The organism is Pantoea sp. B270 (assembly GCF_018726825.1).
Classification (GTDB): domain Bacteria; phylum Pseudomonadota; class Gammaproteobacteria; order Enterobacterales; family Enterobacteriaceae; genus Pantoea; species Pantoea dispersa.
This window is the reverse complement of record NZ_JAHCSX010000004.1, coordinates 1-57,671: the sequence shown is the minus strand read 5'-3', so window position 1 is coordinate 57,671 and position 57,671 is coordinate 1. Positions and strand designations below refer to the sequence as shown.

General features: G+C 53.6%; 51 protein-coding genes and 1 pseudogene (1 of these 52 running past the window's edge). 39 read left to right on the top strand and 13 right to left on the bottom strand.

Going from position 1 to position 57,671, the window contains the following annotated elements; translation table 11 throughout:
- Together KOL70_RS22775 and KOL70_RS22770 are read left to right on the top strand one after the other, a co-directional pair.
- Positions 1-625, top strand: the 3' portion of a protein-coding gene (locus KOL70_RS22775) for a hypothetical protein (protein WP_215481671.1). 677 nt of this gene lie to the left of the window's left edge; the window shows 625 of its 1,302 coding nt (coding positions 678-1,302); the start codon falls outside the window, past its left edge; its stop codon occupies positions 623-625.
- Positions 622-1,260, top strand: coding sequence for a LysE family translocator (locus tag KOL70_RS22770; protein WP_215481670.1), 639 nt, complete (start codon positions 622-624; stop codon positions 1,258-1,260). Before KOL70_RS22775 ends, KOL70_RS22770 begins: the two co-directional genes overlap by 4 nt.
- Here the strand turns inward: KOL70_RS22770 and KOL70_RS22765 are convergent.
- Positions 1,231-2,049 (bottom strand): AraC family transcriptional regulator, encoded by an 819-nt coding sequence (locus tag KOL70_RS22765; RefSeq protein ID WP_215481669.1) that lies wholly within the window; start codon positions 2,047-2,049, stop codon positions 1,231-1,233. The genes KOL70_RS22770 and KOL70_RS22765 overlap by 30 nt on opposite strands.
- Positions 2,050-3,042: 993 nt before the next feature.
- On the opposite strand from KOL70_RS22765, the gene KOL70_RS22760 reads away from it, so the two are divergent.
- The 13 genes from KOL70_RS22760 (at position 3,043) to KOL70_RS22700 (ending at position 19,401) form a co-directional block, all read left to right on the top strand.
- On the top strand, positions 3,043-4,251 hold the full coding sequence (locus KOL70_RS22760; RefSeq protein WP_065647942.1) for an AAA family ATPase: 1,209 nt from the start codon (positions 3,043-3,045) through the stop codon (positions 4,249-4,251).
- A complete protein-coding gene (locus KOL70_RS22755) occupies positions 4,248-5,222 on the top strand; it encodes a ParB/RepB/Spo0J family partition protein (RefSeq protein ID WP_215481714.1) in 975 nt (324 codons plus the stop codon). Before KOL70_RS22760 ends, KOL70_RS22755 begins: the two co-directional genes overlap by 4 nt.
- Before the next feature lie 1,268 nt (positions 5,223-6,490).
- Positions 6,491-7,519 carry a RepB family plasmid replication initiator protein gene (locus tag KOL70_RS22750; protein WP_215481668.1) on the top strand — a complete coding sequence of 343 codons (1,029 nt, stop codon included), beginning with the start codon at positions 6,491-6,493 and terminating at the stop codon, positions 7,517-7,519.
- Between the two features lie 1,190 nt (positions 7,520-8,709).
- A complete protein-coding gene (locus KOL70_RS22745; protein ID WP_215481667.1) occupies positions 8,710-8,889 on the top strand; it encodes a hypothetical protein in 180 nt (59 codons plus the stop codon).
- Between the two features lie 559 nt (positions 8,890-9,448).
- Complete coding sequence (locus tag KOL70_RS22740; protein ID WP_215481666.1) at positions 9,449-9,670, top strand: hypothetical protein; 222 nt, start codon at positions 9,449-9,451, stop codon at positions 9,668-9,670.
- A gap of 264 nt (positions 9,671-9,934) precedes the next feature.
- Positions 9,935-10,447, top strand: coding sequence for a GNAT family N-acetyltransferase (locus tag KOL70_RS22735; protein ID WP_215481665.1), 513 nt, complete (start codon positions 9,935-9,937; stop codon positions 10,445-10,447).
- 25 nt (positions 10,448-10,472) lie between these two features.
- Positions 10,473-12,089, top strand: a complete 1,617-nt coding sequence (locus tag KOL70_RS22730; RefSeq protein WP_215481664.1) for an ABC transporter substrate-binding protein — start codon at positions 10,473-10,475, stop codon at positions 12,087-12,089.
- 15 nt (positions 12,090-12,104) lie between these two features.
- Positions 12,105-13,094 carry an ABC transporter permease gene (locus tag KOL70_RS22725; protein WP_215481663.1) on the top strand — a complete coding sequence of 330 codons (990 nt, stop codon included), beginning with the start codon at positions 12,105-12,107 and terminating at the stop codon, positions 13,092-13,094.
- On the top strand, positions 13,094-13,927 hold the full coding sequence (locus KOL70_RS22720) for an ABC transporter permease (protein ID WP_215481662.1): 834 nt from the start codon (positions 13,094-13,096) through the stop codon (positions 13,925-13,927). The genes KOL70_RS22725 and KOL70_RS22720 overlap by 1 nt, the downstream gene beginning before the upstream one ends.
- On the top strand, positions 13,924-15,537 hold the full coding sequence (locus KOL70_RS22715) for an ABC transporter ATP-binding protein (protein WP_215481661.1): 1,614 nt from the start codon (positions 13,924-13,926) through the stop codon (positions 15,535-15,537). Before KOL70_RS22720 ends, KOL70_RS22715 begins: the two co-directional genes overlap by 4 nt.
- Before the next feature lie 10 nt (positions 15,538-15,547).
- Entirely contained in the window at positions 15,548-16,885 is a 1,338-nt protein-coding gene (locus KOL70_RS22710) for an LLM class flavin-dependent oxidoreductase (protein ID WP_215481660.1), read from the top strand.
- 1 nt (position 16,886) lies between these two features.
- A complete protein-coding gene (locus KOL70_RS22705) occupies positions 16,887-18,086 on the top strand; it encodes a M20 family metallopeptidase (protein WP_215481659.1) in 1,200 nt (399 codons plus the stop codon).
- 10 nt (positions 18,087-18,096) lie between these two features.
- Positions 18,097-19,401: an NtaA/DmoA family FMN-dependent monooxygenase gene (locus KOL70_RS22700; RefSeq protein WP_215481658.1), complete on the top strand. Its 1,305-nt coding sequence runs from the start codon at positions 18,097-18,099 to the stop codon at positions 19,399-19,401.
- A gap of 106 nt (positions 19,402-19,507) precedes the next feature.
- Here the strand turns inward: KOL70_RS22700 and KOL70_RS22695 are convergent, their stop codons facing one another.
- On the bottom strand, positions 19,508-20,743 hold the full coding sequence (locus KOL70_RS22695; protein ID WP_215481657.1) for a monooxygenase: 1,236 nt from the start codon (positions 20,741-20,743) through the stop codon (positions 19,508-19,510).
- Between the two features lie 314 nt (positions 20,744-21,057).
- Here KOL70_RS22695 and KOL70_RS22690 point away from each other — a divergent pair, with 314 nt between their 5' ends.
- The 10 genes from KOL70_RS22690 (at position 21,058) to KOL70_RS22645 (ending at position 32,206) form a co-directional block, all read left to right on the top strand.
- Positions 21,058-22,674: an ABC transporter substrate-binding protein gene (locus KOL70_RS22690; protein ID WP_215481656.1), complete on the top strand. Its 1,617-nt coding sequence runs from the start codon at positions 21,058-21,060 to the stop codon at positions 22,672-22,674.
- Positions 22,671-23,669, top strand: coding sequence for an ABC transporter permease (locus tag KOL70_RS22685; protein WP_215481655.1), 999 nt, complete (start codon positions 22,671-22,673; stop codon positions 23,667-23,669). Before KOL70_RS22690 ends, KOL70_RS22685 begins: the two co-directional genes overlap by 4 nt.
- Complete coding sequence (locus tag KOL70_RS22680) at positions 23,666-24,535, top strand: ABC transporter permease (protein ID WP_215481654.1); 870 nt, start codon at positions 23,666-23,668, stop codon at positions 24,533-24,535. Before KOL70_RS22685 ends, KOL70_RS22680 begins: the two co-directional genes overlap by 4 nt.
- Positions 24,535-26,169 (top strand): ABC transporter ATP-binding protein, encoded by a 1,635-nt coding sequence (locus KOL70_RS22675; RefSeq protein ID WP_215481653.1) that lies wholly within the window; start codon positions 24,535-24,537, stop codon positions 26,167-26,169. Before KOL70_RS22680 ends, KOL70_RS22675 begins: the two co-directional genes overlap by 1 nt.
- A complete protein-coding gene (locus tag KOL70_RS22670; RefSeq protein ID WP_254185915.1) occupies positions 26,084-27,568 on the top strand; it encodes an NtaA/DmoA family FMN-dependent monooxygenase in 1,485 nt (494 codons plus the stop codon). The genes KOL70_RS22675 and KOL70_RS22670 overlap by 86 nt, the downstream gene beginning before the upstream one ends.
- Before the next feature lie 258 nt (positions 27,569-27,826).
- Complete coding sequence (locus KOL70_RS22665) at positions 27,827-28,654, top strand: ABC transporter substrate-binding protein (protein ID WP_215481652.1); 828 nt, start codon at positions 27,827-27,829, stop codon at positions 28,652-28,654.
- Positions 28,655-28,660: 6 nt separating this feature from the next.
- The gene (locus KOL70_RS22660; protein WP_215481651.1) at positions 28,661-29,476 is read left to right on the top strand and encodes an amino acid ABC transporter ATP-binding protein; all 816 of its coding nucleotides are present in this window, start codon (positions 28,661-28,663) and stop codon (positions 29,474-29,476) included.
- Positions 29,473-30,216 (top strand): amino acid ABC transporter permease, encoded by a 744-nt coding sequence (locus tag KOL70_RS22655; RefSeq protein ID WP_215481650.1) that lies wholly within the window; start codon positions 29,473-29,475, stop codon positions 30,214-30,216. The genes KOL70_RS22660 and KOL70_RS22655 overlap by 4 nt, the downstream gene beginning before the upstream one ends.
- Positions 30,213-30,887 (top strand): amino acid ABC transporter permease, encoded by a 675-nt coding sequence (locus KOL70_RS22650; RefSeq protein ID WP_215481649.1) that lies wholly within the window; start codon positions 30,213-30,215, stop codon positions 30,885-30,887. The genes KOL70_RS22655 and KOL70_RS22650 overlap by 4 nt, the downstream gene beginning before the upstream one ends.
- 647 nt (positions 30,888-31,534) lie before the next feature.
- Positions 31,535-32,206 (top strand): hypothetical protein, encoded by a 672-nt coding sequence (locus KOL70_RS22645; protein WP_215481648.1) that lies wholly within the window; start codon positions 31,535-31,537, stop codon positions 32,204-32,206.
- Positions 32,207-32,404: 198 nt separating this feature from the next.
- Here KOL70_RS22645 and KOL70_RS23685 read toward each other — a convergent pair whose 3' ends face one another.
- The gene (locus tag KOL70_RS23685; protein ID WP_254185914.1) at positions 32,405-32,599 is read right to left on the bottom strand and encodes a site-specific integrase; all 195 of its coding nucleotides are present in this window, start codon (positions 32,597-32,599) and stop codon (positions 32,405-32,407) included.
- A gap of 81 nt (positions 32,600-32,680) precedes the next feature.
- Positions 32,681-33,199: a resolvase gene (locus KOL70_RS23680; protein ID WP_254185913.1), complete on the bottom strand. Its 519-nt coding sequence runs from the start codon at positions 33,197-33,199 to the stop codon at positions 32,681-32,683.
- A gap of 642 nt (positions 33,200-33,841) precedes the next feature.
- Between KOL70_RS23680 and KOL70_RS22635 the strand changes: the two genes are divergently transcribed.
- Positions 33,842-34,660, top strand: coding sequence for an alpha/beta fold hydrolase (locus KOL70_RS22635; protein ID WP_215481647.1), 819 nt, complete (start codon positions 33,842-33,844; stop codon positions 34,658-34,660).
- A gap of 195 nt (positions 34,661-34,855) precedes the next feature.
- Here KOL70_RS22635 and KOL70_RS22630 read toward each other — a convergent pair whose 3' ends face one another.
- The 4 genes from KOL70_RS22630 to KOL70_RS22615 form a co-directional block, all read right to left on the bottom strand.
- Positions 34,856-36,001: a pyridoxal phosphate-dependent aminotransferase gene (locus KOL70_RS22630; protein ID WP_254185912.1), complete on the bottom strand. Its 1,146-nt coding sequence runs from the start codon at positions 35,999-36,001 to the stop codon at positions 34,856-34,858.
- Between the two features lie 62 nt (positions 36,002-36,063).
- A complete protein-coding gene (locus KOL70_RS22625) occupies positions 36,064-36,696 on the bottom strand; it encodes an RraA family protein (protein WP_215481645.1) in 633 nt (210 codons plus the stop codon).
- Positions 36,696-37,358, bottom strand: coding sequence for an RraA family protein (locus KOL70_RS22620; RefSeq protein WP_215481644.1), 663 nt, complete (start codon positions 37,356-37,358; stop codon positions 36,696-36,698). Before KOL70_RS22620 ends, KOL70_RS22625 begins: the two co-directional genes overlap by 1 nt.
- Positions 37,355-38,023 carry an RraA family protein gene (locus KOL70_RS22615; protein WP_215481643.1) on the bottom strand — a complete coding sequence of 223 codons (669 nt, stop codon included), beginning with the start codon at positions 38,021-38,023 and terminating at the stop codon, positions 37,355-37,357. The genes KOL70_RS22620 and KOL70_RS22615 overlap by 4 nt, the downstream gene beginning before the upstream one ends.
- 107 nt (positions 38,024-38,130) lie before the next feature.
- On the opposite strand from KOL70_RS22615, the gene KOL70_RS22610 reads away from it, so the two are divergent.
- Positions 38,131-39,024, top strand: a complete 894-nt coding sequence (locus KOL70_RS22610; protein WP_215481642.1) for a LysR family transcriptional regulator — start codon at positions 38,131-38,133, stop codon at positions 39,022-39,024.
- A 48-nt stretch (positions 39,025-39,072) separates the two neighbouring features.
- Here the strand turns inward: KOL70_RS22610 and KOL70_RS22605 are convergent, their stop codons facing one another.
- Complete coding sequence (locus tag KOL70_RS22605; RefSeq protein ID WP_215481641.1) at positions 39,073-39,990, bottom strand: LysR family transcriptional regulator; 918 nt, start codon at positions 39,988-39,990, stop codon at positions 39,073-39,075.
- A 93-nt stretch (positions 39,991-40,083) separates the two neighbouring features.
- Here KOL70_RS22605 and KOL70_RS22600 point away from each other — a divergent pair, with 93 nt between their 5' ends.
- From KOL70_RS22600 to KOL70_RS22585, 6 genes and pseudogenes are all read left to right on the top strand, one after another.
- The gene (locus KOL70_RS22600; protein ID WP_215481640.1) at positions 40,084-41,331 is read left to right on the top strand and encodes an MFS transporter; all 1,248 of its coding nucleotides are present in this window, start codon (positions 40,084-40,086) and stop codon (positions 41,329-41,331) included.
- A 44-nt stretch (positions 41,332-41,375) separates the two neighbouring features.
- Positions 41,376-41,501, top strand: a pseudogene (locus KOL70_RS23825) (hypothetical protein); the annotation flags it as partial.
- A gap of 180 nt (positions 41,502-41,681) precedes the next feature.
- A complete protein-coding gene (locus KOL70_RS23675; RefSeq protein ID WP_371824684.1) occupies positions 41,682-41,984 on the top strand; it encodes a hypothetical protein in 303 nt (100 codons plus the stop codon).
- 107 nt (positions 41,985-42,091) lie between these two features.
- Positions 42,092-42,505 carry a hypothetical protein gene (locus KOL70_RS23670; RefSeq protein WP_254185910.1) on the top strand — a complete coding sequence of 138 codons (414 nt, stop codon included), beginning with the start codon at positions 42,092-42,094 and terminating at the stop codon, positions 42,503-42,505.
- Between the two features lie 589 nt (positions 42,506-43,094).
- Positions 43,095-44,561 carry an FAD-binding oxidoreductase gene (locus KOL70_RS22590; protein WP_254185909.1) on the top strand — a complete coding sequence of 489 codons (1,467 nt, stop codon included), beginning with the start codon at positions 43,095-43,097 and terminating at the stop codon, positions 44,559-44,561.
- 826 nt (positions 44,562-45,387) lie between these two features.
- The gene (locus KOL70_RS22585; protein ID WP_215481639.1) at positions 45,388-46,416 is read left to right on the top strand and encodes a GlxA family transcriptional regulator; all 1,029 of its coding nucleotides are present in this window, start codon (positions 45,388-45,390) and stop codon (positions 46,414-46,416) included.
- A gap of 27 nt (positions 46,417-46,443) precedes the next feature.
- Here KOL70_RS22585 and KOL70_RS22580 read toward each other — a convergent pair whose 3' ends face one another.
- Entirely contained in the window at positions 46,444-47,817 is a 1,374-nt protein-coding gene (locus KOL70_RS22580; protein WP_215481638.1) for an MFS transporter, read from the bottom strand.
- Between the two features lie 293 nt (positions 47,818-48,110).
- Positions 48,111-49,022 (bottom strand): aromatic amino acid DMT transporter YddG, encoded by a 912-nt coding sequence (yddG, locus tag KOL70_RS22575; protein WP_215481637.1) that lies wholly within the window; start codon positions 49,020-49,022, stop codon positions 48,111-48,113.
- A 383-nt stretch (positions 49,023-49,405) separates the two neighbouring features.
- Between yddG and KOL70_RS22570 the strand changes: the two genes are divergently transcribed.
- From KOL70_RS22570 to KOL70_RS22550, 5 genes are all read left to right on the top strand, one after another.
- Entirely contained in the window at positions 49,406-50,308 is a 903-nt protein-coding gene (locus tag KOL70_RS22570) for a dihydrodipicolinate synthase family protein (RefSeq protein WP_215481636.1), read from the top strand.
- A gap of 9 nt (positions 50,309-50,317) precedes the next feature.
- Entirely contained in the window at positions 50,318-51,823 is a 1,506-nt protein-coding gene (locus KOL70_RS22565; protein WP_215481635.1) for an aldehyde dehydrogenase, read from the top strand.
- Between the two features lie 56 nt (positions 51,824-51,879).
- Positions 51,880-52,194 carry a hypothetical protein gene (locus KOL70_RS22560; RefSeq protein ID WP_254185908.1) on the top strand — a complete coding sequence of 105 codons (315 nt, stop codon included), beginning with the start codon at positions 51,880-51,882 and terminating at the stop codon, positions 52,192-52,194.
- Positions 52,195-52,417: 223 nt separating this feature from the next.
- Positions 52,418-53,095 carry a GntR family transcriptional regulator gene (locus KOL70_RS22555; protein WP_215481634.1) on the top strand — a complete coding sequence of 226 codons (678 nt, stop codon included), beginning with the start codon at positions 52,418-52,420 and terminating at the stop codon, positions 53,093-53,095.
- Positions 53,096-53,432: 337 nt separating this feature from the next.
- Positions 53,433-54,752: an FAD-binding oxidoreductase gene (locus tag KOL70_RS22550; RefSeq protein WP_215481633.1), complete on the top strand. Its 1,320-nt coding sequence runs from the start codon at positions 53,433-53,435 to the stop codon at positions 54,750-54,752.
- Positions 54,753-54,872: 120 nt separating this feature from the next.
- Here the strand turns inward: KOL70_RS22550 and KOL70_RS22545 are convergent, their stop codons facing one another.
- Both KOL70_RS22545 and KOL70_RS22540 read right to left on the bottom strand, forming a co-directional pair.
- A complete protein-coding gene (locus tag KOL70_RS22545; protein WP_215481632.1) occupies positions 54,873-56,327 on the bottom strand; it encodes a UbiD family decarboxylase in 1,455 nt (484 codons plus the stop codon).
- A 10-nt stretch (positions 56,328-56,337) separates the two neighbouring features.
- Positions 56,338-56,916: a UbiX family flavin prenyltransferase gene (locus KOL70_RS22540; RefSeq protein WP_215481631.1), complete on the bottom strand. Its 579-nt coding sequence runs from the start codon at positions 56,914-56,916 to the stop codon at positions 56,338-56,340.
- Positions 56,917-57,074: 158 nt separating this feature from the next.
- Here KOL70_RS22540 and KOL70_RS22535 point away from each other — a divergent pair, with 158 nt between their 5' ends.
- Positions 57,075-57,476 carry a MarR family winged helix-turn-helix transcriptional regulator gene (locus KOL70_RS22535; RefSeq protein WP_254185907.1) on the top strand — a complete coding sequence of 134 codons (402 nt, stop codon included), beginning with the start codon at positions 57,075-57,077 and terminating at the stop codon, positions 57,474-57,476.
- The last annotated feature ends 195 nt before the right edge of the window (positions 57,477-57,671 follow it).

Here is a 57,671-nt window from a genome sequence, read left to right as displayed (position 1 = left end):
CGAACGCTTCGCCCGAACCCAGGCTTCTCTGCTCGGCTGGCAACAGAATGTTATTCCGGAAAGCAGCATCTGTGCCCGTCACTTGATTGCGTGGTTCAGAGGTCACGATTTGGGGCATTCCATTGTCATTGAAAAAATGAGGTTCGGCAGCCTGAGCAAGCAGGACCGGTGGGGATCAATGGTCATTCAGGAGGCGCTGGCTGACGTGTTTGGTCTTTTGATGTGCCTGACTGAGGATTCGCGTCAGGCACTGCAGTTGGATGAAACGCACCAGTTGAGAGTGTTTCTGCTGGAGATGCTTCGGTATCTGCGTCGTGGTCCCTGCGACTATCCCGATGCCGGGGCGGCGTATATTCAGCTTAAATGGCTGACGGAACATCAGTGCCTGTACTGGAATGGGACCCATTATGAAGCAGATCTCGCGGCGGTTAAACCTGCTTTAACCGCACTGGCCAGTGCGATGACTCACTCCGTTCTTCAGGGTGATACCGGGAGAGCCGTGGAGTTCTTGCAAAGTTATTCACCGCATCATCAACGTGAAGAAGCTGCAATGCTGCTTAACCGGCTTGGCAAAACAGTCGACATGATTGAATACGACCAGAAGATTAAAGGTTTTATATTATGATCGAATTCTCAAACGGATTTTTGCTGAGTTTATCGCTGTGTCTCGATATCGGCATTGCCAATATCGCCATGATTACCCTTGCCATGCAGCGAGGTTATTTCCATGGGTTCTGGCTGGGTATGGGTACCTGCGTTGGTGACCTGGCCTATGCATTACTGGCGCTGGCAGGCATGGCAGTGCTGCTTCAGTATGAAGTGGTTCGCTGGGTGCTATGGATAGGCGGTGGAGCCCTGCTGTTATGGTTCGCCGGTAAAATGCTGGTGGCTGCATACCGAAAGGCAGCAGAACTTAATGTAACCGAAGCTCATCAGGCTCGCCCGCTCCTGCGGGAATTCGGACGGGGTGTTGTGCTAGCCATGTCCTCGCCCACAGCCATCTTGTGGTTTGCCACCGTGGGCGGTGCGCTGATTTCGCGGATGGGTCATCATAGCCTGACTGGCACATCGTGGTTTCTGAGTGGGTTCTTTATAGCAGGTATGTTCTGGACATGCGTGCTTTGCCTTGTCGGGAGCTTCGGCGGCAGGATGCTTGGTCAGCGGCTGCTTAAATATTCCTACATCGCCTCGGCCCTTATCTTCAGCTATTTTGCGCTCTATGTCATTGTGTCAGGATACCGGGAATTTATGGTGGCCTGAGCAGACCTGCGAAGCATAGTGATGGGGCGTCGTCCCCATTACTTTTCGAAAGGCATTAATGAAATGACTCTGATCGTAAAAACCCAGCATTATTGCCGCATCAAGCGGATGAACGTTTCTGCGAAGTAAGTCGCGAGCATGATGCAGGCGAAGCTGCATATGGTACTGCAGGGGCGGCATACCCGTATGCCGGGTAAAGAAGCGCACAAGATGATATTTACTCAGCCCCGCCATCTGCGCAAGCTTAGCCAGCTGAGGTTTTACGCTGAGATTTTCTCTTAGGTATTCAATCACAACATTAATTCTCTGTTCATCACTGCCCTGCAGAAATGCCGGAGTCTCCAGCAGTTCGCCGCACAGCAACATCAGCTCCTGCTCTTCATTTGCCCCTTCACCTTCGCGCGCGGAAGCCGCAAACCGGTACAGCGCATTAAACAGTCGTCTATTTTCAATAATGCCTTCGCGCAGAACGGGCGCATGGCTGTCGCTGCGTATATTGTCCTCATCAGCCAGCAGTTTCATGACGCTTTGGGGCATGTGCACGCTGATAAAATCAACGGACTGACTGTCAAAACGCGACGCCTGAATGGTCCCCGGATTATATAAAGTCACCTGCCCACTTTTAACGTATGCGGTTCTACCTGCCAGCCAGATTTCCTCCACCCCCGTCAGGTTGGCGCTGATCACATATTCATCATGAAGATGTTTTGGGAAGCCAGCATTACAAGCACTGACGCGTGAGCATTCCACGCCATTGCGGCTGAACCACTCTGCAGACTGTAGCGACAAATTTACGGTCCTTATGCATTGGGGGTGAATGATTATTAACGTTTACTAAACCACTCCCTGCCTTTTTTTTCAATTGTCCGTGACAAAGTTATTAAAATGCATGAACTTCTTTGAATCTGAGTGTCATCCTTTCAGAGAATAGCTGAGTCGATATTGTTACTTTCAATCGTTCTATCTCTTTGCTTATATAAAAGAGGGCAGGGTGAAGCCCTACTTTCAGCTGTGGATCTGGCAAGCGAACAGTTGAATTTAAATGGTGGTGTGCTCATGCGTTCATATGCAGCCTGAAGGCAGGCATTCTCTCCTTGACTGCGTGACGCCCTGATTGCCAATACGATTACAGACCCTGCTGTGCAGTCAGCGGCAACAGTGGCGGGGGAGTCGCCTCAGCGAGACCCCGTGTATAGTCTGTGTCTATAGATACGTTAATGAATCGGACACTTGCAGGTTATCTTCGCTGCGATTTATCAGGCCAGTGTGATGGGCCAAGATCTGAACAGCATTCCACTTCTTTTACGAATTCTACAAGCTCGGGGCTGAATGCATGAATCAGTAGCCTGTTGGCTGCGAATCAGCGCCAAGCTACTTTTCACTGCCCATAATGCGCCCATAGTGGCCTTATAACCGCGAGTGTCTACGAACCTGACAATCGCTTTAAAATCCTGATTCAACCGTGAGTAGGCAGTAAATCTGACGGGAATTTCACATTGAAATAAATAAATAAAATAACTTTAAATCAACAACTTATAACTTTAATCCGCATGGGAATTTCATTACTATTTCAGATTCATTTACGTCCGATTTAAGGGAGGCAAAGGGCAGGGCGCTTGCGTTATTCCACCCGCTGCATGTACCTCAGCCCCTGTAAAAGCAGAATAATAGACAATAAATCCACGCAACCCGCCAGTACAACTTTTTAATAAAAACAGAAAAATGTTGCACAAAGCATTCATAAATGTACACTAGCAAAAATAATTGTCAGCGGAGCGGATGATGAAAAGTAATTACGGTGGAGTAGATGAAACTGCGCGCAGAGCGAATGCTATGTTGCGCAGCATGAGTGATGACATTATCGATAAGCGGCAGGAATTCGGTCTCGATCAGTTCTATCAGACGTTCACGCGTAATGCCGTGGCCAACCTGCCTAAGCTCAGCCGCCGCGCTGTTGAGCAGGCCATTGAAGAAATGGAATCCAAAGGGCATGTATTTGGCAAAAAGGATGCCGGCAATGCGAAACATTACGCGCTGACTGTTCAGGACGTTGTTGATATCTACGCTCACCGGAAAGTGCCTAAATACCGTGACATCCATAAGGGCGAAGGCCCGTTTGTGATTTTCGTCGTGAACCTCAAGGGTGGGGTGTCCAAAACGGTTAGTACGGTGACGCTTGCTCATGGATTACGCGTTCACCCTGACTTATTGCAGTATGATTTGCGCAATCTGGTTATCGATCTGGATCCTCAGGCATCCAGCACCATGTTCCTGAACCAGGCTAACAGCATCGGGTCGATTGTCGAAACCGCCGCTCAGGCCATGCTGAATGATCTTGATGCGCAACAGCTCAGAGAACAAATTATCAAGCCAACCATCATTCCAGGTGTGGATATTATCCCGGCTTCCATTGATGATGGATTTGTGGCCAGCCAGTGGGATCGCCTGGTTCAGGAACATCTGCCCGGCGTGTTGCCTTCTGAAGTCCTGCGCCGAAACATTATCGACAGGGTGGGAAGCGACTATGATTTCATCTTTGTCGACACCGGTCCTCACCTTGACGCATTCATGCTTAATGCCATTGCTGCAAGCGATCTGCTTCTCACGCCAACGCCGCCCGCGCAAGTGGATTTCCACTCAACCCTGAAATATCTCACCCGCTTACCCGATATGCTGGAACAGCTGGAAGAGGAGGGGATTACACCGCGTATAAAAGGAAATATCGGCTTCATGTCTAAGATGACGTCGAAACGCGATCATGAGATGACGCATGGTCTCGCCCGAGACGTGTTTACGTCTTACATATTGGACGCCACGCTTCCCCGACTGGATGGGTTTGAGCGGTGCGGAGAAACGTTCGACACTATTGTCAGTGCCGATCCACAGTCTTATCCGGGCAGTTCAGAAGCGCTCAAAAATGCCAAACGTGAAGCCGAACGCTTTACTCAGGCCGTATTTAAACGGATTGAGTTTGTTAGAGGGATGCAATAATGAAAGAACTGAAGAAAATGGGACGTACCCTGGGTAACTCCAGCTTCAGCAAAATGCTGAGCGAAACGGAAAGTGCCCGCACTTTTACTCTTAAATCCGGTGCCACCGCGCGGTTTATGCTAACGAAGATTCTGCATGATGAAATCGAGACGCAGACTTACGTGGATGCCGCGATTAACGGCCGCGATCAGGCCTTTTTAACTGAAGAATCCGTCAGCGACATTTCACGCACCATTAAACTGCAGCAATTCTTTCCTGCTATTGGCCGTGAGGTAGACGGGCGTATTGAAGTCCTTGACGGTTCACGCCGCAGGGCCGCATGTCTTTACACCGGTATGCCATTTGAAGTGTTAGTGACGAAAGACGAGCTTTCACTTTCAGACGCCCGCCAGCTGGCCATCGACATTCAGACGGCAAAAGAGCACACATTGCGTGAACTGGGTAATCGCCTGAAGATGATGTATCCGGAGCATATGAATCAGTCTGATATTGCTGTAGCGGAAGGGTTGTCTCCAGCAAAAGTCACACGTGCTTTTCAGGCGGCGTCGGTACCAGATGAAATGATTGCGGTCTTTCCCTCCGTCGACGAGCTTTCTATTAACGACTATAAAACCTTACTCGATATTGCTGAGAAGGCGGCGAGCAGGCAAATCAGTGTCCAGGAACTGGCAGAGGGCGTTCGCGAACGTATCGCGCAAGAAGCGCTCAATGAAAACGATGATCCGGCTGTTAAGGCAAAGATTATTGGTTACTTTCGCGCAGCCAGTGCCGAACCTAAGTCCGCACGTGATGCAAAAAAAGTGCTGACCGAAAAAATAGCGGAATTCAGTGATAAAAAGCAGTTTGCGCGAAAAAAAACGGATGCCGAGAGGCGCCTTGTGACTTATGAGTTTTCGCGTCTTCCTGCGGCCTGGCAGGCTGAGCTGGATGATGCTGTGAAAGCCGTTATTGAAAAGATGCTCGCAAAATAATTTTCAATCCAGCGTGAAGAGAAGGGGAGTAACTCCAATGAGTATCCCCCTCTTTTTATATTAAATTCCCCATTAAAAAACCTCTCTAACATGCTGTTATAACAGACCAATATGGGAAAATTTCAACCTGAAATTCCCATCGCTGAATATTATGTTTCTGCACGGTCTGGCGTTAGCAGCTGAGTTAACTACCTCAATCGGTTTGGCCCCTGAATCCTCAATGTTAAGCTTATAGAGAATCATCGATCAAACATGCAGAAGTGATAAGTAGACTCACAATAACCACTTTGATGGCGTCACACCAATCAAGATGCCATATGGTCTGTTAGCTGGAACCGTTGTTGTTTGTTCGCCGCTTGACCAATAGGAGAAGGCATATTTGTAGCGTCTCAGCGTACAATTTGATGGAAAAATCTTCTCCGATGGTTGTGGTGGCCGTTCTGATAACGTTGCTTTCTATATCTTATTGGCCTGTACAAAAAGCATACAAAAAAGCCTATTGAAATAAAAAATTATTTAATAACAGATATTTAAAAGATAATTAAGAGCATTTTGACATACCATTTAGCAGTCCCTAACGACTAGGATTTTTATATCCGAGCATAATTTTGGCTCTTCTTTCAATGACATTACTGCTGAGTAATCGCCTAAGAGGGAATGTCTGACCAACTGGTAGTGAGCACGAAACACCTTTCAGACGATTTCAGAGAGGTCTCATAACTTTTCTTCTCATAGAGTGACGGTCCCCATATCACCTCAAAGTTTTCATCGGTACATAAATGCAGGCTGGTTAAGAGCAGTATACAGCGACGGTTTATCTGCAGCAGAGATCGGCTGTAAATGACCCGTTGATGATGGCGCGGGTATATCTGTTAAGCATGGAGGGCTGATAGTTATCCACTTATCCACGCGATAGATCCCAATAAATTGATCCTAATGAGATCCTTTATAGATCCCAAAGAGATCCCCGATCGCTGGAGCCCGCACCAGCTCTGGCCTGAAGAGGGGTTTACATAAGCTATAGCAAGTAAAACATAAGCTATACAGAGATCACAATAAACTATAGACAGTAAAATATAAGCTGTAATTAGGAAAACACATAAGCTATAGTGAGTTTATTGCTCATTTTCCCGTTTTGATTGTGGATAACTATTCTGATTCCCTGTCAGAGGGTTACTTCGATCATTGGCGAGTTGTTATCTTACAATTCACAATCCGGATCGGTTGATCATGCTCAACGATCCTCTGAAACGTGTGCAGGAACGCTTGTGGCCAGCGACAATCTTGACTTAACAAAGCTTTTTGAAGAAAAAGACACGAAATCCGGGGAAATCGTTACCCTAACGCCGAATGCCAATAATACGGTGCAGCCGGTAGCACTGATGCGGCTAGGCGTATTTGTCCCTACGCTTAAGTCGTTAAAAAACAGCAAGAAAAACACCTCTTCAACAACTGATGCGACCGAGGAATTGACGCGTCTATCACTCGCAAAAGCGGAAGGCTATGAAAAGGTTGAGATAGTCGGCCCGCGCTTGGATATGGATAACGATTTCAAGACCTGGGTCGGGATCATCCATTCCTTTGCAAAGCACAAAGACAAGGTCATTGGCGACAAGGTACAGCTCTCATTTGTAGAGTTTGCCAAGCTCTGCGGCATTCCCTCAAGTCGCTCCTCAAAGCAGCTCAGAGAGCGTATCAGCCCGTCTCTGAAGCGTATTGCCAGTACCACCATCTCTTTCTCTTCAAAAAGCGGCGACGACGCAAAAGAATATATCACGCACCTGGTCCAGTCAGCTTTTTACGATACCAAAAAAGACATTGTTATCCTGCAGGCTGACCCGAAGCTTTTTGAGCTCTACGAGTTTGATCACAAGGTTTTACTGCAGCTCAAGGCGATCAACGCGCTCAAACGCCGAGAGTCCGCTCAGGCGCTCTATACCTACATTGAAAGCCTGCCCAAGAACCCGGCCCCTATCTCTCTGGCGCGCCTACGCGAAAGGCTGAATCTGCGCTCTCCTGTGTTTTCGCAGAACCAGACAGTGCGCCGTGCAATGGAGCAGCTTAAAGAGATTGGTTATCTGGACTATAGCGAAGTTCAAAAGGGACGCAGCGTTTACTTCCAAGTCCATAATCGCTATCCAAAGCTCAGAGCGCCTAAGACGGAGCAGCTGGAAGCACCGAAGGCTACAACGAAAATAAAAGAGCCGCTCGATCCGCAACTGCAGGAAAAGATTGAACTTCTGGATAAACTCGGTATTTCTCTTCAGGATCTGGAGAAGATTTTTAAGTCTCAGTAGCACATAAGCTGTGATGAGTACTCTCTTCTCAGGAGAGCAAAAATTATTGAAGTTATAAGCATACTATTCTGATAAGTGATTGATTTTTATTGGTTTTAGAATAAAAAACAACTCATTACAGCTTAGGTTTGCGGCTCAAGGGCACGTTTTACTCCTTATAGCTTATATCTATGAGCTGAGCAGTAGGGGTTACTCACTATAGTTTATATAACTCTTCCCTCTTGATGTTCTTACTCACTACAGTTTATAAAAAACTCAAATAATCGCTTTTTGCACTTACTACAGTTTATACAGTGATGGTGAGCAGCTGATTACTCACTACAGCTTATGGCTGACAAGTAAGAGTCTTTCTTACTTGATTTTATCCTGATGATTTTAAATGGATTATATATCATGTCGGCTTCAAGGCCATAAATTAGCAGAACACACAGCACTCCCTATAGCTTATATCTACTCACTATAGCTTATTCTCAATCCTGAACCCTTACTCCTTATAGCTTATATAAACTATAAGGAGTAAGGGTTCACATATGGCCACTCATGACATACAGACCCTGCCGTAAATCCGAGGTAACTCTCTCTAGAGCATTAATCATAAGTGACAATATGTTGTTGCGGTGATCGGTCAAGGTGTTCTGGGGGCGGCGTCGCTGTGGGGGCTGCCGGAGTAGGGGTAACGAGGAGGGCATCGACCAATTTGTGCCACCACATGCGCTTGGCGCAACAAACGGCAAAACCCGCCTGTTTAGTACTTTCTGTACTGAACATCCGGCCCTGATGGATTACGCCGTTTTATCCTGGCAGTTATTTGCTGCGCGCAATCCTGCTCTGTTACAACTCTGCGGTGGGTTAATAATCGGCCGCCCTGAGTCGCAGGCTGTTGCCGGCACGCTACAGGCGGCACAGCGGGCTGCGGTGGCACTGGAGGTGATCGCCGCGGCTGAACTGATGCGACACCAGCCACTGCACCGGCACCTGAGGCACGATTAGGTTGCGGTGATTGACCCCTACACCGGTGTTGCCCGACCGGAAGCCTTTGTCGATGCCGCGTTACAGCGGGCTATCCGGTTGGGCGCGCATATTGCGAGTGGGACACGCGTGCAGGAGGTTCAGCAAGGTACAGGCTAGGTGCATATCGTAACGGCAACCAGCACATTTATCGTTGAGCAGGTTGTGATTGCGGAAGAAACATGGTTGCAGCGCTTCGCGTACGTCTGCCGCTCGACCCGATACGCACGTTAATGATCTGGTCTGGTGCTGCGCCTGATTCGCTGCTGAGCGATTTTCCGGTCTTCGTGCGGGAAATCGATACGCAATTGAACCGTGGGGCCACGGCCATCTGCCAGGCGGAGAGGTCAAGCTGGAGCTAGGGGATATCGGTGTGGTGTGGCAGACGCTCAATCCTGATAACCCGATAGCGGTGTCACGCTGTCAGAAAGTAGCGAAGTCAGCCAGACGGTCCAGTCCAGGTTAGGGAGGATTGCCCTTCGGCCGGTGCGCATCGATCCCTGCATGATTACCCGCACACCAGACGCGCAATTTTTCTTCAGATGTTATGAGGGATGGGGGCTGGTAGCGGGAGGTGACAGTGGTCATGCGTTTAAGCACGCACCGGCAATAGGTGAAATGATTGCCCGGCTGGCAAGTGGGCGTGCGCCTGAACTGAACACCGACTGTATCGACCTGCAACGATTGTTCTGAGTATGAGAGCAAAAATGGGACGACTCCACTTGCGTTGTATCACCACCCTGCCACCCTTGAAGTGGCACCGTTTATCGGTTCGCCCCGCATGTATGTGATTCCTGCCAGGAGAGCAGCCTCTGCCACGCAGGTGACGGTTTAAATGTCGGATGCGGGCGTGATCTCTGGAACATGCCGGGCGGGCGGTATCGTTGGGGGAACCGCTCCAGCTCGGGGGGCCTGGAGCACATGCATCTCACTGGCGCCGCTGCGACGCACTTCATGGCAGAGATGGTACTGGTGGAAAACCTTTGGCACGAAACGCTGATGCATCATCAGATCCCCGACGTTGATGAACCGCTGACGCAACGTCTGCCCGGTGACAGCCAGATAAAAGCCGCAGAGCGAGTTATCTTGAGGCTAAGCGAACCGCAGTGTCACTTATTTGCGCTGTCCGGTGAGTCGCTCTAATCACATCGTCACCTTTGAGCAGTCAGGCAAAAGCGGCAGTGATTTCGAATAAAAGAGTGAAATTTCATTAACCCCATGCAATTGTTTTCACTCTTATCCCTAACAAACTGATATTCATCTTTATCATTATCTTATGTTTTCTTTTTATAATGCGCCTTTCTGATTAATTCCTGCATTTAACAAAACGATTCTCATTATTTTCATTTTACTTTGTGGTGGCGGGTTTTGATAATTTCTCAATAACTTTACGTGGAAATACAAATAATGAGTCAGTCCATCCTAGTAGCAACACCTGACGATGCGGAAGAAATTTTTGCTTTATTACAGCGTGCCTATGCTTCTCTGGTGTCACTGGATGTGCATTTCACGATTTCCCGAGGCAACGTCGATCAGGTGCGCCGCACCATTGAGCAGGAAACGGTGCTGGTGCTGCGCAAGTGGAAACGCGCCGTGGCTACGCTAACCGTACGTTTCCCGTGGCAGCAGGATGACAATGCACCTTCATCACTGCCCTTTATTCACTGGTTTGCTGTCGACCCGGATTTTAAAGGCCAGGGCTATGGTCGGGAAATAATTAACTGGGCCGAAGAAATTTTGCTCAAAGAAACGTTAAAAGCCCCTGGTGTTTATTTGGCTACGGCGATTAAACATCCCTGGCTGAGTGAACTCTATCAGCGTCGCGGCTATCAACCTTTTTATCATCGCACCAATCCATTAGGTGAAGCATTGGTTTTTATGAAAAAGGAATTTAATGCCAATTTACTCACCTCACATTAAAAAAACTGCAACGACCAAGGAAAATATGAAAGCGAATGCATTGACTCTCGCGCTGAGTCTCACCTGCCTGCTGGGAAGCGCATCTTACACTTTTGCTGCTAAACAGCCACGTAGCGGCGGGAGCCTGACTTACGGTGTAGAAACGGAACCCGTACCCTTTAACCCCCAGCTCAATGGCCAGTCAAAAGCCGAGGTGGTGCTGCGTAACGTCTGGGAATCTCTGCTGGCGCGGCGTAATGATGGCAGTTTTGTTCCCTGGCTGGCTGAAAGTTATGAAGCCAGCCCAGATGGTAAAAGCTACCGTTTCAACCTGCGTCATGATGTGACCTTCTCCAACGGAGAAAAACTGGATGCTAACGCGGTGGCAGAAAACTTCCGGCATTTGCAGGACGCCGCGTATTGTGCAGGCAGTAGCTTGTGCGCGGTCGGCTCACGTATCGAGACCATCAGCACGCCGGACGACCATACCGTCGCCATCACCCTGAAGCAGGGGTATTCACCGTTCCTCGCCTTTGCGGCCAAATTACAGATCCTCGCACCGGCCAGTTGGCAATCGTCGCAGCTCAAAGCGGGTGGCAAAGAGATTGCCGGAACGGGGCCGTTTATCCTCGAAAGCTACGAGAAGGGCCAGCAGGTTACCTTCGTCAGAAACCCTCACTACAACTGGGCGCCTGCCACCGCGCATCATCAGGGGCCGGCCTGGCTGGACCGTGTCACTTACCGTTTCCTGCCGGAATCGTCAGTACGCACCGGCGCACTGCTGTCCGGCCAGGTGGATGTGATTGAGGGGATATCTGGTAACGATGCCGGGGAGTTTAAGGACAATCGCGATTTCACCTACCAGCACGCCCTGAATACTGGCACACCTTATTCATTATTCCTTAACGTTGAATATGGCCCGACGCAGGATGTGAAGGTGCGTCAGGCATTACTTCAGGGGCTGGACATCGATCCCATCCTTAAATCGGTGTATCGCGGCGAGCGTACCCGTGCCTGGGGAATTACCTCACCGATCGATCCGCTCTACAACAATGATCTGGAAGGTAAATACGGTAACAACCCGACAGCGGCCAATGCCTTGCTTGATGAGGCGGGCTGGAAAACACGTGATGCAGACGGCTTTCGGACAAAAGACGGTCAACGTCTGACTATCGAGGTGATCCAGGCCCAGGCAACAGTGCGTGACCAGCGCGATGTGCTGTTGCAGGCGATTCAGGCTCAGGCGCGTCAACGGCTTGGCGTGGAGCTGAAACTGCGTTATGTCGACTCCGGCACCTACGTTGAGGTGCGGAATACCGGCAAATTCGGTTCGATCGCCAACTCCAATACGGAAACCGACGGCATCGATATTGAAAACCACTACCGCCCGGTGAAAGCCGGTGGACCGATTAACTACAGCCGCGTTAACAGCCCGGAAATTAATGGCTGGCTCGACCAGGCCGCCGCCACACTTGATATCGGTCAGCGCCGTAAATTCTACAGCCAGCTCCAGCAATATGCCCTGCCGCAGCAGGCGTTGGCGGTGCCGTTGTATGAGCCGGAAGATCAGATTGCGGCGGCCAGTTATGTGCACGGTGTCGGGTTCCGCAGTTTTAAACAGATGCCGGAAAACGTCTATGACGTCTGGTTGAGCGAACATTGAAACGCGGAGGCGTGGATGAGTCTGGAGAGCATCATGACCCGTAACCCCAGAACACCGCGGCCATCCCTGTGGCGCAGTGAACTGGTGCGCGCCATTGTTGGGCGTCTGATCGGCGGTGTGCTGGTGTTGTGGGCGGCTGTGACCCTGGCGTTTCTTGGAGTGCATCTGGCGCCGGGTGACATTGTCAGCCTGCTGATTGGCGAGCAGATACGCACACCGGCGATTGAGGCAGCGATCCGGGCTGAGTGGGGGCTGAATGAACCGCTGTGGTGGCAGTATCTTCACTATCTGTGGCGGGTGTTACACGGTGATTTCGGACGCTCTTACGTCCTCAACACCGAAGTGAGTCAACTGCTTGCCACACAGTTGGGGCCGACTCTGAAACTTACCCTCGCTGCACTGCTGGTCAGTGCGGTATTTGCCGTGACAATCGCCGTAGCCACTGCGCATCGTCGCTGGGGCCGCCGGATCGCCAATGGGCTGGAGCTGTTGCTGGCCTCCACTCCCTCGTTCTGGATGGGCATCATGCTGCTGTTTATCTTCAGCTTTACGCTGCGCTGGTTCCCGGTGGCGGGCGATCGTCATCTCTCTTCGCTGGTGCTGCCGGCGCTGTCTCTCGGTCTTGCCCAAGGTGCGGTCATCGCACAGGTGCTGCGCCATGAACTCGAACGCGCGCTGGAATCGCCATTTACCCTGACGCTACGCGCCTGGGGTGTGGGTGAAACCACCATTCGCCTGCGTCATGCATTGCGCCATGCCGCACTGCCAGCGGTGACATTAACCGGCTGGCTGGTCGGCGGGTTGCTGAGCGGGGCGGTGATCACTGAACAGGTGTTTGGCCGTCCCGGTCTCGGCAAACTGACGGTGGATGCGGTGCTGGCGAAGGATCTGCCGGTCGTGCTGGCGGTGGCCATTCTCTCGGCTCTGATTTACGTGGTGATGAGTACGCTGGTGGACATTCTGGCGCTGTGGATTGATCCGCGTTTACGTGGGGAGAGCAAATAATGCAAGCCATCCTGCAACGTTTTTCTGTTGCGCTACCGGCATCCGTCTGGATCGCCATTCTGTTTCTGCTGTTGGTGGCTCTGGCAGTGGTGGCACCGTACTGGCTGACGCACAGCGATCCGCTCCTGGCCGATCCGGTTAATGCGCAGCTAGCGCCGTCGGCGCAGCACTGGCTCGGCACCGACCAACTGGGGCGCGATCTGCTGACGCGTGTAATTTATGGCAGCCGCTATTCGTTGCTTATCAGCGTAGCGGCGATGGTGCTGGCGGTGTTCTTCGGCACGCTGCTGGGCCTCACTGCCGCGCTGGCACGTGGCGTTTTGGACGAATTGCTGAGTCGGGCGGTTGACGTTATTTCAGCTTTTCCCGACCTGCTGCTGGCGCTGATGCTGATTGCGTTTACCGGCCCCGGCACCAACAACCTGATCATTGCGCTCGGCGTGGCGTCGGTGCCGCGCTTTGCGCGCGTGGTACGCGCGCAGACCTACAGCGTGATGACTTCCGGCTATGTGGAGCAGGCGCGGACCTTTGGGTTGTCGCGCTTTACCCTGATCGTTCGTCATATCCTCCCGCATGCCATCGCGCAGGTGCCTGCGCTGGCGACGCTGGGGCTGGGCACCGCGATTATTGGCACCGCAGGTCTCAGCTTCCTCGGTATGGGTCCACAACCGCCGACGGCGGAATGGGGCCTGATGCTGGCGGAGGGGCGCAACTATCTGCGTAACGCCTGGTGGATTGCCGTCTGGCCGGGGGTATTTATTACGCTGACGGTGATTGCCGTGAATACGCTGGGCCGCTACTGGCAGGCGCGTTTTGAAGGGAGAGCTTCATGAGCCAGCCGGTGATTGATATCCAGAACCTGTCCATTCGCTTTGGCCATCATCAGGTGGTGAAAAACCTGAGTTTGCAGGTGTGGCCGGGCGAGTCCGTGGCGCTGGTAGGGGAGTCTGGTTCAGGCAAAACCCTCACGGCACGCAGTCTGCTCGGATTGTTACCTGAAGAGGCGCAGCTCAACGCAGACCGTTTTGTGATCGACGGACGTGACATGCGTAACGCCAGCCGCAGTGACTGGCGTGCCCTGCGTGGCCGCCGTATTGGTTACGTGTTGCAGGATGCGTTGGTCTCTCTTGATCCGCTGCGCCACATTGGCCAGCAATTAGCCGATGCCCTGACCGCCGCCGGGTATCGTGGTAGCGCCACGCTTCAGGAGAAAAGCATTGAACTGCTGCGTGCGGCAGGGATCGCGGATGCGGAAAGCCGTCTCAGGCGCTATCCGCATCAGCTTTCAGGAGGTCAGCGTCAACGTGCGCTGATTGCCAGTGCACTAGCGGGTAATCCGGCGTTATTAATCGCGGATGAGCCGACGACGGCGCTGGATATGACGGTACAACGTCAGATTCTCCAGTTGCTTGCTCAGCGGCGACGGGAAGGATATGGCCTGCTGCTGATCAGTCACGATCTGGCGGTGGTCGCCGAGCTGGCGGACAGAGTGCTGGTGATGCGTGATGGTGAAGTTGTTGAACAGGGCGCCAGCGCCCTGCTGCTGCATCGTCCACGTCATGCGTGGACGCAGCGCTTGCTGCGCGCTGTGCCCACGCCAGCCACGCGTGGCTTACGCCTCAGCGCTGCCGAGCCGACACCGTTACCCGCGCGAACCCAGACGGGCGCCAGGCCGCTGCTGGAGGCTCGCGGCCTGAATAAAAGCTATGGCGACCGTCAGGTTTTAAGAGATATCAACTTTAGTCTGCACGCCGGGGAAACACTTGGAGTGGTGGGCGAGTCCGGATCCGGCAAAACCTCGCTGGTGAAAGTCGTCATGGGGCTGACCGAGCCAGACAGCGGCACGCTGCTGCTGGAAGGCAGCCGCTGGCATGGCATCAGCGAATCAGCGCGCCGTGCCCGCCGTGCCCGCCTGCAACTGATTTCTCAGGATGCTTTCAGCTCGTTCGACCCGCGTTACACGGTGGAAAGAATCATCGGGGAAAGCCTCGACAGTGTGGGTATTTTCGGTGATGCCCGTCGTCAGCGAGTGCGCCAGTTACTGGACGAAGTACAGCTTGGTGATCGTTTCCTGCAACGTTATCCACAGCAGTTATCCGGTGGTCAGCGGCAGCGGGTGGCAATTGCCCGCGCGTTTGCGCCTAACCCGGCATTGCTGGTGGCGGATGAACCGGTCAGTGCGCTCGATGTGTCGGTACAGGCGCAGGTGCTGGATCTGCTGGCGGATATGCAGGCCGAACACGGCACCGCGCTGCTATTTATTTCTCATGATCTGGGGGTCATCCAACACCTCGCTGACCGCGTGCTGGTGATGCAGCAGGGGGCGGTGGTGGAAAGTGGCGCGATCGGCGAGGTCTTTTCCGCGCCGCAACATCCCTGGACGCAAAAACTGTTACAGGCGTTGCCGGTCCTGCCGGACTGGCAACCCGAAATCGCCTATTGAGGAGCATGGAATGAGTCAGACACAACGCCAGCTGCGGCTGGGAGCCATTATTCAGGGTGCGTCCGGCAACATGTCGGCGTGGCGTCACCCGGATGCGGTGGCGGATGCCAGCATTAATGTCGAGTATGTGCTGGATCTGGCGCGCAAAGCGGAACAGGCAAAAATTGACTTTCTGTTTGTCGCCGATGGTTTATATATCACGCCCCAGTCGATCCCACATTTTCTCAATCGGTTTGAACCCATTACCCTGTTGTCAGCGCTGTCGCTTGTGACGAAGAAAATCGGCCTGGTAGCGACGCTTTCCACCTCCTACAGCGAACCGTTTACCGTGGCGCGCCAGTTTGCCAGCCTTGACCACCTGAGCGGTGGGCGTGTGGGCTGGAATGTGGTGACCTCGCCGCTGGAAGGCTCAGCCAGGAACTTCTCGCGCGCCAGTCATCCCGAACATGACGAACGTTATCGCGTCGCCAGCGAGTATTTACAGGTGGTCAAAGGTCTGTGGGATTCGTGGGAAGAGGATGCCTTTGTCAGGGATAAAACCACCGGTCAGTTTTTCGATCCTGACAAACTGCATACCCTTAACCACCAGGGCACCTATTTCTCCGTACAGGGTCCGCTCAATGTCGGGCGTTCACCACAGGGCAGGCCGATTGTGTTCCAGGCCGGTGCCTCTGAAGCCGGTAAAGCCTTTGCCGCTGAAGCGGCGGATGCCATCTATACACGCCACGAGACGCTGGAACAGGCCCGTGACTTTCGTGAAGACGTGCGCCGTCGCTTGGTGGCACAAGGGCGTGATGCCGATGATATTCGCGTCTTCCAGGGGATAAGCGTCATCATCGGCGCAACCGCAGAGGATGCCGAGCGTCGTTACCAGCAGACCGCCGAACTGGTGACCATCGAAAAAGCGCTGGAATATCTTGGGCGCTACTTTGAGCATCACGACTTCAGCCAGTACCCGCTGGATGAGCCGTTCCCGGAGATCGGCGACCTCGGCGAGAACAGCTTCCGCAGCACCACCGACACCATCAAACGCAATGCGCGCGCCCGTGGCCTGACGCTTCGTCAGGCAGCCCTGGAAGAAGCCACGCCGCGCCCCAGTTTCCTTGGCACCGCACAGCAGGTAGCCGATGGGTTAGCGCAGTGGTTCCTCGCCGGAGCGGCCGATGGATTTATCGTCCGTGGGGGTACGCCAACCGCCTTTGATGATTTCGTCGAACAGGTCATCCCGCTGCTGCAACAGCGCGGAATTTATCGCAGCGAATATGCCGGTGCGACGTTGCGCGAAAACCTCGGGCTTACCACGCCGGAGAACCAATTTGCGCAACAACGTCGTCAGCAGGTGGCCTGATATGACAAAGATCACCGCCTGGCAGCAGGTACTGGCAAGCAGCCTTGAACACCACGCCGCAACCTATGTGGCAACCGCGCAAGCGATTTTTGAGCGTCCGGAAACCGGCAACAATGAATACTTCGCCAGCGAACAACTGACCGGGTTGCTGCAGGCGCAGGGATTTCAGGTGACGCGCAATGTTGCGGGTCACGAAACCGCCTTCTATGCCGAAAAGCGTGGCGACAAACCGGGACCAACGGTCGCGTTTTTGGCAGAGTATGATGCGCTGTCCGGCATCGGTCATGCCTGCGGCCACAATTTAATTGGCACCACCAGCGTGGCAGCCGCCATCACGCTATCACAGCTGCTGGCGGAAACGGGCGGGCGTGTGGTGGTGCTGGGCACACCGGCGGAAGAGGGTGGTCTGGCGGGACCCGGTGGCCCAAAAGGCAATGTGAAAAAACGGTTTGTCGAGGCTGGATTACTGGAGGGCATTGATGCCGCGCTGATGGTGCATCCTGCCGGAATAACCCGCCTGACCGAGCATACCCTGGCGAATAATCATCTCTATTTTCATTTCTATGGAAAGCCATCGCACGCGGCCAGCGCGCCACATGAAGGGATTAACGCACTCGATGCGCTGGTGCTGCTGTACAACGGCATCAGCGTACTGCGCCAGCAATTGCCGGATGGCGTGCGCGTGCACGGCATTATTACCAACGGTGGGCAGGCGCCGAATGTGATCCCGGAATATGCCTCGGCGCATTACTACATCCGTGCCGACAGCCGTGAACAGGTGGAGTCGCTGGAACCGCGCCTGCGGGCGATTGCTGAAGGCGTTGCGCTGGCTACCGGCACTCGCGTGGAGATCGATCATCAGGTTGGCCCGCGCGATTTTCGCCTGAATCCGGCACTGGATGCCGTGCTGTTGGAAGAACTGACGGCGGTCGGGGAACAGGTTGATCTGTCGCCACAAAGGAACAAAGTCTCCACGGATGCGGGGGATATCAGCCACGCGGTGCCGACCGCACATCCCTGGCTGAAAATCGGCCCTGACGATCTTATTTTCCATACCGTGCCATTTCGTGAGGCGGCCAACTCGGAACGGGGGTATCAGGCATTGCTGATTGGCGCGCGGGTGCTGGCCCGGACCGGCCTGCGTCTACTGACCGATGCTGACGCCTTACAAAAAATCAAAGCTGATTTTTCGCGGCCTTAAGGAGAATACCGTGTCACAACCCTATCGCAGAAAACTGAAGACGCTGGTGGGTGCCAGTAGCGTCATCTCGGCAGGCAATGACAGCCAGCCAGGGCTGGGCATCGCACGCGCTATCGCACTGGCGAAAATTGCGGAGCGCGAGAAAATCACCGGGTTATTTACCGCAGATTTATTGCAGGCCGATCCTGCCGGACTGTCAGGAACCACCGGCAGCCAGGATCCGCTAATTGCGCTGGCGGCGTTGAGTCAGGCCACGTTACACATTGGTTTAATCGCCACCGTCAGCACCAGTTGGCTGCATCCATATCATCTGGCGCGCCAGGTGGGTACACTCGACCATCTTAGTGGCGGGCGTGCCGGCTGGAATGCCGTGACCTCCTCTGTCGGTGAGGAGAATTTTGGTGAAAGCCCGCTGCCCGCGCCCCAAGAGCGCTATGCGCGTGCCACGGAATTTATCGAGGTCATTAATGCGCTTTATGACGCGAATGAACGCGAAGCGGCACAGCGTACCGCCAGCGGCGGGATACGCATCGATCCCGCCAGGCTGCATCCGATCAACTACCGGGGCGACTATTTTCAGGTGGCGGGCCCGCTGAATGTGCCGCCTTCACCGCAGCGTCGTCCGGTACAGTTCCAGGCCGGGCAATCGGACGCCGGCGTGACACTGGGCGCGCGTTATGCTGAGGTGATTTACACGTCGCAGCCCACCTTAGTGGCGGCACAGGCATTTGTGGCGGATGTACACCAGCGGGCGCAGCGTTTTGGACGGCAGCATAATCTCCCGCTGATCATGAACTCATTCCATGCGATTATTGGTGAGAGTGAGGCGGATGTGGCGCGTCGTCTGCGTGAAAAACATGAACGCATCAACTATGAGCAGGGTAGGTTGCGCGTGGCCGATATGCTGGGCGGCGAGCTGGATTTGCGCGAACATCCGCTGGATCAACCCCTGCCCGCCGCGCTGATCCCGCATGTGGCGCAGGTGCAACGCCGTCAGGGGCGCGCCGCTATTTTCCGCCAGTATGCGCTGGAAGGATTGACGCTACGCGAGCTGATTATCAAAGCGGAGGAGACCGGGCACTGGTTTGTGGCCGGGACGCCGTCAGCGCTGGCGGATGCGATTGAACAACGTTACCAGGCCGGGGTGCTGGATGTGATTTCATTGCACGGGCTGGGGCAACCAGATCAGCAGGATTTGTTACTAAACGGCCTGTTGCCGGAACTGCGTCGAAGACAACTGCTGGACACGGATTATCAGGGCTCGGATTTTCGCAGTAGTCTTGAACTGCCCCCGTTGCGGCAGGTTGCGCAGTAAAAAAAGCCCGGCATTGCCGGGCCTTTTGCTCTCTGAATAGCGTAATCATCTCTTATGCTGTTTTCAGCGATCGCGCGATAGTCCCGGTCATCACCTGCTTAAAAGATTATTTTTTTTCGCTATCGGCCACGCCAATACGCCATTGTTCAGGTGGCAAGGTGCCGTTCACCGCAAAATCACCGACGATGCGATCTTTGTACACGCGCGGATTGTGTGAGGACAGGGTGCGGACATTACGCCAGAAACGGTCCAACCCCAGCGGTTTTAAGGTGGCGGAAGCCCCCAGCGCATCAAAGAGGATGGAACTGGCATTCAGCAGCAGGTCAGTAACAACGTTAAGCGACTGCGAAACTTCCAGTTCTGCAATCGCCACCGCATGGTCAGCCTCTGCCTGATCGCCGCGTTGTTGTGCCGCATAGGCGCGTTCCAGCGCATTGGCAGCATGCAGCACAATGGCACCGCTGCTGTAGGCTGCACCGCGCAGACGTCCCACAACCTGAAGTATCTGCGCATCCTGCGCGGCAAGTGGTGCATTACCGTTACTGTAGGTGCGTTTGCGCGCGGTCACCTGGGCGGCCACTTCGCTGCTTTGCGCCCGCCCGAGTCCGGCAATGGTCGCCAGATGGACCAGTTGAAAGAATGCCGGGGAATAGCGGAAGTGTGCTTCTTCGTTAATCTCTTCATCCTGGATCAGTACATTGTCAAAGATCGCTGTCCCGCTGGCCGTCAGCGTCTGGCCAAAACCGTCCCAGTCATCCAGTACCGTGACGCCTGGAGCGCTTCGTGACAAGGTGACGGAGACACCTTTGTCATTTTCGTCGGTCAGGCCAACATCGATCCAGTCAGAATAGAGCGAGCCGGTGGTATAAAATTTTCTGCCATTCAGTCGCCATTGGTTGCTGTTACGCTGAATACGGGTTGAGAAGGTAGATTGACGTGCGTCGCCGGTTTCACTCCAGGCCGGGCCGACAATGTCACCGCGTCCCAGACGTGTCAGCCATGTGTTGCGATAGCGGGTGTTGCGGCGGCTGAGAACATTTTCCACGAATCCCAGGTGGCCACGTAGCGACTGCACCAGATTGGAATCCGCTTCACCCAGCTCAATCAAGAGATTGAACAGCTCTGGCAGGGTAGCCCCCTGACCACCTGCAGTCTTCGGAACACGCAGCGCGGTGAAACCGCTCTGTTTTAACCATTCAATCTGTTCAAACGGCAACTGACGCTGTAATTCGCGTTCAATGGCTCCGGCACGGATATCGGCAAAAAGAGGACGAAACGGCTGCGCCAGTTGTTCGTAATTTGACGAAGGGGCAGTTCCCCAGCCTGAATCAATTTGTGACATCGTCATAATCTCCCGCAAAAATGTGCCCGATCAGCAAAAAAGGCACTATGGCATTAGCATCGCTGTCGGCATTAATGTTTTTTTCTGCTAAGTAATCGCCAAAAGAAGATTAATTATCATGTTTCCAATATGCGGAACCAAAAATAACAATTTGCATATTCACTGCTGCTATTGATATTTGTCACGCCGCCATGCTGTGCTCTATTCAAAACCGGTCAAAAATTACCTGCTTATTTCATGATCTTCTGCTCCAGTCTGCGACCAGGTCCATGTTGGGGTTGAGTTCGATCTTTTAAAAGAGAAAATAAAACCAGATGATGCGAAATTATTTTCGGCAATGGCTCATGCCCACTACGGCTATTATTTCCCTGGCTTCGGTGCTGAATCCGGCTTGGGCGTCGCCGGCGCAAGAACCCTCGCACAGCGATGGCACGCTGATCTATTTGCATGAACAGGAACCCCCCTGTTTATGGGGTGGCTGGGTGCAGCAGGCGTATCTATCCCGGCAGGTTTTTGATTATCTGGTGAGTTACGACAACGGGGAAATACGCCCGTGGCTGGCGACCAGTTGGCATGAATCCGCCGATAGGAAAACCATTACCTTCCATTTACGTCACGACGTTAAATTTACTGATGGCGATAAATTTAACGCGGACGCAGTCATCACGAATTATCCGGCATGGCAAAAAGGAATTGGCTGGCATGGTTTTACTTATATGACGGGTTTCAGCAAAGTTGATGACTATACAGTGGCACTACATTTATCTGAGCCGAATCCTGAAATATATAATGTGCTCGCCAATGGGCATTATGGTTTCCAGTCGCCTGACTCGCTGGCCCATAACAGCAGCGAACAGAAATGCTTGCGTCCGGTAGGCACCGGACCATGGAAAGTGGCGCGCTGGGTCAGGGGGGAAGGCATCAGCTTTGTGCGTAACGATGGTTATCACTGGGCGCCGCCCAATGCCCACCATAACGGACCGCCGTGGATCAAACATCTGGAGTGGAAATTTGTGCCAGATGCCACTACACGCTGGGGGGCGTTAGTCAGCGGTGGCGCGGACGTCATCTACCAGCCTCCCTCGGCACAATGGCAAGCGTTGCAACTCCACTATCAAACCCTCTCTTATGTCGCAACCGGGCGGCCTCAGGCGTTCTCCTTTAACGTGCAGCGCGGCCCATTTACCGATCAGCGTGTACGCCAGGCGTTTGCTTATGCGCTGGACCGCAAACAGATTGTCAAAACCGTGTTCAAAGGTGCGGTGCCCTATGAAGGTAATGGCTCAATCAGCAAAAGCACGCCGCTGTATCTGAATGTTGATGACCGCTATAGCCAGAACATCGGTAAGGCCAATCAACTGCTGGATGAAGCCGGTTGGACAGGACGCGATGTACAGGGGTATCGCACCAAAGACGGCGCAACGCTGGAAGCCAGATTGCCCTTTATCCAGGCGATCATTGACCCGGAAGGGGCGTTGATGCTGCAGGCGGTACAGGACCAGGTTAAGCGCGTCGGCATTAAACTGGATTTGATTCCCCTAACGCAAACTGAAGGATTTGCCGGTGCCCGCTCGCGGCCAGCGGATAAAGAAATCAGCTTTGGCTATTGGGTGTGGCCGTCACCCAACATTCTCGACATTGTTTACAACCATACGCTTAATGGCGCGTTCAACGGTAATAACACCACGTTTTTCAATAATCCCCGCATCGAAGCGCAGATTCTCGATGCCCAGCGCGAGCCAGACCCTCAGCTAAGACAACGGAAGTTTGATGTGCTGCAAAAGTGGTTTGACGACCAGGCGATTGCGATTGGTGGTTACAACTTCACCTATAACGTCGCGATGGCCAACAACGTCCGCGGATTGTGGCAGGACCAAGGTAATGGGTTGCTCAACTTTAACGATGCTTACTTTGTGAAGGAGAAGCCATGAGTGACATTATCTCCTCGCCAGACAACGACGCGCTGCCGGGCAGCGGCAGTGCGCGGTTACTGCGCAGGATAGCACTGCGCCTTGGCGCAGCCGTGTTCGTGCTCTGGGGCACCATCACAGTCACCTTCTTGGTGCTGGCAGTGCTACCAGGCGATCGTGCCACCATTTTGCTCAACATTACCTCCGGGCAGGTGATTGAGAGAACGCCCGCTGAACTAGCGCCAATTAATGCAAAGTACGGCTTTGATAAACCGATAGCCGGGCAGTATCTGCACGCGTTATCCCAACTGTTGCATGGCGATTTGGGCTTCTCTTTTGAGTTGCAGCGCCCGGTGTCGCACATCATCGCGGAGCAACTGCTGCCGACATTCACCCTGGCAATTGCCGCATTGCTGCTGGCTTGGTTGATCGCGATCCCATGGACACTGTTGACCGCTGGCCACCACCGCCGTCTGGGGGCGTTGGGTTCAGCTGTTGAAACTATCATGGCCGGCTTGCCGCCGTACTGGATTGGTATATTGCTGCTGATCGTGTTCGCCATTGACCTGCGCTGGTTTCCGGTCGTCGGGGGGACCAGTCTGTGGGGAACGGTTTTGCCCGCTATCACGCTGGCGATTCCACTTGCAGGGTTTTTAGGCCATGCCATTCGCGGGGAGTTTGAACGGAATCTGCAACAACCGTTTGTTTTGTCTGCACGCTCGCGAGGGATGAGCCTGGCGGGAGTACGGCTGCGCCATGTGCTGCGTCATGCACTGATCCCCGCCATCACCCTCAGCGGTTGGGCGATTGGTAACCTGCTTTCCGGTGCGGTGCTTGTAGAGGCGGTGTTTGCCCGTCCAGGACTGGGAAGTGTGCTGGTCAACGCGGTGAGTAATAAAGATTTTGCACTGGTGTCGGGCATCGTGATTCTCATCAGCTTCCTGTACATCGTCATCAACCTGGTGGTCGATCTTATCTCCCTGATCATCGATCCCCGCCTGAGAGGTCGGTCATGACAACTCATCTTTCTGATTACGCCGGCGTGAAAAACCCGGTGACGTCCAGAACCTTCATCGGCACCGTACCGTTTTCCGTGCTGTTGGCGGCAATTGTGGCGCTGTTCTTTATCGTCGCGGCGATCGCCCCGGCATGGCTTGCGACGTACGATCCCTTTAGCACAGACCTCACGCGGGCCTTACAGCCGCCGTCGCTGACAAGTTGGCTGGGTACGGATGATATTGGCCGCGATCTTTACAGCCGGATTATCTGGGGGACCCGCCTGTCGATGCTGATTGGCCTCGGTGCTATGGCGATTGCAATGTCTGGCGCGATAGTGCTCGGGTTTAGTGCCGCATTGGGTCCACGCTGGCTGGCAGAACCGGTTAACCGACTGCTGGAAATTCTGCTGGCGTTTCCTACGTTGTTGCTGGCACTGCTGTTTGTCGCGCTGCTGGGACCTTCAGCCAGTAGCCTGTTGATCTCTGTGGGGATTGGCACTGCGCCCGGCTATGCACGACTGGTGCGGGCGCAGGCGTTGCAGGTGCGGCAATCCGGCTATGTTGAAGCGGCTCGCGCACTGGGTCATCCCTGGCATCATCTGTTCCTGAACCATATCGCGCCGAATGTTTTCCGCCCGCTGTTTTCACTGGTGGCATTGGGGATTGGGCAGTCCGTGGTCTGGGCGTCAGGATTGTCATTTTTGGGTCTGGGTGCGGTTCCGCCATCTCCTGAGTGGGGCGCGCTACTGGAAGCGGGAAAAATTAACGTCACGGTCGCATGGTGGCTTGAGGTCTTACCGGGCATCGCCATTGTGCTGGTGGCATTGTCATTCACGCAAATTGGCCGCTTTATCCAGCAGCGGACTGAAGGGGAGACGCGCTGATGAGTGATAACAACGTTTTTGAGGTGCACGACTTGCAGGTATGGACAGCCAGCGATAATGCGCCAGCGCGCCACATCGTGAAAGACGTCAGTTTTAACCTGCAACGCGGACAATGTCTGGCGCTGGTGGGGGAATCGGGATCCGGGAAAAGCGTCACGGCACGTGCATTGGTCGGGTTGGCAGGCGATAAGCTTCGGGTAGAAGCCGGGACGCTAAAGCTTCAACAGGAAGATCTGCGTGGCCGTAGCGATCGCTGGTGGCGGAAGATCCGTGGCAAGAAAGTGGGGGTCATTTTGCAGGATGCGTTGGTTTCCCTCGATCCCCTGCGCCCGGTGGGTAAAGAGATCGCCGAAGCGCTCGCGCTCCACGGCTGGGGAACCGCCGCAAGCCGTCAGGAAAAGGTGCACGCATTGCTGGAAGAGGTAGGCGTGCCGGAGGCCGCTTATCGGGCGGGGCAGCGCCCGGATGAGTTGTCTGGTGGATTGCGGCAGCGCGCGCTGATCGCCTCGGCAATTGCGCTACATCCTGACGTGTTGATTGCCGATGAGCCGACCACCGCGCTGGATGTCACCGTACAGGCCCAGGTGCTGGACGTACTGCGACAGATGCTTGATCGCGGCACCAGCATTATTCTTATCAGTCACGATCTGGCGGTGGTCGCGAAGATTGCTGACCAGATACTGGTGATGCAGGGTGGCAGCATTGTTGAGGCCGGGACCGCTCAGGAGGTTCTCGAGCGGCCACGTCACGCCTATACACGCGGTTTGGTTGATGCGATTCCGAGTGAACACACAAAAGGGCAACGACTTTCCCATGCCCCGGCAGTGCGTATCACCGAACCGCTGCGCGTCAGTGTGCCAGACGATGAAGTTCTGCTGGAAGCCAGCCATATTATTAAGCGTTTTCGTGGACGCACGGCGCTTGCGGATATCTCTTTTACCCTGAGACGCGGTGAGACGCTGGGTATCGTCGGGGAATCGGGATCGGGCAAAACCACCTTGTCGCGCATCGCTCTGGCGCTGGAATCAGCGGATAGCGGTGAAGTGCGGTTTCGTGGTCAACCCTGGAGTCAGGCTTCAGCTGCGAAACAGCGCGAGATCCGTCGGCAGATCGCTGTGGTTTATCAGGACCCGCTTTCGTCTTTTGATCCGCGCTGGCGTGTCGAAGATATCCTGCTGGATGCCATCGCTCTGGATCGTCAGCCCCTGAACCAAACGCCGCGAGAGCGAGCCATCAGTCTTCTTGAGTCAGTTGGGCTCGGTGCAGAACATTTGCATCAATGGCCAGCGCGGATGTCAGGCGGCCAGCGTCAGCGTGTCGCCATTGCTCGCGCCATTGCGGCCCACCCGCAAATCATCGTGCTGGATGAAGCGGTATCAGCACTAGACGTCACCATACAGGCGCAAATCCTCGATCTGCTGACGGATCTCCAGACGCAACTGGGCGTCAGCTATCTGTTTATCTCGCATGATCTCGGCGTCATCCACCATATGAGCGACCGGGTCCTGGTGATGCAAAACGGACTGGCTGTGGAGCAGGGCAGCGCCGATGCGATTTTCAACCATCCGCAACACCCCTATACCCGCAAATTACTTGCCTCGCTGCCCCGTTTGGGTGTGGCTGAACCTGCCTGAAAAGGCTAACGGAGCAAATATGTCTCGTGAACTGATTTATAACGGATTTCTCCATCTGACGCCGAATCATCACAGCCATGGCTACTGGCGCACGCCGGAGGGCCAGGTGCAGTACAGTTACAATCAGCTGGATGCCTATGTCAGAACCGTTAAGACGCTGGAAAAAGGGTTGTTTGACACGCTCTTTATTGCCGATGTGGTGGGGGTTTACGACATTGAATATGGCGATGGCAAAACCACCATCCGTGCAGGCACGCAATTCCCGGAACCTGACCCGATTACCATCCTCTCGGCATTGGGGCTGGCAACCGAGCATTTGGGGCTGGTTGTCACCAGTAACGTGATTCAGGCTCATCCCTTCTCTTTTGCCCGGCAGATCTCCTCGCTGGACGAGTTCACCCGCGGGCGTATCGGTTGGAATATTGTTACCTCCTACTTATCAAACGGTTTTCGTAATTATGGCTACGACGAGATCGTGCCACATGATGAGCGCTATGTCTGGGCGCAAGAGTATCTCGACGTCGTCTATAAACTTTGGGAATTGTCATGGGAGGAGGGCGCGGTGCTGCACGATCCGGCCACCAATCGCTTCTTCGATGCCGATAAAATTCACAAAATTAATCATGCAGGCAAGCGCTACCGCGTTGAAGGTCCTCATATTGTCGAACCGTCACCGCAGCGCAGCCCGGTGTTCTTCCAGGCGGGAAATTCGGAAGCCGGTCGCCATTTTGCCGCGCGCAATGCTGAAGTGACCTTCCTGCCATCACAAACGCCAGAGACCACGCGCAAAGATATCGCGCGTCTCAACCAGGATGTGGTGGATTACGGGCGGCAGCCTGATGACCTGAAAAAGCTGGTGATGCTGTCGACGGTGATTGGTTCGACGGAAGAAGAAGCGAAACGCAAGCAGCAATATCTGTTTGATAATATCGATATCAATGCCCTGCAGGGCTTCTACAGCGGAGGTTCTAGTATCGATCTGGCGAATATTGATCCCGATACGCCGTTAACCGAACTGAGCCGTCGTGAAGAGTTTAGCCAACATATGCGCTCAAAGTTCCGCATCGCGGTGGATGCGGATTATGGTCAGGGCAGGGTGCTGACATGGCGTGAGTATTTAATCAAACACGCCTTGTTGCCGGGCCGTTTCGCGGGAACACCGGAGCAAATTGCCGACAAAGTTCAGCAGTTTGCTGATGCCGGTGCTGATGGTTTTAACGTTGTGCCGGTCACCACCCTGGGATGGTGGGAAGAGTGGGTCGAGCATGTGGTTCCGGTGCTGCAAAAACGCGGTCTGGCGCAAACGTCATATCAACCGGGGACGTTGCGTGAAAAGATTTTCAGGAAAGGAAGCAAACTACCGGACTCTTATCCGCAGCGAAAATTGTTTCTCAGTTGAGATGGATAAAGCGACCAACGTTTGCTGCAGAAAAGCAGGACGTATTTAGCGTCCTGCCATACTGAAGTTACATGCATCCTTATTGGTGATTTCGTGGTGAAGAGGCAGGCATCGTCTTAACAAGGGCGCATTGTTACCGCCTGAATTCACGGGAATATTCATTCCTGATATTTCATAAGTTTTTTTTATTCTTTGTTTCACTCACCTGGATATGGGAGCGTAGCAGGTATTTACGCACGCTGATTTTAAAGGATTTTTATGAGCAACCAAAAATCAACACATAAGAAAAAAATATTAACAACTGCGTTTCTGGCTACGCTGCTGGTTTCCGCCGCCGCCAGTGCCGATCAGCTAGCGGATATCAAAGCCGCCGGTGAAATTAAAGTCGCCACCTTCGATGCAAACCCTCCGTTCGGCTCTATTGATGCCAACAGTCATGAACTGGTGGGCTATGATGTAGACTTCGCCAAAGCCCTTGCTAAATCACTGGGCGTGAAGCTGAAATTGGTCGCCACCAATCCGGCTAATCGCATCCCGCTGTTGCAATCTGGCAAGGTTGATTTGATTGTTGCCGATATCACGATCACCCCGGAACGCGCCCAGGTTATCGATTTCTCCATCCCCTATTTCGTGACCGGTCAGCAGTTCCTTGTCCCGGCAAAATCACCTGATCAGCTGGATAAGTACAGCCATGCGCGTGTTGGCGCGGTGAAGGGCACCACCGGTGAGCAGGCGTTGCATCAACGTTATCCGCAGGCCAGGGTTCTTGCCTATGACGATATTCCGCTGGCGCTGACAGCGTTGCGTAACGGTAATGTTCAGGCGATCACGCAGGACAGCACTATCCTTGCCGGACTGCTGGCGGCGGCACCGGATAAGGCCAAATTCAAAATCCTGCCGACGTTGCTGAGTAAAGAAGAAATTGGCGTAGGTGTTAAAAAAGACCAACCGGCGTTGTTGAAAGCGATTAATGATGAGTTGCTGGCGCTGGAGAAAAATGGTCAGGCGGCGCAGATTTACAACTCCTGGTTTGGTCCAGGAACGCCAGCACCGTCACCCCGTAACTTCAGGATTGAAGCGAAGTAAACGCCCATGTTCCTCATGACATCTGTATCCGCGGCACCGGCTGCGGATTTTTCACATCTGCAACAAGCCAGCGTCACCTTCCGTCATGCCGGTAAGCGTTACGGCGACCGTCAGGTACTCAGTGGTGTGGATTTGCATATTGAGTCGGGCGAAGTGGTAGCGATCATCGGGCCTTCCGGCTCGGGTAAATCGACACTGATTCGTCTGATCAATCCACTGGAAAATCTTAGTGAAGGTGAAATTTTGGTCGATAACCGTCCCACGGCGGACTTGTCGGGCGCGGGTTTACGTCAGTTACGTAGTCGCATCGGTTTTGTGTTCCAGCAATTTAATTTGTACGCACATCTGACCGCTTTACACAACATCAGCGTGCCACTCCAGGTGGTGCATGGCTGGAAAAAAGCCGAAGCGCAACAGCGGGCCTACGAGTTACTGACCCATGTCGGACTGGCGGATAAAGCATCGCACCTACCTTCCCAGTTATCCGGTGGTCAGCAACAGCGTGTGGCGATCGCCCGGGCGCTGGCCTCGTCGCCGCAAATCATTTTGTTTGATGAACCAACCTCGGCGCTAGACCCGGAGATGATTGGTGAAGTGTTGCAGGTGATGAAATCACTGGCGCAGAGTGGCATTACCATGATTGTGGTGACGCACGAAATGCAATTTGCACGTGAGATTGCCAATCGGGTGGTTTTTATTGATGGAGGGGAGATCCTTGAAGTGGCATCCCCGGAAAGTTTTTTCCGTCAACCGACCCATCCGCGTGCTCAACGCTTTCTGAAAAAAGTGTTAGATCCCCTGCATCAGGACTTTTTCTCATGAAGCTGCATTTCGACTGGCATGGTGTGCTAAGCGGGCAGCCTTTGCAGTGGATCCTTAGTGGCTATGTGACCACGCTATGGGTCAGTGTCATCGGTGCATTACTGGCAACGATGCTGGCTGTGCTGCTGCTGTTCCTGCGTCTCAGCGGCAATGCGTTCGCGGTACGTGGTGTGGCGCTGTGGGTTTCCCTGTTCCGCAATACCCCGATTCTGGTCCAGTTTCTGTTCTGGTATTTTTCCGCCTGGAATCTGCTGCCGCGCGTATGGCGCGACTGGATCAATGCAGACCATCCCGGCGCGTTATTACCTGGTGACGTCAGTTGGCTGACGCCGGAATTTCTCTGCTCCGCATGGGGGTTAGGGGTGTTTATCTCCGCCTTTCTGCTGGAGGAGATCAGCGCCGGGTTAGCTGCCGTACCGGACGGGCAGCGCGAAGCGGCGATCAGTCAGGGATTTTCAACCGCAACCGCGCTGCGCTGGATATTGTTGCCACAGGGGCTGGTGAATGCCTGGCAGCCGATAACCGGTCAGTACCTGAATTTGATGAAGCTCTCGTCGCTCGCCAGCGGGATCGGTTTTGCTGAACTGACCTATCAGGTACGTCAGGTAGACAGTTATAACGCCCATGCGCTGGAAGCCTTCGCGGTGGGAACAGTGTTATATCTGGTCACCGGCGTGCTGATGGGATTTGCCCTGGGATTGCTGGGACCTGGCCGTCGCCTCATGGGAGGTGAACCATGAATGGCGGCTTGCACGTTATCGTCGATAACCTTGAGTATTTACTGTGGGGCAATCTCGCCAACGGCGAACCAGGCGGAGTATCACTGACCTTATTAATGGCTATCGGTGCCGCGCTGCTGGCATTTCCGGCAGGTATTGCGCTAGCGTGCATCGCCTGGCGATTCCGTGGGCCGGTGCGCTCACTGCTGTTTCTGTGGGCTGAGCTTATTCGAGGCATCCCGCTGATCTTTGTGATCTTCTGGCTATGGTATTTGTTACCCGCGCTGACCGGTAGCGATATGCCGGGCGACCTGACCGTGACGCTGGCGCTGGCCTGGTTTACGGCGGCCTCGGTGATGCATAGTGCGTTAGCCGGACTGCAGGCATTACCGCAGGGGCAACATCAGGCGGCGCAGAGCCAGGGATTCTCAGTCAGTCAACTGTTATGGCATATCCTACTACCACAGACGCTGCGCAATATTAAACCCTCGCTGGTGGGCATTGGCATCAACCTGATCAAAGATACCTCGCTGGCTTTTATCCTCAACGTACCGGAGCTGACGACGCTGGCAGGTCAGGTTAATAACCGGGTTCAGGTTTATCCTGCAGCGTTGTTTGTGTTTACCGGATTGGTTTATTACCTGTTATGTACCGGGCTGGCACAGCTGGTACAACGGCGTGGAGTGAGGTAATGGGTATAGCGGCGGATGAGCTGGCCAGTGATTGCAGTGGCATATCCCTTACTCCCGAGCCAAACTCCACTTTAAAATCCAGTCACAAAAAAGACCGAAAGATTCGGTCTCCTATGGCCCAACTCAATGGCGTCCTCAGCCGGGAGACCCGGAAAAAGGACGATAAAGCGGATATTTCAATATAGCCAGAGGGGGCGGCCAAAACATTTTATGCAAAGTACAGTCCGATCCCGGCACAGAAAAGCATGAGGTGAACTGCCGGTAATAGAAGGAAATGGGGAGGGGGCGCGGGAAACAGATCAGGCTGCCACAAACACTCCCTAGCGTGAGAAAACGCGGATAAGGCTACAATTTTTTACATCGACTGATGCTGATATTCTGGATCAACTCCCTTCCGCTCATTCGGCTTCACTCTGCAGTTAAGGCGTCTTGCGCTTATCATGGCCGCTGGCCACAGCCAGTATGAACAAAGGTTCAGGCGCGTTCTGCAGCCCGGGTAAACGGCACCGGATTCGACCTGACGGCATCGCTGCTGACTCAACAGCAAATCTTAAAAGCTGAGAGTTTAAGCTGTTCATCACGCTGAATTTATCTTTGCAGAAAACCTCTGATATAGTTCGTTTTTCTCTCTGTACTGACACACGGAAATGCTGAATATCACCGAATGGATCCCCGACGGGATAAAGAAAAATAAGGTGGCTATGTGGCTCATTGGCACGGCGGGAATGATGACCGTCGCGGTTGCCGGAACCTACGAAGCCCTGAACGTCACTACCCTGACCGAAATGAGGGGGAGGATAGAGGGCCTCGTTCAGCAAAATCAGCGCCTGACGCAGGACCTGCAGGTTCTGCAGGCGCGCTATGATAACGCGATGACCAGCCGGGATGACGACATCAGTAAAAGGATCAGCGACATGTCCTCTGTCTGGCGGGACAGCATGAGCAATTTGAGCGCGCGGTATGAAAACGCGCTCAAAGAAAATCAGGATCTGAAAAACGCGCTCAGCGCTGCAGACAGCGGAGAACGCCGGCGGGCTGCAGAACTGAAAGAGTCCAGACTTGGCGCACTGAATGCTGCGCTCCTGTCAGACAGCAACCGGATTACTGAAACGCACAAGGAGCTGTATGACACCAGCGCCACCGCGGCCTACTACCAGAAAGAATGTGAGAAGAATGACGGCGGCGCTTTCTCCAATACCTGTGAAATGGCCTCGAAGTACGGGTCACAGGCGGCCTCACTTCGCGAACAGATAGGCTCGCTGGAAAAGAACGCTGAAATCCTTAACGAGCAGATCCTTGCGCTGGACGGCAAAGGATAAGAAAGAGATCCGAACTAACGTCTGTCAGATCAGCATCATCGAAGGCGCAGTCCGGGCAGGGAAAGGGGAAAAGCCTTTACGGGCACCTTACGCCAGACAGGCACTTGGGCTGAAACGGGATCGGCTCAGCCATGGAGGGGATTCGCATCTTAGCCAGCATCCGGATCCGCAGCGGATGGCATGACCATTTCCCTCCCGTTAGCCCCGTGAAACACCGGCGCACGGCAGCAGCTGCTGCGCGGCCTCATCCGCTTCCATGGAGAGCGGCACGCCGAGCTGGCGTGTGATGTCCAGCGCAAACACCCGGGTATACCACTCGGCGGACTTCGCATACTTGAGCCCCATCAGCGTCTGAATGACCTTCTGCGGCACCGTGTGCTGTATTAGGTGCATGACAAACGAGTCCCTGAACGTTTTGGGCGTCACCGGACGGATGGAAAACGTCACGCCGTCGCGCGCGGCGGCCGCAACCGTCTAGGAGATCCAGCAATGCGCTGTATCCTCGCTCTTTAGTCCCGTGGCCTGCTGCGCCGTCGCAAACCATTCCCCTGAGCCGCTGCACAAAGCCCGGATCGGTAAGCCGCCCCGCTCCGCCTGCTGCTGCTCCTTCGTGGGGCGGTCTCGCCGGCGGCTGCGGCTGCGCGCGGCCTCCTCGAGCCGGCGCTGCTTGAGCGTCCTCAGCACCACGAACGGCGAGCTCAGCGGCGCGCCGCTGAGCGGATCGTCCAGCACGAAGTCCTCTCTGGCCAGCGGCAGGATTTCGTTCAGCCGGCCGCCGGTGTTCCACTGGGTGCCGATAAACAGGCGCTTTTTCAGGTCGGCGACCTTCGACAGCAGCACGGCCACCTCGGGGGCGAGCAGGTAGCGGGGCATGTCGGTGCCGTAGGCGGCAGCCAGGTTGCGCAGGGCCACCGCGCTGCCGTAGTCAAAATAGCGCGCCGCGCCCAGATCGGTTGAAATGTGACCGATGGCGTCGCTACATGAAATCTGCACGACTTCCCGGGGTAAAGTGTAAAGTGCCCAAACTTTTAATCTCCGTTGTCTGGCGGTGTGGAACGTATTTCCCCTGTCTGTCCAGCGAAAACCACGGAAATAAATCGACCCGCTGAGGATCCGTTTTCGATCCGTTTTTCGGATTTTCTCCCGTATATGGAGAATAACCCGGACGCCAGGAAATAAAAAGGCGCGCCCCGGGGGACCTTGCGGGCGCATAAAAGAAGGTAACCCACTCGTGAAAAGGTGGTTTATGTTAATTTAAGTGCTGATGAGTGATCATACTGAATTATTTACTGTCAGAGATGATGTTTCACTCCACCCTGCGCAGAATGAGGCTTTTCGCAACAAATCTGTACATGGGGCAATGCTGACTTGACGCTCAGATTATCTCTTCTGCATCAACCGCTGCTCTTCTAATATTATAAACATATCAATAAGTTTCTATAAAACTAATTTACATATCAGCCAAAGAGTTTAGTGTTGGCCTGTTTTATCTGTGATGTAAGTACTGATGCCACCACTGCTTCAGAAAACCTGAAAAGTGGCCATTATTCAATGGCTCATTGGTAGTGAAGCAGATGCAATCAATCGCCTCATTTTGGGTTTCAGACTGGCAAAAATTTAAGAGGAAGAGAACGGATGTCTACAGAGTTTATTTCCCAGCACTACGATATTAGCGTAAAGAATGTTTGCGTGAACGTGGCGGCAATTCACCGATCAGGAAAACGTGAGCCTGTTGTTTTTCTACACGGTTTTGGTTCAACCAAAGAGGACTATGCTGATATCGTTCGCTACGCCGAGTTCTATGATCACCCTTTCCTTGCTTATGATGCGCCGGGCTGCGGTGAAACCGAGTGCGAGTCGCTGAGCGCTATTTCTATTCCTTTTCTGGTTGAAACTGCGCTGACGATGATCGCTGAACTTGGGTTTGAGCAGTTTCATCTGGTTGGCCACTCTATGGGCGGCCTTACCGCTTTAATGCTGGCTCATACCCATCCCGAACGTGTGCTCAGCTTTGTAGATATCGAAGGGAATATTGCGCCGGAGGACTGTTTTCTGAGCCGTCAGGTGATTGACTACCCGGAAGAGGATGACGTTCGCTTTTTCGATGACTTTATCAGCCGCACCCGACACTCTCCGGCCTGGTCAAGCGCCCTGTATTCAGCCAGTCTCCGACACAAAGTTCGCGCCGGTGCGGTGAAGCATATTTTTAAATCTATGGTGGACTATTCTGACCATGCGGAACTGATGAGTAAGTTCCTGAATCTGCCTTTCCCAAAAATGTTTATGTATGGCGAACAAAATGCTTCCCTAAGCTACCTTGACTACATTCAGGCACGTGGCGTTACGCTTGCTGAAATACCGCATTGTGGCCATTTTCCTATGTATTCCAACCCGGTAGAAATGTGGCGCATGATCAGTAAGCACCAGCAGTCAGCCGAAGCTCTGAGCCGCTAAAGGGTTGCCCTTGATGCGATGGGTAAGGCATCGCATCAACTTACCTCTGGCATTTCAGCCCCTTTTTTTGAAACTAATGTCGGCGGCGCGATCGGTGCGCCGCAGGTAGAAGAGAAGGCGGTAGTGGGATATGGCAAACTGCTTTATGTGGTGAGCTAGCGACACAGGAAGAGGCTTACGCCTCTTCTTTTTCTGCTACTTAAGCGCTTCGCAAAACTCAATGATTAACTGACAGGCTTTTTCCAGCGAGTCATTATCAATGGCGTAGGCGATGCGAATATAAGGCCCTAGGCCAAATGCACTACCATGCACAACGGATACACCTTTTTCTTCCAGCAATGCGGTTGCCACATCTTCATCTGTTGCCAGATACTGTCCCGCTGCAGATGTTTTGCCAATCAGCGCGCGACAGTCTGCAAAGGCATAAAATGCGCCCTGTGGCGTGTCACAGTGTAGGCCGGGTGCGCTGTTCAGCATATGGACCATTAAATCGCGGCGTGCTGAGAATGCCTGCCGTGACGTCGTGAGAAAATCACGTGGACCGGTCAGCGCGGCCAGCGCGGCATGCTGTGAAATGGAGCTGGCGCCTGAGGTCTGTTGCCCCTGCAACTTCTCCATCGCGCTAATCAGCCAGCGCGGCCCTGCGCAGAACCCGATACGCCAGCCGGTCATGGCCCAGGCTTTCGATACGCCGTTCATCGTCAGAGTGCGATCTCTGAGCGCCGGCACAACCGCCGCCATCGTGGCAAACTCGATGTCATCAAATATGAGATGCTCATAAATATCATCCGACAGGATGAGAATTTGCGGATGTCTGAGCAAAACATTTCCCAGCGCCGCCAGTTCGTCACTGCTGTAGACCGCACCGGTTGGATTGGAGGGCGAGTTCAGAATAATCCAACGCGTACGCGGCGTTATTGCGGCCTCCAGTAAGTCAGGCGTGATCTTAAAGCCGCTCTCCTGCCCACAGGCCACCGTAACGGGTGTTCCACCGCACAGCTGAACCATTTCCGGATAACTCACCCAGTAAGGCGCCGGGATAATGACTTCATCATCGTCATTCAGCGTGGCGGCCAAGGCATTATAAATGACCTGTTTTCCGCCATTACTGATAAGGGTTTCCTGCCAGCTGACGTCAAGCCCGTTATCCAGCCGGAATTTGTTCACTACGGCCTCGCGTAACGCCCTAAGTCCGGCTACCTGAGTATAGCGGGTGTGGCCATTCTGAATCGCCATCATCGCTGCAGCGCAAATATGCTTTGGCGTCGGGAAATCCGGCTCCCCGGCGCTCAGTGAAATGATGGCCCGCCCCTGCTCCTTAAGCTCTGCCACCTTGTCCATGATGCGATAGGTGGCGGACGGCTTGCCGTGCTCCAGGTAGCGGTTAAGCTGCTGCGATGTTGTCATTGGGTTCTCCAGTGCGCCAGGCTCATCAGGTCAACCGTGGTGCTGCCAGCTTCCAGTTTCTGCATCATGGCCTGCTCTTTTGCCTCACGTTGCTCAGAAGCCTCAAGCACGCGCGCCACTTCCTGCGCCGGAATAACGACAATGCCATCATCATCGGCAACGACCAGATCGCCGGCCGCGACGGAAATACCGGTAAAGCTGACAGGTTCGCCAACCGATTTGTAGCTCGCCTTAATCGTGCCGCGTACCGCGATGCCGCGCGAATAAAGCGGAAAGCCGCGTTTCTGTACGGCGGCGATATCCCGCACGCCACCATCTATAATCAGGCCTTTGACGCCGGCCGCCTGCGCGGCGACCGTCAGCACTTCGCCCCAGTAGCCTGCGATGAAGTTATCCGTTGTCACAACCAGCACGCTGCCCTCTGGCACTTTTTCCAGCGCGAGATGCAGTGCCAGGTTATCTCCTGGAGAACAGGCAAGCGGATAAGCAGGTGCCGCGACACCCATGCCACGCCAGACCGCCTTGATTGCCGGGTCTGCGGCACAATTCAGGCCAGAAGCTTCAAACAGCGTTGAGCTACCCAGCTGCAGCGCGCGTTGTGCCTGCTCTTCTGTATAATAACGTGACATTATGCTTTCCTCTGCAGCAGGTGATAGCCCAGTTCTTCGCGCGCCTGGCGCAGTGATTTACCCTCGGCAAGTGCCTGACGGATGGCTGACTCTGTTTTTTCAATCTCATGCGCCACGTGAGCGACCTCTTCAGCCCTGCTGCGCGGGACAATCACTACGCCGCTGGCGTCCGCCACAACGACGTCGTTCGCTTCCACGCGTGCCGTGCCGATCGATACCGGCTGGTTAATAGCATTGACCTGCACGCGGTCTTTGCCGGTACGCATAAAGCGGCCTTTTGAGAAGATCGGATATCCGTCACCTAACGCTTTATGCACGTCACGACATACGCCATCAATAACGGTGCCCGCGATACCTTTGCTGCCGGCAAGCTGCGTCATGATATCGCCCCAGACCGTACAGTCGGTGCGGCCGTTGTTATCAATGACAACCATATATCCGGCAGGCACATCATCGATAAAATCGCCCACTGTACCGGGAGGATTGCTGGCGGGCTCGTAGCGTACGGTATAGGCAAAACCCACGACAGCTTGCCTGTAGTTATCAAGCGGCATGACGCCGAAACACTGTCCGCTCAGTCCGAGTTTATCGAGTGCGTCAGAGACGCCTGCGGTATCGAGTCCTTTGAACAATTCGAGGAGCTGCTTTTCTGTTTCGCTCATGCCTTTTCACCCTGGTTAATTGCTTCAAACTGACTGTCATGCATGACTTCCGCTACTGAACGGCCTGCGCGCACGGCGGCTACCATACCGTTCTGGCGATGCGCGATTTTTTCAGCCAGCGTAATAACGTCTTCAATGCGTTCTGCGGGAATAAAGACCGTTCCGCAGCGGTCAGCGATCACATAGTCATTTTCTTTTACCGTGACGCCCGCCATGGTGACCGGACTGCCGGAATCAAGCTGTATGACACGATTACGGGCGCTGATCATGGTTATGCCGCGACCATACACCGGATAGCCAATCTCCTCGCTGCCTTCAATGTCCCGGCTCATGCCATCCAGTACCGAACCACGAACGTTTTTACCCTTTGCCGCGTTCGCAATGATGTCTCCCCAGCAGGAAATTCCCTCTTTACCGCCGGCAATGACCAGCACGCGATCGTCGGTGGTGATCGCATCAATGACAGGTGTAATGAGATGAACGGTGGGCCTGGCATCGGTTTTAGGCCCAAGCTGAATCGTGCTGGCGCGTCCCACGATTTTTGGACAGTTCCAGAGCGGGCGAAGGCCGTAGGTGGCTCCAGTAAGCGCCAGGAAATCAAGGGCATCAGAAACCGTATTGGTATCAAGGCTGGCAAGTCTGTCGAGCAGAGAATGAGATGACATTACGTTATCCATAGTGTGGTTGATTTAACCACACTATTGAACGACTATGCTGATAGGTAAAATCTTTAAAGAAGATAGTTTTAATATTAAAAATATATTGAGGGGCTATGATAAATTTTCGCATTTTACGGCACATGTGGCTGTTCCTTGCCGTCGCCGAGGAGAAGCATTTTGGCCGCGCGGCTAAACGACTTGGCATGACCCAGCCCCCGCTGACGCAACAAATCCAAGTGCTTGAGAATTCGCTAAAAATTCAGCTGTTTGACCGGTCCCGGAAAGGGGTACAGTTAACGCCTGCTGGCCAGGCAATCCTGCCCGCTGTGAAAAAGTTTGCCGGGCAGGTTGAGCGCCTCGAACTGGCTATACGCGAAGCAATTGCCGGTCATACCGGTATTCTTACTGTCGGGGCTATCAGTACAGCCATGCTTGATGTATTGCCGGCTTACCTGGAAAAAATGAAGAAAGTGGCACCCGAACTGACCATCTCGGTGAAAGAAATAGACAGCGCTGAGGCCATACCTTTACTACAAAGCGGAGACATTGACCTGGCATTTGCGCGCCTTAGCGGCGAACTCGGCAATGACATCGAGTCCTTGCCGCTGGCCAGCGATAACCTAGTCGTTGCCCTGCCTCATGATCACGATCTCGCCGGGAAGAACAGTGTTGCACTTGATGCCTTAAGTAACGAAGAGTGGGTTATGTTTGCCCGACATCTCAGCCCGGTGTTTTTTGACAGCATCACTGCCGCCTGCCGATCACGGGGTTTTTCGCCACGAATTATTCATGAAGTACGTTCGGTAGCGTCCCAGATTGCTTTCGTAAGCTGCGGACAGGGTATAGCGCTCGTTCCTTCTTCGCTGGAACGTCTGTCCCCTGCAAACGTTGTAACTCTTCCGCTTGATAACAGGATCAATGTGATCACAACTGCTGCTGCCTGGTCCAGCGCCAGAAAAAATCCTTCTGTAAGTATGTTTATTGAAGTGATAAAACAGCTTCAATAGTGAGATTAAATCGTTTGATTTAAAGGAGTATTTAAAAGCAGCAGACTCTCAGCTCTCCCCATTACCTGACAAAATACTAACAGACTGAATTGCAGCTATAGACAGAAAGTTTTCAACTACACGACTTCTATTACTATGATTCCAGGCTGCGGCGAAACCAATGACCGGGGCCGGCGGCCGGACCTGCTTGAAGCAGACGCCAGCTAGTCTGAACTGCATCATTGACTCGGGCACGAGAGCGACGCCCAGCGCGGCAGCTACTAACGTAAGTATTGATACTATATGAGGAGCCTCCGGCCCTTCAACCGGATCGAATCCTGCATCATTACAGGCCTGTAACGATGCCTCCCGGAGGCTGGCACCCACCTCAACCGGTGTGAGAATAAAGGATTCAGACTTCAGTAAATGTAAGTCAAGCTTCCCTCTTTTACCTGCCAGAGGATGATTACCCGGAAGAGCAAGCACCAGTTTTTCCTTTAACAGATACGAAAGTGCAATACTTTGCGGAACGTGTCTGGCGGGACGTAAAAAAGCCACGTCCAGTCTTTTTGCTTCAAGTTCGGCAATCAAATCAGAAGAGTTAGCTTCAGTCACAGTGAGATCGACTTCGGGAAAACGGTGCTTAAATGTGTTTATCGTGGCGGAGACTACCGGATTTACTCCCGCCGTCCCGGTAAACCCAAGGTGAAGTCTGCCGGTCTCTCCCATTTCTGCACGCCGGGCGGCTTTAATCGCCACCTCTGCAAGGTTACTCATGGGCCTGACGGCGTCATAAAATGCCCTCCCTGCTTCTGACAATTCCACTCCTTGCCTGCTGCGCACAAACAGAGAAACGTTCAACTCCCTCTCTAGATCTCTGATTTGCATGCTTAGCGGGGGCTGACCAATTCCTAGCCGGGCTGCTGCACGCGTAAAATTTCGTTCTTCAGCCACCATAAGGAAATAACGTATATGCCTGAGTTCCATATATTCCACATATCACAAGGTTGCTATTCATATATTGGACAGATACTAAATGCTATCGTAAGTTTTAGCGAATTTTTAAAACTGAGTATTCACATGACTAAAAGCATTGTAACCTCGGAACGTTCTGTTTCTGCAAATTTGCCAGAATGTGTAAAAGGAGTAGCCTCAGCAGTAATAAAACGCGGTACAAAGGAATATCGGCGTGCAGGCGTTTCGCTTTTCTTACTGGGTTTTTCCAGCTTTTCGCTTATCTACTGCGTTCAACCTTTATTACCGGAATTCACAAGTTCATTTTTCGTCTCTCCAGCCCAAAGTTCGCTGGCACTGTCTTTAACGACGGGATTATTGGCTGTATCCATATTATTATCAGGTGCGCTATCTCAGGCTTTGGGGCGAAAAGGCCTTATGTTTATCTCAATGGCACTGGCATCATTACTTAATATTGCCGCTGCTGTGGTGCCGGAATGGCATCAGCTTTTAGCCGCGCGCGCTTTGGAAGGCATTGTGCTTGGTGGGGTTCCGGCAGTAGCCATGGCATGGCTGGCCGAAGAGATTGAGCCGGCGCACCTGGGTAAAACCATGGGGTTATACGTCGGGGGCACGGCCTTTGGTGCGATGATGGGCCGCGTCGGGATGGGACTGCTGACTGAGTTAACCTCTTGGCGTGGTGCAATGGGAATACTGGGATTGCTCTGCTTAATCTCTGCGGCAGGGTTCTACCTTTTGCTGCCTTCCTCAAAAAATTTCGACAAAAAGCCCGGTATTAATGCTCGTTTTCATCTTAAAGCATGGGGACAGCATTTAAGTAATCCAGTTCTGATTCGGTTGTATGTTTTCGGCTTCTTTCTCACCAGTATCTTTGTAACACTGTTCAATTATGCGACTTTTCGATTGTCAGAAGCCCCCTTTCATTTTAACCCGACTCAAATCAGTTTCATTTTTTGTGCATTTGCTTTTGGTATCGTTTCCTCCTCTATTGCCGGCACTCTGGCTGATAAGTTAGGGAGGAAACTTTTGCTGATCATCGGTTTTAGTCTGATGTTAGCAGGTTCGCTTTGCACCCTGTCGCCTTCATTAGCGGGCATTGTGGCAGGTATCATTATGGTAACAACAGGCTTTTTTATTTCGCATTCTGTTACTAGCGGTTCGGTAGGCCCGCTTGCAATAACATCAAAAGGGCACGCATCTTCTCTGTATCTACTGTTTTATTACATGGGATCGAGCATAACAGGTTCGGCTGGGGGATGGTTCTGGCAACTCGGGGGATGGCCAGCGATTGTATATCTGACTGCGGGTATTGCAATTGCGGGAATAGTATTGTCGCTAAAGGCAGTGAGATAAAATAAATTTATAAAACATCATTTTACTCTTACGACTTGTACTAACAGCAGGTTCGCTGCTCCAGATCTTTTGGTGAGCGCATTACCTCAAAAGTGGCCATGCAGCAGGCGCTGTGCCAATACGCGACAATAGCGGCTGGTAAGCTCAGGGTCGAGCCGCAGCTTCGACGAGCGCATCACGGAATATGGCGCGATGCGACAGTCTGTCTGCACATATGCCGAACGGCGTGGTGCAGCTAAATCTGTTTGATAATGAGGTGCAACGTGCTGGCAGCGAAGCCCTGATGAGCCTGATGGCTCGGCGGTGAAAATGGCTGGCGCTGGACGCTTGCCAGTACAGCTTTTATCGGCGTGCTGCTGTTTCTGATCCGCATCGGCACGGCGGAGTCGCTACGCTGGCTGCTCAGCAAGGGACGGGCTGACGAAGCGGAGCGGATTATATGCCGCGTCTACGGCGCAGATTTCGGGCTGGCGAATCTGCCGGATAACTGCGATGGCAAAAAGTTACAGCTCCGGGATCTGTTGCATTCGGGCTACGGTGAACGTATGACGTTCGTTGCTATTTTCTGGACATGCTCCGTCACGCCAGTTTTTGCCGTCTACGCTTTTGCCCCGCGCGTGCTGGAAGCGCTACACCTCAGTGGTGACTGGTGACTGGTGACTGGTGACTGGGCGTCTTGGGGAGCGATCGCCATTACCTTGTTTTTTGTAGTCGGCTACATTCTGGCTGTTCGCGAGGTCAATAGATTAGGCGGCGTAAGTTGCTGATACATAGTTTTCTGTGGTCTGCGCTGTCTTTGGTGCTGCTGGGCTGGCTTAATAACGGTCCCTCTCTACTGATTCTCGTGCTGTTCGGCGTCTATGCACTCTGTATCGGCGGCGTGCAGGTGCTGCAGTTGGTTTACCACAATGATATCTTTCCGACAGAAATCCGCGCCGGCGCGGTGGGCTTTACCGCCTCGCTGTCGCTGCAGAATGCGGGCATTGAAACCACAATGTATATTGCCGCCGCGATTACTTTTACAGTTCTACTGGTTTCTTGGCTTATGGTCCCTGAAACAAAGGATCTCACACTGACCGAAGCCGCCTCTCTGCATGTGAGGGTATCGGTTATCAATCCCTGCCAGCCGGTTTTTACTGAACGACAAAACAAAGCCATTAATACGCAGCGTTGAGTCGTCGCACAGGACAATCGGCTGCTAAAAATGCAGCCGCACCGCCGCGCATAGACACTGGCGGCGTAACTGCTGCGCCTGTCAGGCCGGTATTTGAGCTGACGATAAACGGAAACTGACCCAAATCTTCTTTAAATACTTTCGGCCCTATACACGGCGATGCGGCTGAATTTCTTCTGTCCGCTGTCAAATCTCTCAGTAGATTCCCGCCTAACCTCCGCTGAGAGGTTCTGTCCAGTCCAGCGAACTGTTTACCTCTTTTACCCATACACATAACAAGGTTGACATAAATTTAACGAAGCGAAATAATTTGTATACTGCAAAAATACATAAAAAATACGTTTTAGCCGTGACTGAGCGAGGTTTCTCTCTTTTTCAATGAAAAGCAAATGGGTGCTAATGCTGTTCCTGTCCTTATGCACATTGAGTAGATAGGGAAATATTCTTATCAGGCTGTTAACTGCTAGGGAAAAGCCCCCTAAAAGGGCAAATGAAGGGCAAGCCCTCCGGCCTGGAATCGTGTGAGTAAGGCCAGCCAGCTCGCGCGCTGGAAGCAGAGCTTAGTTTCGGGCGCAGAGCAATATTGAATATGCAGATCGACTATTTAGGAGTTTGTTTAATGGGTATTTCTAGAAGGAAATTGATTATCGGTACGGGCGTGGGTGCTGGCATAGTGGCAGCAGGTGCCGGCGCGTCACTGCTCACTGACAACCTGCCGGCCGCCCCGAATTCTCTGCTGAAAATTGACGCCCTTCCTTCAGACGATCCAACGCCAGGCTGGTTCCACACTAGTCAGAAGCGTTTGCCCAGGCCGGCGCTGGTGGGAGATGCCAGCGCGCCCTGGGTTGTTATCGGGGCAGGTTTTGCGGGGCTGGCCGCGGCGCGCCAACTGGCGCTGAATTTTCCACAGGATCAGGTGATCCTCGTGGAGGCTCAGCAGGTGGGTTTTGGGACTTCCGGCCGCAACGCCGGCTTTTTGATTGATGTGCCGCACGATATCAGCGCGCCAGATTATATCGGCGACAAAACCATTGCGCGTAATATTCTTAACCTGAACCAGACCGGCCAGCGTATCCTGAGAGATCTGGTGGAAGAACATAACATCACTGAAGCGCATATGCGCCATTCGGGCAAATATCAGGCAGCAGTGGAGGACAGCGGTATTGCCGTGCTTGATGCCTATCGCGGTGGCCTGGAAGCGCTTGGCCAGAAATGCAAAATCATTGAAGGTAAAGATTTGCCGGATATATTCGGCACGAAATTTTACCGCAAAGCACTTTACACGCCAGGCACCATTCTTGTTCAACCTTCTGGTCTGGTTAAGGGCCTAGCCGACACGCTGCCGGAAAATGTGGCCCTGTATGAAGAAACCCCGATCACTGCCATCGAGTATGAGCCGCAAATTGTGCTGCATCATGCGACCGGTCGCATCACAGCCAGGAAACTGGTGCTGGCCAATAATGCCTTTGGTACGCACTTCGGGTTCGGCGAACGCACCATTTTTCCGATCTTTACCTATGGCAGCCTGACGCGTCCACTGACTAAAGCCGAGCAGGAGAGCATTGGCGGCCAGGAGTTCTGGGGTATTATTCCGGCCGACCCGTTTGGCACTACCTGCCGTCGCACCCACGATAACCGTATTTTGATCCGTAACAGCTTCAGCTTTAATGAAGACGGACGTCATAAACCCGGCTATACCCAGAAGTATCGTCAGTCGCATCGTCTTTCTTTTGAACGTCGTTTCCCGACGCTCAAAGATGTGCATTTCGAACATACCTGGGGCGGCGGGCTAGGCATGACGCGCAACGGATCGAGCCTGTTTGGCGAACTACGGAAAAATGTTTATGGCGCACTGGGATGTAATGGCCTGGGCACGGTACGCTGTACGGCGATGGGCACCATGCTGGCGGATTGGCTGGCTGGCAAGCGCAATGACACCATTGACTACCTGTTGTCACTGCCTAAACCAGAGTGGAATCCGCCGGATCCGTTCCTGACCATGGGCGTAAACTTTACGCTGCGCCGCGGCATGCACAACGCTGGTCTGGAAGCCTGATCTGAGACATCAGCCTGGAGCCAGCAGCATTTCTTTAGGGACGAAGTTTTTCAGCATGACAGGGATGCCTTTCCAGGCAACATCGGTAGGGCTGGAAGGGATCCGATGTCGTCCGCTTCACTCATCAGCGCCGGGAATGACATGCTGTTACAGTAGGCAATAATGGGCTCAGGTGCCTATGCCTGTGCGTTGGGCATTAGCTCGTCGCGATTATCTTGCCAATATGCTGGCTCGGCATGCTTCCAGTATGCGCTTGTCGTCAAGCTCTATTGTCCATGCACCGAACCTGCTTCCCAGGCACTCTCAGACATTTTATCGATAAGCGTGCCCCGGTGTACTGGCAAAGCGTTCGTTAATTTTCTGCTGCACGAAAAAAATAACGATCAAATTATACTTACCTTAAAGGCAATAAATCACGCTAGGGCTGAACGCGCAGAAGGTTGCGGACCTCAGAGCCGACCGGTAAAGCGGGGTGAAATGCAGGAGCGAGCTGCAAAATGAGAAGCTTGTAAGACAAGTATTAGCATCTTTTCATACAGCGTAAGCACTGGATTAGCAAATCCTGATGTTGATTTTCTCCCGTCTGAGAAAAATTTAAGTGGCAGAGTCGACAAGCAGCCTGGCCTGTTTGGGTACAAAAGGTCACAAGCGGTCATAAAAATGCATCGTTTATCCGAGCCGACTAAAAACTCTCAGCTGAACGGTGTCCACAACTGGACTCAGAAACCACGAATATTCATTGGTCCAAATATCTCTGGATGAATAAACATGGTATGACGACTCAACTGACTAAATAAATGGGCCACCAGGCTGGGGTTTCATACGTATGCAACCGCTGAAAAATTCTGTTATTGATACGCAGGCAGAGCCGCAACCTGATCTTACGGTTGGTTTTCTGCTGATGAATCACTTTACCTTGGCCTCGGTCGCAGGTCTGGCAGAGTCGTTGCGCTTCGCGGCGGATGAATCTTTTTCCAGCCGTCAGATATTTTGCCGCTGGGAATGGATGACCTGCGACAATCAACCAGTTACCGCTAGCTGCGGGTTGCCGGTATCACCGACGGCCAATCTTGATGTCACACGGAACTGGGACTATTTCGTGGTGGCTGGTGGGCTGCTGGAGGAGACGCGCCAGCCTCAGCCCTGGCTGCTGCAGGCGCTGCGCGATCTGCACGCTCGCGGTGTGCCTGTCATCACGCTCTGCAGTGGTGTCTTTGTGGCTGGTAACGCCGGTCTGCTGGATGGGCGCCAGTGCGCAATTCATTTCACAACCCGCGACGAGTTCCGGCTTCGTTTTCCCAAGGCCATTCCGGTGATCGATAAAACCTACATTAAGGATGGCGGCATCATTACCTGCCCTGGCGGCACCGCAATCGACCTGGCGGCGGATATTATTCGCCAGCACTGCGGGCTGGTGCGTTCGCAAAAGGTGCTCAAATATCTGCTGGTAGAAGAGCCTGCGGCGCCGGTGAAAAAACCGCAGCAGAACATCAATGAGCCGGATGTCTATGATAATGAGCTGGTGACCAGGGTGATTGAGTTTATGAAGCATCATCTTGACTCGCCCGCACCGCTGGCGGAAGTCGCGGAATTTGTCGGCGTAAACGTTCGACAGCTCAACCTGATTTTTGCCAGATGCACAGGCTATACGGCTGCGGTGTACTGGCGGCGCATGCGGCTGGAACAGGCGCGCAAGCTGATGGCGGATTCGAGCAACAGCCTCAACGCCATTGCAGGAGCGACCGGTTTCGCTGACGCTTCGCATCTTATCGCCTGGTTCCGCAAACAGTATGGCGAGACGCCGAGCTCGTTCCGTAAGCGTCGGCGCGAAGTCGAACGACTGATCAAGGAGTAGAGCAGGGGCGCTGTTCGCCCCTGCGGTTCACCATGAACTGCGCTTAGACAAATTACCCGTGACCCTGGGTTGAGGCTCATCCAGCGACGCCGCATCTTCAAGGCTGCGCGCTGCCGTTTCCGGCGCCAGGAACCAGGAGACCAGCAGGCCGAAAAAGGTAATGCCTGCAGCGATATACATGGTGTAGCCGATACCAATAGTTTGTAGCGATACCGGTACCAGCCAGGTGCCAACGGCGGCGCCGACGCGCGACATCGAGGTGCCAACGCCTACTGCACCCGCGCGGATCTCCGTCGGGAAAATCTCATTGGGATAAACCAATTGCAGCACCTGCGCACCGCCAATAAAGAGGGCATAGGCGCCGAACATCAGCAGGATGACTATCGACGGCCCGTCACGCAGCAGTCCCAGCAGCAGCAGGGCAAGGCCGGACCAGAGGAAGCTGTGCAGCAGCAGTTTGCGGCGCCCCAGCGAATTCACCAGTCGCGTGGCAATAATACAGCCGACCACAAACAACAGCGTGATAGCGATCGAACCGTATGATGCCCAGTTTCCACTGAGATGCAGCGCTTCCAGCACGCGTGGGGCAAAGGCATAGACGGCGAACACCGGGATCACGGAGCAGGTCCAGAAAATAGTGACAAACGCCATACGCTTGCCGTAACCCGAATGCAGCAGGCTGCCGAACGACAGATGCTTACACTCCGCCTGCTGAGGCAGATTCTTTAGCCCGAAGTCGCGGCCATAGACACGTTGAATAATGGCCTCAGCTTCCTGTTCACGCCCTTTGCTCATTAACCAGCGTGGGGATTCTGGCGTACCAAGACGCACCAGGAAGAGCAGCGCGCCAATAACCGCGGTGCTTGCCAGCGTCAGACGCCAGGCGTCTGGTCCGCCAAAATTCAGAATGGCTTCGCCGGTAAGGTAAGCTGCCGCCGCACCGGCAAACCAGAGAATGGTCAGCGTTGCCAGGCAGGGGCCGCGATAGCGCTTCGGCAAAAACTCAACCAGGAACGCCGTGGCGACCGGATATTCAATGCCAACCGCGACGCCGTTAAGAAAGCGCAGCACAAAGAGCATCTCGCCGCTCTGTACCCAGTATTGCGCCAGTGAGCAGACGATAAACAGCGTCGGACCAAAAAAATAGAGGATCCGTCTGCCGAGCCGGTCGGTCAGTGCGCCGCCGATAAAACCGCCGAAGAAAATACCAATCAGGGCGGATGCAGCGATAAGCCCCTCCCAGAACGTATTCAGTCCGAGTGCAGGTGAAACCTTCGTCATGGCGATGCCGATAATGCTCAGCACATAGCCATCAACGAACGAGCCCCCGCCGGAGCGTACGGTAAGCAGACGATGAAAGCGGTTAAGCGGTACATCTTCAACAGAAACGTGATTAGACATCACAGACTCCTCTTTTTTACCGACGTCGTGACGGCAGTAAGCACCAGAAGCAGATGCTTAAAACGGCCGCAGGGTGCCAGACTCCCTTAAACATGACGTAGGAATTAATATAAGGCGGTTAGGATTATTAACGTTTATCCGGAACTACAGCGGACTCAAAATAAATTAAACAGGCTGGTCAGGTTAATCGCGGCATAAAGTATTACCTCCGGTGCAAAATATTCGGATATTGATGTTCATCTTTTTTTATTTTATTGTTAGCTGAGAGGGCTGAAGCCCTCTCTTTTATAATATTATGACGTCTCGTGCGTGACGCTTTTCGTTTCAGGCGTGCGGGTTGACCACCAGCAGATCAGCGAACCCAGGCTTACCATCGCCGTGCCTTGCCAGAACGATATCGTCAGGTGTGAGCTGAGGATAAAGGCCGCCAGCACAGAGGAAATAATTGGAATAAAGTAGGATGCCGCCGCCAGCAGGTTTACATTTCCATACAGAATGCCGACATTCCAGGCGGCGTAGCCGAAGCCCATCGCCATCGCTGCCAGTGCAAGGTTAATCAGTACCTGTGGCGACACTGCAAATGCCGGCTGCGGCGACAGCAGAAATTTCACCCACAGGGTCAGCGCGGTTAATATAAAAAAAAGTGTGATACCGTTGCTTCCATTGGCGATTTTTTTTGTTACCACACAATATATCGCCCAAATTACCGCACCGCTAAATGCCAGCCCGTAGCTCAGCGGGTTATCCATAATATTTTTGCTGATGTCACTGACTGAAAAAGCCTGCTCGCCACCGAGCACCCGGCATATTCCGACTACGGCAAGCAAAACGCCTGGGATAATAAGCGGACTGGTTTTCTGCCGGTTGACGATTACCGCCAGCACGATCGTCATGCTTGGCCAGAGATAATTCACCATGCCGACCTCAATCGCCTGGCGGCCGTTATGGGTAAAGCCGAGCGACAGCGACAGGCAAAGCTCATAAAGCACAAATAAGATACTGCCGACGATCAGATAACGCCGGGGAAAAGTACGTATTCCAGGAAAGCCTACAGTGAACAGCAGCAGGACAGCGCTACAGCTATAAATCAGCGCTGCGCCGCCTACCGCGCCGAAGCCTTCGCTCACGCTTTTAATCAATCCAACTATGGCGCTCCACAGCACAATGGCGATCAGGCCAATGAGCGTCGCTTTTTTCTGGGGCATAACCCACTACCTCTGTGTCAGCCAAGCTCGCTCGCCGATCCGGTGAAAGAGCCTGTTAAATTCAGGTTAAAACTAGCAACAAACCTATGCCTCCTGACAGCGGCTGTAAATATGCATTAGCTGGTCAGAATGCGGGAATGTGATCCTTATCTGAATTCATTTATAAAATTATTACAGGAATTTATTGAAGATAACTTATTGATTTTATATGTTTAAATAAATTTTCAATGTAAAATTATTCTGTTAATCGGTATTTTCTTTGTATTTTACTTGTATGCAAATTTTTTACGCTGATTGACCTCCCGCGCTGGCCTATGCAAATTGTTTAACATCGTAACCCCCCACGGTTGTGGGCGGACCTGAATAGTACCCTGGAGGCTACTGTGTTGACATTTGATGGTATCTATACCCCGGCGATTACGCCTTATGCAGCGGATGGCAGCATCGATTTCGCTGCCTTTGCAGATGTGCTGGAGTCACTGATTGAAGCGCGCGTACACGGCATTATTATTGGCGGCTCGACCGGCGAATATTACGCCCAGAGCGCAGAAGAGCGTCTGGCGCTGGTAGAACATGCGAGCAAGGTCATTGGCCAGCGGCTGCCGCTCATCGTCGGCACAGGCGCAATCCGCACTGAAGATGCCGTAACGTTCGCCACCCATGCGCGCGATCATAAAGCGGACGCGATTCTGGTCACCTCACCACCCTATGCGCTGCCAACCGAACTTGAAAATGCGCATCACGCGCTGACCGTCGACAAGGCCGCACAGCTGCCGATCATGCTTTACAACTATCCGGGCCGCATGGGCATTTCCATGGGTGAAACCTATTTTAGGGAAGTGAGCCGCTCCGCTAACGTGGTAGCGATTAAAGAGAGCTCCGGCGACTTCAATAATCTGCATCTGCTGGCGTGTCAGTTTCCAAAAATCGCGCTCTCCTGCGGCTGGGACGATCAGGCGCTGGAATTCTTCGCCTGGGGCGCACGCAGCTGGGTCTGCGCCGGTTCAAACTTTATTCCACGCGAGCATGTAGCGCTCTACGCGGCCTGCGTCGTGGAAAAAGATTTTGATAAAGGCCGCAAGATTATGGCAGCAATGATGCCGCTGATGAATTTCCTCGACGGCGGCAAGTTTGTGCAGTCAATCAAATATGGATCGGAGCTGGCTGGGCTGAAAGCGGGCCCGGTGCGCGCACCGCTGCAGGCGCTGGAAGAAGAGGAGAAGGCGCAGTTGCAGGCGGTCATTGAAGGCGTGAAACGTAATGTGGCTGCGGCCACCGCGCAGTAAGGAGGCGGTATGGGTAACATAGCAACGCTGAGCGATGTCGAACGTATCGTCGCGGAAATCGCCTTGCCAGATAAGGCTTTCATTAACGGACGTTTTTGCGCAGCGGCGTCAGGCAAAACACTGACCACCGTTAACCCGGCGACCGGCGAGCCTCTGACGCAGATTGCCGCCTGTGATATCAGAGACGTCAATGCCGCTGTTGAGAGCGCGCGCAAAGTGTTCGAAGCGGGCAGCTGGCACCAGGCGCATCCAGGTGAACGCAAAACTGTCCTGCTGAAGCTCGCTGCGTTGATGGAGCGCGAGCTGGAGTCGCTGGCGGTGCTGGAGAGTCTCGACAGCGGCAAACCGGTCAGCGAATGCCTCGCAGTGGACGTGCCGGAAACCATTCACGTGCTGAAGTGGCATGCAGAAGCGATCGACAAACTCTACGATCACAGCGCGCCGACCGGCAATGGCGCGCTGGCGCTGGTGGTACGCGAGCCGATCGGCGTCGTGGGCTGCGTGCTACCGTGGAATTTTCCGCTGCTGATGCTGGCCTGGAAAATCGCGCCGGCGCTGGCGACCGGCTGTTCGGTGATTGTTAAACCCGCCGAGCAGACCTCCCTGACCGCGCTGCGCGTAGCGGCACTTGCTGCGGAAGCCGGACTGCCGGCCGGCGTGCTGAATATCGTTACCGGCACGGGTAAAGAAGTCGGCGAGTCAATTGGCCTGCATGCCGATATCGATATGGTGAGTTTTACCGGCTCTACCGCGACCGGGCGACGTTTCCTGCGCTATGCCGCAGATTCAAACCTGAAGAAAATTGTGCTTGAGTGCGGCGGGAAAAATCCGGCGGTGGTATTTGATGACGCTGATGATCTCGCCAGCGTGGCGGCTCACGTGCTGAATGGCGCATTCTGGAATATGGGTGAAAACTGCTCCGCCACTTCGCGGCTGCTGGTGCAGGAGGGGGTAAAAGATCGGCTGCTTGGGTTATTGGCCGAGCAGCTGGTGGAGTGGACGATGGGCAACCCACTCGATCCCCGACATCGGCTGGGCGCGATGGTCAGCACCGAGCACTTTAATAAGGTGAGCGGGTATCTCGATACGGCGCGTAAAGAGGGACTGCGTATCGTGCTGGGCGGCAAAACCGAGCAGGGCGCTTACGTACAGCCGACAGTTATCGACGGAGTGACCCCGGAAAGCGCACTGTTCCGCGAAGAGATTTTCGGGCCGATTCTGTGCGTAACGACCTTTAAAACCGAAGCGGAAGCGGTCGAACTTGCAAACGATACCGAATATGGTCTGGCAGCCTCGGTTTATACGGGCAGTCTCAACCGGGCGATCCGCGTCTCGCGCGCCATGCGGGCAGGTACCGTCACGGTGAACTGCTTTGGCGAGGGTGATGCGACTACGCCCTTCGGCGGCTATAAGCAGTCAGGCTTCGGCGGCCGCGATAAATCGGTGTTTGCCCTCGATCAATATACCGAGTTGAAAACGCTGTGGATTGACGTTCCGGCGCAGGACGACGTCTGAACAGAGGTGAAAAAAAACTGCCTGCCCTGTGCGGTGGGCAGCCTGAACAGGTATTCATGACGATGCCAGCCACTTATCACACTCCTTTTGCCGCTTTAAATAACGGCCTTGATGTTCGCGTGCATTTTTATTTCTGCCTGCTGGTTGCCGTTGGGCTGTCACGTAAACAAGGACGGATTGGTTCTAATCGACAAAAAAACGCGTTCATTATGAAATGGCTAAAGCGAGCACATGAAAACGTGACGTTTCCGCCTGCCGCCAGCGAGGAGATTACGTGGCTACGGCGCGAAATTCTGCGCAATCATCCCGATCGTGACCCTGAACCAATGCTGCATCTGATTTACAAGACAGCCAGAAGTATGCAGTCCTGATATTTTACAGGGCTATCCTCTGAAAGCTGTTAAAAAGAGAATGTGAGATTAAATTTAACGCACTGAAAATAAATTACTATTAATTAATTTTTAGCTCAATGTGTAGCAATAAAACACCGTGATTATTTTTGCTGTATACCCCTTTTTTCTGTAGGTTATAGCTCCTTACTGCGGATCACGTTCGTGGTGCTATCTGTTATGCGTTGTTAATCGGGAGGCGGCATTGAGTTCAGGTAAAACGGCACTGTATGAAGATTTAAAACGGCTCATTCTCACCATGGAGTTCGATCCGGATGAAGTGCTGGATGAGTCGAGCCTGACATCGCAGTACGGGCTGTCGCGTACGCCGGTGCGTGAAGTTTTCCAGCGCCTGGCGGGCGAAGGCTATCTTGAGATCGTTGAAAAGCGCGGCGTGCGGGTCATTCCCATGAGCCACGCGTCGCTGCGTAACTTTTTTCTGATCGCTCCGATGATTTATGCCGCCACCGGACGTCTTGCCGTGCAGAACTACAAACCTGCTCAGCTGAAGGCTCTGAAGGAGACGCAAAAACGCTTCCGCAAAGCGGTGCAGACGCGTAATGCCGCTGTGCTGGTTCTGGAAAATAACCGTTTCCATGAAATTATGGGTGAGATGGCTGCTAACCCCTACCTTCAGCCCAGCCTGGGAAGGTTGCTTATCGATCATTGCCGTATCGGCCACACCTTCTATCGCCCGAAAAATAGCGACATGGAGCATCGTCTGCAGCTCGCTGCCGATCATCACGATGCCTTCATCGTGGCAATTGAGGCACACGACGAACAGGCAGTTGTTGATCTGGTTTTCGCACACTGGGAGTTGTCGCGTGAAAATATGGAGATGTTTATTGCGCCGCAGGGACTGAAGGCCGACGATTTGGTCTGATAGTATTTCTTTTTAAACCTTGCCTATCTGCCTGTTTATTCTATTGTAAACGGGCATCCTTTGCAGTTCCTTTTCTCCTTATTTTCCCGGTTTTTCCCTGAACTAAATATTTTTATTAATTTTGCGATACCGAACGCAAATGCCGCGTCAGGCCGTTGACGTTATACCTCCACGCTGAATATTTTATACATCACGTATACATTAAAAATACAAAAAGCTCTTATCTTCTCATCTCTGTTTACGTGGTTCAGCGGTTACGACCTCTTAGCCGCGAAGCGGGTTCGTTGGCTGTCTCGCCGGCGAACAACCCTGACATATATGCACTGGAGTGACGGAATTGCAAAAGATCACCTCTTTACCCGCTGACGATTCCATGCCGGGATGGTTTCATACCAGTCCGGCGCGTACCCCGCGTCCTGAACATATGGGACAGAAAAAAGCCCGCTGGGGAATCGTTGGCGCCGGTCTGACCGGACTGGCAGCGGCGCGCCAGCTGGCAATTAATTTTCCTGATGATGAAGTGGTGCTGATTGAAGCGCAGGAGGTCGGATATGGATCTGCAGGGCGCAATGCAGGCTTCGCCATCGACGTGCCCCATGACATCGGTGCGAAAGACTATATCGGCGATGTCACTACCGCGAATCTGATACTTCGGCTCAATACGCTGGGACAGGATTACCTGCGCCAGATTGTGCAGGAGAATGAAATTCAGTGTCAGATGTCGGCATCGGGAAAATATCAGGCCGCTGTTGGTGAGCAGGGGATTGCCATTCTGGAAGCCTATCGCCGCGGGCTGGCTAAAATCGGTCGCGACGCTGAGATGATCGCCGGCAAGGATCTGCCCGATCATATCGGCACTACCTATTACAAACAGGCGCTGTTTATCCCTGGCACGCTTCTGCTGCAGCCTTCAGCGTTGGTGAAAGGTCTGGCGGACAACCTGCCTGCCAACGTGACGCTCTATGAACACACGCCGATCACGTCGGTCGACTATGGCGACACCGTGACGTTGCTACATGACCGAGGCATGATTACGGTCGATACGCTAATCCTCGCCAATAACGGCTTCGCCTCCCATTTTGGATTTCTGCAGCGCCGCCTGCTGCCGACTTTCCTCTACGGCAGCCTGACGCGTCCGCTTACCGAAGAGGAGCAGACTCGCCTTGGCGGTAAGCCGGTCTGGGGCGTAATTCCGGCGCATCCGTTCGGCAGCACCATCCGTCGTACCGCAGATAACCGTATTCTGGTGCGCAACAGCTTTAGCTTTCAGCCGGACGGGCGCCCGCGCGAAAAGCGTTTGCGGCAGTTTATCCAGAACCATCGCAAATCCTTCGAGCGGCGATTTCCGATGCTGCCGCAGGTGGATTTTGAATATACCTGGAGCGGCGCTATCTGCCTGTCGGAAAACCATGAGGGATTCTTCGGTAAACTGGCGCCCAATGTTTACGGCGCGCTCTGCTGCAACGGTCTGGGTATTACGCGCGGCACCGCCACGGGCAAACTGCTAGCCGATATGATTGCGGGCGAGCGAAACGAGTTGATCGATTTTCTTACCGCCTCTCCGGGTCCGAATCTTACGCCGCGCGAGCCGTTCCTGTCGGTCGGCGTCAATTCCGTGCTGAAATGGGGCCAGTATCGCGCAGGTCTTGAAGTATAAGTTTCTGCGCAGCTGCATTTCTCCGGGAATGCAGCTTTTCATCCAACGTTTTTTCTGCAACTCAGCTTAAAGCGGATACAAAAATGCCGGGTTTCCCCGGCATACGCAGGCAGAGCGTATTTACCAGTTATCCAGCACGCGCTGCTGTACCTCAGCAGGATATCCCTGAGCGAAAGAGGCGTGCAGATGCCGTTTGCTTTGCAGCGTGTCGAACACCACTTTTGCTCCCTTACCGGCAACGTATTCCTCTTCTTCATAGCACTGGGGCAGGCGGATCACGCGTTGATCCTCGTAGACCACGCGGCGGCCGGTCGGGTGAACGCGCGTCGAGAGCGCCCAGACTACCTCACGCAGATTCGTCGGGTCAAAATCGTCATCGACCACGTAGACCTTGGGAATAAATACCATGGCGCTGGTCCTGAACAGCGCGTCGCCGATGCGTTGCGCCAGCGTCATGCTGCTGACGTCCGGCAGCTGCTCACGCCAGTCTTGCGGCATCACAACCAGCAGCCAGTGCACCGTCGAATCTTCCGGTATCCAGGCGGTTTTGACCGGCAGACCGGCCTCGCGCAACGTGGTCAGCGCATCCGCGGCCAGTCCCATCGCCCACAGCGTATGAGACTCGTCGGTCGGGCGTCCGGTTACTGACATCGGCCAGATGGGATCGGTTCGGTAAGTAATGGCTTCTACCTGGAAAGTTGGCTGCGCGGATGCGCCTTCTCCCAGATAACCGCCATATTCGCCGTAAGGGCCTTCCATACAGTCACGTGTAATGGATACGTGCCCTTCAATCACGATCTCGGCGGTGGCGGGTACATCGAGATCGACGCTGACGGCTTTAACAACCGGCACCGGCTCGCCAGCCAACGTGCCGATGTAGTCAGCTTCATCCGCCTGCGCCGGAATGGGAATGCCGGACACACATGAGATGGCCGGTGCAGGACCTTGTACCAGCGCGTAGGGCATCGGCTCGCCGCGTTCGACCCACTGCGTCCAGATCTGGCCGATGTGCTGGCTCGGCACGATCAGTCCGGTCATGCGCTTGCCGTCAACCTTCATTACCCGCGCGATCGACCAGTTTACCCAGGCGCCGTCGGGCGTTTTTACAATAAGCGTGCCCCAGGTGTTGGCGTAGCGCCCGCCATCTTTATCATGCGCGAAGGGGATGGGAAAACGGTCAAGGTTCGCCTCCGCACCGCGCAAAATATTTTGCTGGCAGGGCGCCTGCGCCGCGTCAACGCGTACTGGTGGAATGCCAGGCTTTGCGCGCGCGGCTGACAGAGCCTCGATGATTTCCGGACCGGTCGATTGCGGCACCAGACCGAACGACATCGCCACGCGCGCATAGGGCATCTCTTTGCTTGATGAGAGCGCTGCAGGCGCACCGAACAAACGAAAGCCCGCCGCAACACCCTTTACCTTATGAAACAGCGGCGCGGGCGCCTGGATTTCATAGCTGCGGCGGGTTATCGCGCTCGGTTCAAAATCGCCGTCCACTTCGCGATGGACATGCATGATGTCACCCATGGCGTCGAGGGCATCAATAAAGCTGCGTAAATCACCGTAATATTTCATCAGGCTCTCCTTAAGCCGGGGTTGATGCGGGATTCGGCCCGGCCCAGCGATGGGTGTAGTTATTATCCAGGCCAAACTGATCGAGAAGGCGGGACACTGTATGGTTGACGATATCGTCTGTAGTTGAAGGATGGTTGTAGAAGGCAGGCATCGGCGGCAGCATCATCGCGCCAGCGCGGGTTAAGGCCAGCATGTTTTCCAGATGAATGGCGTTAAGCGGCGTTTCACGTGGGACCATCACCAGCTTGCGCTGCTCTTTCAGAGTGACATCGGCGGCGCGGGTAATCAGGCCTCCTCCGTAGCCGCAGCGGATGGCGGCCAGAGTCTTCATGCTGCAGGGTGCAATGATCATGCCGTCAACCCGAAAGGAGCCGCTGGAAATCGCCGCCGCCTGATCATATTCGCTATAGGTTCGGGAGGCGAGGGCACTAACCTCCTTTACACTGTAAGGCGTTTCCATTTGAATAGTCGCGCGCGCCCATTTGGAGATAATCAGATGGGTTTCGACCTCGAGATCGCGCAGCGCAGACAATAAACGTACGCCTATAGCAGCGCCGGTAGCGCCAGTCATGCCTACCACAAGCTTCATCGTGGTTCTCGTATGTTAAAATGTAAATATAGTTTAAGTTAAAACTGTTTGTGTTCGAACTATAAAATTCCCCTTTTCAGGAGTCAAGCCAGCAAATGTCACAACATGACGACCCGATACTCGCAGCCCCGCTCTGGCCGCATGGAGAGTGCTCACTAATGCATCTGGTACGTCGCGCAGGTCAGCATTCAGCGACATGCTGGACGCAATGTGTCGATACCGGGCTTTCTGCTGTGCAGTACGCGATCCTTGTAGTGTTGGCAGAAGAAACCATCTGCGATCAACAAACGCTGGGCAACCGGGCGGGGTTTGATAAAGCTACCGGCACCTATCTAATCGATCGCATGAGTAAAAGCGGCCTGCTGCAAGTGGAAGTGGATGCCGCCAATCGGCGCCGCAAGCTGGTGACAATGACGGCAGAAGGAAATGCCATGCTCAATAGAATGGTTGAGCAAGCTAAAAACGCGGAAAACCTAATAGCACAGCGGTTGGACACGCAGGATGTTACGGATTTGAAGCGTCTTCTGAGCAAGCTGGGTGGGTTGCAGGAACCAGATTAAAGACGGAGGGATAATATAACGGTCGTGAGTGCGTTTTTTTGTGAGCGCAGCGCACGAATGAAATGGTCAGTTGTCCTGTAAGACAACGCATTAAAATAAGAAATAAGCAGCGCAAAATATGTTAAAGCTGTTTTTAAATGTCCGCTTTCCAGCTAAATTAAAATGTCCGTCAGGTCTTGCCAAATATCTCCTTGC

Excerpts from the sequence above, each read along its gene's own strand:
- KOL70_RS22770 (WP_215481670.1), top strand. The coding sequence starts at position 622 with ATGATCGAATTCTCAAACGGATTTTTGCTGAGTTTATCGCTGTGTCTC.
- KOL70_RS22760 (WP_065647942.1), top strand. The coding sequence starts at position 3,043 with ATGAAAAGTAATTACGGTGGAGTAGATGAAACTGCGCGCAGAGCGAAT.
- KOL70_RS22745 (WP_215481667.1), top strand. The coding sequence starts at position 8,710 with ATGGTTGCAGCGCTTCGCGTACGTCTGCCGCTCGACCCGATACGCACG.
- KOL70_RS22740 (WP_215481666.1), top strand. The coding sequence starts at position 9,449 with ATGCATCTCACTGGCGCCGCTGCGACGCACTTCATGGCAGAGATGGTA.
- KOL70_RS22735 (WP_215481665.1), top strand. The coding sequence starts at position 9,935 with ATGAGTCAGTCCATCCTAGTAGCAACACCTGACGATGCGGAAGAAATT.
- KOL70_RS22730 (WP_215481664.1), top strand. The coding sequence starts at position 10,473 with ATGAAAGCGAATGCATTGACTCTCGCGCTGAGTCTCACCTGCCTGCTG.
- KOL70_RS22725 (WP_215481663.1), top strand. The coding sequence starts at position 12,105 with ATGAGTCTGGAGAGCATCATGACCCGTAACCCCAGAACACCGCGGCCA.
- KOL70_RS22720 (WP_215481662.1), top strand. The coding sequence starts at position 13,094 with ATGCAAGCCATCCTGCAACGTTTTTCTGTTGCGCTACCGGCATCCGTC.
- KOL70_RS22715 (WP_215481661.1), top strand. The coding sequence starts at position 13,924 with ATGAGCCAGCCGGTGATTGATATCCAGAACCTGTCCATTCGCTTTGGC.
- KOL70_RS22710 (WP_215481660.1), top strand. The coding sequence starts at position 15,548 with ATGAGTCAGACACAACGCCAGCTGCGGCTGGGAGCCATTATTCAGGGT.
- KOL70_RS22705 (WP_215481659.1), top strand. The coding sequence starts at position 16,887 with ATGACAAAGATCACCGCCTGGCAGCAGGTACTGGCAAGCAGCCTTGAA.
- KOL70_RS22695 (WP_215481657.1), bottom strand. The coding sequence starts at position 20,743 with ATGTCACAAATTGATTCAGGCTGGGGAACTGCCCCTTCGTCAAATTAC.
- KOL70_RS22690 (WP_215481656.1), top strand. The coding sequence starts at position 21,058 with ATGATGCGAAATTATTTTCGGCAATGGCTCATGCCCACTACGGCTATT.
- KOL70_RS22685 (WP_215481655.1), top strand. The coding sequence starts at position 22,671 with ATGAGTGACATTATCTCCTCGCCAGACAACGACGCGCTGCCGGGCAGC.
- KOL70_RS22680 (WP_215481654.1), top strand. The coding sequence starts at position 23,666 with ATGACAACTCATCTTTCTGATTACGCCGGCGTGAAAAACCCGGTGACG.
- KOL70_RS22675 (WP_215481653.1), top strand. The coding sequence starts at position 24,535 with ATGAGTGATAACAACGTTTTTGAGGTGCACGACTTGCAGGTATGGACA.
- KOL70_RS22670 (WP_254185915.1), top strand. The coding sequence starts at position 26,084 with ATGCGATTTTCAACCATCCGCAACACCCCTATACCCGCAAATTACTTG.
- KOL70_RS22665 (WP_215481652.1), top strand. The coding sequence starts at position 27,827 with ATGAGCAACCAAAAATCAACACATAAGAAAAAAATATTAACAACTGCG.
- KOL70_RS22660 (WP_215481651.1), top strand. The coding sequence starts at position 28,661 with ATGTTCCTCATGACATCTGTATCCGCGGCACCGGCTGCGGATTTTTCA.
- KOL70_RS22655 (WP_215481650.1), top strand. The coding sequence starts at position 29,473 with ATGAAGCTGCATTTCGACTGGCATGGTGTGCTAAGCGGGCAGCCTTTG.
- KOL70_RS22650 (WP_215481649.1), top strand. The coding sequence starts at position 30,213 with ATGAATGGCGGCTTGCACGTTATCGTCGATAACCTTGAGTATTTACTG.
- KOL70_RS22645 (WP_215481648.1), top strand. The coding sequence starts at position 31,535 with ATGCTGAATATCACCGAATGGATCCCCGACGGGATAAAGAAAAATAAG.
- KOL70_RS23685 (WP_254185914.1), bottom strand. The coding sequence starts at position 32,599 with ATGCACCTAATACAGCACACGGTGCCGCAGAAGGTCATTCAGACGCTG.
- KOL70_RS22635 (WP_215481647.1), top strand. The coding sequence starts at position 33,842 with ATGTCTACAGAGTTTATTTCCCAGCACTACGATATTAGCGTAAAGAAT.
- KOL70_RS22630 (WP_254185912.1), bottom strand. The coding sequence starts at position 36,001 with ATGGACAAGGTGGCAGAGCTTAAGGAGCAGGGGCGGGCCATCATTTCA.
- KOL70_RS22625 (WP_215481645.1), bottom strand. The coding sequence starts at position 36,696 with ATGTCACGTTATTATACAGAAGAGCAGGCACAACGCGCGCTGCAGCTG.
- KOL70_RS22620 (WP_215481644.1), bottom strand. The coding sequence starts at position 37,358 with ATGAGCGAAACAGAAAAGCAGCTCCTCGAATTGTTCAAAGGACTCGAT.
- KOL70_RS22615 (WP_215481643.1), bottom strand. The coding sequence starts at position 38,023 with ATGTCATCTCATTCTCTGCTCGACAGACTTGCCAGCCTTGATACCAAT.
- KOL70_RS22610 (WP_215481642.1), top strand. The coding sequence starts at position 38,131 with ATGATAAATTTTCGCATTTTACGGCACATGTGGCTGTTCCTTGCCGTC.
- KOL70_RS22605 (WP_215481641.1), bottom strand. The coding sequence starts at position 39,990 with ATGGAACTCAGGCATATACGTTATTTCCTTATGGTGGCTGAAGAACGA.
- KOL70_RS22600 (WP_215481640.1), top strand. The coding sequence starts at position 40,084 with ATGACTAAAAGCATTGTAACCTCGGAACGTTCTGTTTCTGCAAATTTG.
- KOL70_RS22590 (WP_254185909.1), top strand. The coding sequence starts at position 43,095 with ATGCAGATCGACTATTTAGGAGTTTGTTTAATGGGTATTTCTAGAAGG.
- KOL70_RS22585 (WP_215481639.1), top strand. The coding sequence starts at position 45,388 with ATGCAACCGCTGAAAAATTCTGTTATTGATACGCAGGCAGAGCCGCAA.
- KOL70_RS22580 (WP_215481638.1), bottom strand. The coding sequence starts at position 47,817 with ATGTCTAATCACGTTTCTGTTGAAGATGTACCGCTTAACCGCTTTCAT.
- yddG (WP_215481637.1), bottom strand. The coding sequence starts at position 49,022 with ATGCCCCAGAAAAAAGCGACGCTCATTGGCCTGATCGCCATTGTGCTG.
- KOL70_RS22565 (WP_215481635.1), top strand. The coding sequence starts at position 50,318 with ATGGGTAACATAGCAACGCTGAGCGATGTCGAACGTATCGTCGCGGAA.
- KOL70_RS22560 (WP_254185908.1), top strand. The coding sequence starts at position 51,880 with ATGACGATGCCAGCCACTTATCACACTCCTTTTGCCGCTTTAAATAAC.
- KOL70_RS22545 (WP_215481632.1), bottom strand. The coding sequence starts at position 56,327 with ATGAAATATTACGGTGATTTACGCAGCTTTATTGATGCCCTCGACGCC.
- KOL70_RS22540 (WP_215481631.1), bottom strand. The coding sequence starts at position 56,916 with ATGAAGCTTGTGGTAGGCATGACTGGCGCTACCGGCGCTGCTATAGGC.
- KOL70_RS22535 (WP_254185907.1), top strand. The coding sequence starts at position 57,075 with ATGCATCTGGTACGTCGCGCAGGTCAGCATTCAGCGACATGCTGGACG.